Raw genomic sequence first — 57671 nt, 5'->3', positions numbered from 1 at the left:
TGTCCACTATGCGCTTTGACAACGACAGGACACCCTGCCGCTAAAGCAGAGGCAGTATCACCGCCTGCTGTTGAAAAAGCTAAGGGAAAGTTACTGGCTCCAAACACAGCAATCGGACCGACGCCTATCTTTACTTGACGTAAATCTACACGTGGCATGGGCTCACGCTCAGGCAGTGCCGTATCGATACGAGCCCCTAAATAGTCACCGCGGCGTAGCACTTTAGCAAATAAACGCATTTGACCACTGGTACGACCACGCTCGCCTTGTAAGCGTGCAAGCGGTAGCGCGGTCTCTTGTGAAATATTGTCAAGAAAGTCTTGCCCTAGTGCATCTAGCTCATCGGCAATCGCTTCTAGAAATAACGCGCGCTGTTCAGGTGACGTATTACGATAGCTTTTAAAGGCTTCACTCGCGGCTTCGCAGGCCTTATTGACCTCTTCTTCAGTCGCTTGATGAAACTCATAAGCCAAAGGTTCTCCAGTGCTAGCATTAACGCTTTGTAAGACTTTGCTGCCAAGCGCGCTGCGCTGACCTGCAATAAAATTATGTCCGATAATCATAGTATTCTCCTTAGAGTGTTTTAACTGAACCAATGGATAGTTCAGGTTGAGTATGTGCAATCTTATTTTTTAAAGAATGACCAAATTCTTTCATCTCAATCTCAAATTCATCACCGACTTGGGTTTGCATGCCATCTGCAAATGACAGCGTCGCCGTACCAAAATAATGAATGTGTACGTCACCCGGTTTTAAGAACTGCTGATATTTAAAATGGTGGTATTCAAGATTGGTTAGGCTATGACACATATTGTCTTCACCGGATAAAAATTCTTTTTCCCAAATCACGTCACCATCACGGCGCAAGCGACTGGTACCCACTAAATATTTCGGAAGCTCACCTGTACGTAGCTCTGGACCATAACTACAGAAACGTAATTTGGAATGGGCAAGATATAAATAGTTGCGACGTTCCATGATGTGATCAGAAAATTCATTGCCCATAGCAAATCCAATTCGATAGGGTTTTGAGTCTGGACCGATCACATACAGACCTGCAATTTCAGGTTCTTCGCCACCATCTTCTGCAAAATTAGGTAGCGGCAGATCAGCACCAGGACGAACCACAATGGAGCCGTCGCCTTTATAGAACCACTCAGGTTGTGCGCCCACCTCACCGTCAGCAGGTTTTCCTTTTTCAATACCCAATTGAAATATACGCATGGTGTCGGTTACTGAGGCAGTATCAGCCACGTTCTGTTGGTGCATTTTGTCACGAGTAGCGGCGGAGCCTAGATGGGTCAAACCCGTCCCTGAGACAAAACAATGTGCGGTATCTGGATGATCCAAAGGCGGAAGTACCTGTAAGTTGTCTAGTAGTTGTGCATAGTCATAGTTCTCAGAGGAAAAGCCTAACTGTTCGATCTGTTGCTCTAGACTTAATTTATTTTTAATCGCCATTAATGCTAAGTCTCGAACTGTTCCAACCTGTTTGACTGGTTTGACAGTGTTATTTTCGACAATGCCAACCGCACGGTGACGGTCTTGGGTTTCAAATTGAATGATATTCATAATCAATGTCCTTAATACGCTTGTTCGCTAACGGTTGTTTTTTCAGATTTCTTTTTTTCAAATTTGGCATAGACGAAATAGGTCAGAATCAAACCAAATACCATAACCATAGAGAGAAAATATAAGCCTGCTGCCATGTGACCCGTGTATTCCTTTAATAAGCCAATACCATAAGGTCCCAAATAACCGCCCAAGTTACCTACAGAGTTGATCAACGCAATACCAGCTGCCGCACTACTGCCTGTTAAGAAACGGCCTGGCAGTGTCCAAAAAACAGCCGTTGTTGAAAACAAGCAAAAAGCGACAGTAGATAGGGCAACTAACTGCAAGACAGGAGAGGTGAGCCAAGCACTTAAGAACATGGCAAAAGCACCTACCGCATAAAGAAAACCAAGATGCCCATAACGATCATTTAAACGGTCACTACTGCGCGGAATAATTAAAAGTCCGACGACACCAAAAAGATAAGGAATACTCGATAAAAAGCCAACTCGTAAATCGCTGCCACCACCAAACTGCTTGATAATAGTGGGTAGCCATAAATTTAAGCCATAAATACTCAAGGTAACAGGCAGGTAATACAGTGCAAGAAGTAATACACGTTTGTCTTTTAACGCATGTAAAGGATTGGCATGCCTTGTTTGCTCATACTCAGATTCATCTTTAACCAATTCACTTTGCAGCCAGTTTTTTTGCTCTGCGGTTAACCAGTTGGCGGTTTTGATATCATCTGGCAAATACAAATAAGTCGGTAGAGCCAAGAGAACAGCAGGTAAGCCGACGGCTATAAACAACCACTGCCAGCCATGCATGTTTGCCATCCCATCCATACCTAGTAAAGCACCAGATAACGGGCCTGCAATTACCATTGCAATAGGCTGCGATAGAACGAACATCCCCATGATTTTTCCGCGGTGACGGACTGGGAACCATTGGGTAATCAGATATAAGACACCAGGAAAAAAACCTGCCTCAGCAACACCGAGCAAGAACCTAAGTGCGTAAAAGCTCTTAGGGCCTTGTATGAGCGCCATCGCCATGGTAATCAAACCCCATGTCAATAAAATGCGAGTGAACCACTTACGCGCCCCAAACTTGGCTAAAAGTAAGTTACTTGGCACTTCAAACATGAAGTAACCAATAAAGAATAAGCCTGCGCCAAATCCATAAGCAGCGTCACCTATACCAACATCAGCGCCCATATGTAGATGGGCAAAGCCGACTGCACCGCGATCAATATAAGCGACCACATAAAGCAAAATCAATGCAGGGATTAATTTGTAGGTCACTTTTCGTATAACGTTCTTTTCGAAATCCATATCCGACTCCACGTTCCATGTGGTAATTCTCAAGCACCACGCCAAAGAGAAATTATCTGTAATTAAATGCGTTATCAGTAGATAACTGGAATAATGTGTAAAAGCTTTAACTAAAATATAGTAATACTATTTAAATATCAACCCTTTTAAAAAGATAGATTTTAGTGTATTTTGATTATTATTGTTTAAATAGTAATACTATATAAGGATATAGACATGTCAAAAAAGAAGCCACTACGTTCAACAGCTTGGTTTGGAACAGCTGATAAAAATGGATTTATGTACCGTAGTTGGATGAAGAATCAAGGCATTCCAGATCATGAGTTTGATGGCAGACCCATTATTGGTATTTGTAATACTTGGTCAGAACTGACACCTTGTAATGCACATTTTCGCAAAATTGCTGAGCATGTGAAAAAAGGAATTTTAGAAGCGGGTGGTTATCCTGTTGAATTCCCTGTTTTCTCCAACGGGGAATCCAACCTACGTCCAACGGCGATGCTGACGCGTAATTTGGCAAGTATGGATGTAGAAGAAGCGATTCGCGGTAACCCTATGGATGGTGTCGTGCTGTTAACAGGCTGTGATAAAACCACACCCGCCTTATTAATGGGCGCAGCCAGTTGTGATGTTCCTGCAATTGTCGTCACAGGTGGGCCCATGCTAAACGGCAAACATAAAGGAAAAGATATTGGCGCTGGCACCATCGTCTGGCAAATGCACGAAGAGCTAAAAGCTGGCAAAATTGATCTCAATGAATTTTTATCTGCAGAATCGGGCATGTCGCGCTCAGCGGGTACGTGTAATACGATGGGTACGGCCTCTACAATGGCTTGTATGGCTGAAGCACTAGGTACTTCTTTACCGCACAATGCCGCTATTCCAGCAGTGGATTCGCGGCGTTATGTTTTGGCGCACTTATCAGGTATGCGTATTGTCGATATGGTCAAAGAAGATCTGACGTTATCCAAAATTTTAACCAAAGAAGCGTTTGAAAATGCGATTAAAGTCAATGCCGCAATTGGCGGTTCAACCAATGCTGTCATTCATTTAAAAGCCATTGCTGGGCGTATTGGTGTTGATTTAGAGCTAGAGGATTGGAATCGTGTTGGTCGCGGTATGCCTACCATTGTTGATTTGCAGCCATCAGGTCGATTTTTGATGGAAGAATTTTATTATAGCGGTGGCTTACCTGCGGTACTGCGCCGTATGGGTGAGCACAATCTGCTACCACATCCTCAAGCACTGACTGTGAATGGACAAAGCATTTGGGAGAATTGCAAAAGCTCGCCTATCTATAATGATGAAGTCATCCGTCAAGTGGACAATCCACTGAGTAAAGATGGCGGTATGTGTATCTTACATGGCAACCTAGCACCGAAAGGAGCTGTGCTCAAACCGTCCGCCGCGTCAGCAGAATTGATGAAACATCGTGGTCGTGCCGTGGTGTTTGAAGACCTTGATGACTATAAAGCACGTATTGTAGATCCAAATTTGGATGTCGATGAAACTTGCATTTTGGTACTAAAAAATGCAGGACCTAAAGGGTATCCGGGTATGGCTGAAGTCGGTAATATGGGATTGCCGCCCAAATTGTTAGAAAAAGGGATCACAGATATGCTGAGAATTTCTGATGCTCGCATGAGTGGTACGGCGTATGGAAGCGTGGTATTACACGTGGCACCAGAAGCCCGCGCAGGGGGGCCATTGGCTGCGGTACAAAACGGTGATTTTATTGAACTTGATGCATATGCAGGCAAATTGCACTTAGATGTTAGCGATGAAGAGCTACAGCAACGCTTAGCTAGTTTACCAGAGCCACCTAAACCTAACTTTATTGGTGGGTATCGTGAACTCTATGTCAAGCATGTACTGCAAGCTGATGAAGGCTGCGATTTCGATTTTCTTGTCGGCTGTCGCGGTTCTGAGGTTCCTCGTCATTCACACTAATTTACTCAAATATTCGCACTGGTTTATGCAAAATACAAGACCTTGTTAATTGATAAGGTCTTGTATAACATACTAGTGTCAAATATGAGTAACGATAAGATATGAGCACTGCCGACTACAAGAACCCTGTCCCAAGCAAAAGCCAACATGCATTAATGGTTCAACAATTAGGTCTAAAAATTATTTCTGGCGAATTTCCTGAAAATGAAAAATTACCTTCCTCAGCTGAGTTGTGTGAGGAGTTTCAGGTCAGTCGTCCTGTCTCTCGTGAAGCTATACGGGTACTGAACTCTAAGGGCCTGACGTACTCACGTCCAAAAGTCGGTACGGTCGTACGGCCAAAGGATGAATGGCACTTACTCGATCCAGATGTGCTTTTTTGGTTGATTCAGTCCACACCAGAAAATGATTTTTTTAAAACCCTGTCGACCGTTCGACGTGTTTTAGAGCCTGAAATGGCCTATATCGCTGCTAGTACCGCAACCGATGACGATATTGCACAGATCAAAAAAGCGTACGATGGCATGGAGAAGGCTACGAGTGCGGAAGAATTTATGCAACCTGACATAGATTTCCATCTTGCCATTGCAAAGGCCACGCATAATGACCTACTTGCTTATATGTCGAGAATGCTGGTATTACCTCTACAGCAATCTATTCAGTTGACCAGCCTAAGACCTAACTTACAAACGCATTCATTACCAAGACACAAAGCTATCTTAACGGCAATCGAGAGTAAAGATCCTCTATCAGCAAGACTTGCTTCTTTAGTGCAATTGGATGATACCAACGTGGCCTATACCTTAATCAAAAAGTAATCTTCAGTATTCACTGAGCGATAAGATACCTATCAAGTAAAATCCATCTACATACTTTTATTTCTGTATAGGTATACAGCCTTCTGTTCTCATCATTGAGTATCTATAATAGTAATATAACCAACTTTCTGCTTGCTATTTGAAATCCTTCGTTCGCTATATAACCTTCCTGAACTGATTTCAAAACAATGACACCTCAGACCCTGCTATCATTACCTCACTATAACTATTCATAATTTTCCAGCGCGTTAAGGAATAATAAATGCCTGCCAGTACCACTAATAATATTAGCAAAATCAATCAAGACGATATCAACAAAGCCGTCTGGAACGCCTGCGATACTTTTCGCGGAGTCATCAGTGCCGATACCTATAAAGACTTTATCTTAACTATGCTATTCCTAAAGTACTTGTCTGACGTCTATCGCGATGAGTACAACAAGCTGGTCGAACAGTTCGGCGACAACCCCGAACTGATACATGCCATGATGTCCAAGCAGCGTTTTGTGTTGCCTGAAGGCGCAAGCTTTTGGGACTTGTACGAGCAGCGCCATCAGCCGGGTAATGGTCAGCGCATCGATGAGGCGCTACATGCCATTGAAGAAGCCAACGGTACTAAGCTCAAAAACGTCTTCCAAGATATTAGCTTTAATACAGATAAATTAGGTCAAGAAAAGCAAAAGAACGAGCTATTACGCCATCTGTTAGAAGATTTTGGCAAAGATATTCTGAACCTCTCCGCTGAGCGTGTCGGTAGTTTGGACGTGATTGGTAATGCGTATGAGTACTTAATCAAGCATTTTGCCGCCAGTAGTGGGGCGACGGCTGGTGAGTTCTACACACCGCCTGAAGTGTCTAACTTGCTAGCGACTATCCTTGAGCCTGTCGAAGGTGATGAGATATGTGATCCGGCTTGTGGTTCAGGGTCGCTACTCATCAAGTGCGGGGCGATGGTACGCAAAAACTCAAACTCTAAAAAGTATGCGCTATACGGTCAAGAAGCCATTGGCTCGACATGGGCACTGGCCAAGATGAATATGTTCCTACATGGTGAGGACAACCACCGTATCGAGTGGGGCGATACCATCCGTAATCCGCTGCTACTCGATAAAGATGGCAAGCACTTATTACAGTTCGATGTGGTGACGGCCAATCCGCCGTTTTCACTGGATAAATGGGGTCATGAAGATGCCAGTAGCGATCCCTATGGTCGCTTCCATCGTGGTGTACCGCCCAAGACCAAGGGCGACTATGCCTTTATCAGTCATATGATCGAAACGCTAAAGCCTACGACTGGTCGTATGGGTGTGGTCGTGCCGCATGGCGTGCTATTCCGTGCATCCAGTGAAGGTAAAATCCGTCAGCAGCTCATCGAAGAAAACCTGCTCGACACGGTGATTGGTTTACCAGAAAAGCTGTTCTTTGGGACGGGGATTCCAGCGGCTATTTTGCTGTTTAAGAAGAACAAAACTGATGACACAGTGTTATTTATCGATGCCAGCAATGAGTTTAAATCAGGTAAGAACCAAAACCAGCTGACTGAAGACAATATTGCTAAGATCATTGAGACTTATAAGGCGCGGGAAAGCGCTGATAAATACGCGTATCTAGCGAGCTTTGATGAGATTAAGGAAAACGACTTTAACCTCAACATTCCACGCTATGTCGATACGTTTGAGGAAGAGGCGGAGATTGATTTGGACGCGGTGCGTACTGAGCGTCTTGAGTTAAAGGCTGAGTTAGAGAGTTTAGAGACTGGGATGGTAGGGTTTTTAAAGGAGTTGGGTTATGGTGCCTAAGGAATTTCAAACTATAACAGGACTAGGTAATTGCCCTTCAGACTGGCTAGTAAAAACTGCTGATGAATTAACAAGTAAAATAACAAAAGGTACTACACCGCCAAAAACTGAAATTGTTAGTGATTCTAAGATACCTTTTTTGAGGGTAAATAATCTAGGTTTTAATGGCGAATTAGATACCTCGTCAGATATGATCTTCGTAACTCAAGAAGCACATAATGGCTCCCTAGCTCGATCAATTGCTTACCCTGGCGATATTCTTATGAATATCGTAGGTCCTCCGCTTGGTAAAATTGCGATGTTAGGTCGAGATTTTGATGAATACAATATGAACCAAGCTATAGTTATTTATAGAACCGTATCGTCGAAAGTTAATAAAAATTATTTCTTAAATTTTCTAAGTAGTGATTTAGCCCAACAGTGGTTGCAATCTAGATCTAAAAAGACATCTGGGCAACAGAATCTAACTATACAGCTTTGCAAAGAATTACCTGTGCCAACGCCACCTCTCCCAGAACAACAAAAAATCGCTAAAATTCTATCTACTTGGGATAAGGCGATTAGTACCACTGAGCGATTAATTGACAATAGTACCCAGCAGAAAAAAGCCTTAATGCAGCAACTTCTGACGGGTAAAAAACGTTTGCTTGATGAGTCGGGTGAACGGTTTGAGGGTGAGTGGGAAGAAAGAACTTTAATCGATGCTGGTATGACTGTCACTGACGGTGATCGTGGAAAGGAATATCCTAATTCTTCTGAATTCTATGACAAAGGTGACTATCTTTTCTTAAGTGCTAAAAATGTGACTAAGAAAGGGTTTTTATTCGAGGAAACTCAGTTCATTTCAAAGGAAAAGTATGAAAAGCTAGGGAAAGGCATTGTTAATAGAGGTGACGTTGTACTAACAACAAGAGGTACAGTTGGACAAACTGCCTATTACGATGACTCAGTCCAATATGACTTTCTTAGAGTAAACTCTGGAATGGTTACTTTAGGTTGTAATAACTCTGAATTAGAAAGTAACTTCTTTTACGCATTGACAAACTCATCACTGTTTACGAGACAAGTTGATTCATTGACATTTGGTTCCGCACAGCCTCAGTTAACTATCAAGATTATAAAATCATTAAAAGTACCCATTCCATCTATTCCAGAACAACAAAAAATCGCCACCGTGTTAACCAATGCCGATAAAGAGATTGAGTTGCTTGAGCAGCAATTGGCTGATTTGCAGCAAGAGAAAAAGGCGCTGATGCAGGTGTTGTTGACGGGTAAGAAGCGGGTGGTGGTTGATAGAAGTATATAGAATTTATTCATGAACTATTTTTATGTAAAAACCTCAACTAATTGATATTAGGTGAGGTTTTAAGTAACACTAGAAATGTTTTCATTCACTATATTATTTCATGATTACGTTGTTAACGTTGTGTTTATTTCTTTCTGAATTGCTTTAGCCAATAACCCTGAACGTGTTTCATGATTTTTTTCTGCATAGTCATCCACTTTTCTTAATAAATAATCAGGCCAGCTTACATTAAAGCGCACTTGCTTAGTGGAAAGCTTAGTATCATCAATACTAATTATTGCCCAAGCCAAGGCATCACTATAGTCTGGTTCGTTTTTTAAACTTTCAATCTCACTTGTATTGAAATCAAAACTCATACCTTCTTCTATCATGAATTCGATATGCTCGAAAATTAAATCTTCAGCATCTTCAATAGTCTTTGCTATGGTATCTCCAAGCGGGAAACAGCCATCGACATCTGGCACAATAGCTGCATAGTTTTCCATATCTTCATCTTTAAAGATGGCAATAGGATAATGAAGCATATTAACACCTCTCTTTTAGTTAACTTCCTTAATTTGAATTAAAATTTTCTATCTACACTTATAGATAATTACTCCTTTGGAATTTGAGAAAAACCAACCTCCAAATGGAGATTGGTAAACGCTCAAAGTTTCAAGCCGGAAATCCGTCTAGCTTTAGTCAATTGGAGTCGAGACACATCTTTTTCAGGGTGACTAATTGAAATTATTTTATCAATGCCCTCCTTCTTTAAAATATGATGACTTGTACCCTTTTTCCTAATAACTTTCCAACCATCTTCCTCAAGTAGTTTAATGAGTGTCGAACTTTTCATAAGTCCTCCGAGAAATTAACTCAATAAGCCAACTTGACTTGTGTGTATTATTACACACAAATACTGATTTGGCAATGATTATGTGTGTAATAATACACACGGATGATTTTTGGATTCTTTAGCTTTTTTAAGTGTAATTATGTTCTGATTGTAGCTAATGACCAGCAGGATTTTTATGTCCAACATAACCGCCACGCTTAGTGCCCTTTGAATCACGCGCAACCTTGGCGGTTTTTTGTTGTCTTTTTTAAGGCGTCTTTAGTAGCGATTTGGGCTACAATCGATAAAACCAAACAAACGCTATGTATAAGGCGGCAGACATGACCGATTTAAACCTCAGCATCAACTTCGCCGAAGAATTCAGCTCAAAAATTCCTGCCTTAACCTTGCTGACAACATTAGGCTATGAGTTTATTCCGCCCAACCAATGCATTACCATGCGCTCAAAGACTGCCTCAAATAAGGCCACTGACCAAGTGGTGCTATTGCCGATTATGCGTACGTTTTTAGCCAAGCAAACTTTTATGTTTGAGGGCAAGCTACATCCTCTATCAGACAGCGCCCTTGATAAGATCATGCATGTGCTAAATCCAGCGATGAATCTAGGCTTACAGGCAGCAAACGAAGCACTATATAACGCTATGCTTTATGGCGTGACCGTGACTGAGTTCATCGATGGTAAGAAAACTTCGCAAACCATCGCTCTGATAGATTGGAATAACATTGATAATAATAGCTTTCACGTTACCGAAGAGCTGGTAGTACTCAATAGTGAAGGTACGAACAGTCGTAGACCTGATATCGTCTGCTTTGTGAATGGTCTACCGCTGGCAGTGATCGAAGCCAAACGCCCTGACTCTAGTAGAGAGTGGCAATCTACCAATGCCCAAGCAGTCTCACAGCATATTCGCAACCAACATCAAAAAGAAATCCCACATCTATTTGCCTATAGCCAATTATTGCTAGCGGTTAACGGTAATGACGGTCTGTATGCTACTTGCGGTACACATAGGAAATTTTGGGCGAAATGGGTCGAAGAAGAAATCTCTGAGCCTGAGTTTGCCCGTATAAAAAACCAAACGCTCAGCGATGAGCAGATTGAGAATTTGTTTAGCCATCGTTCTGCCTCTATCAAAGAGGAATATCAGTCATTAGTTGATGGTGGTGATTTAGTCGTTACCGACCAAGACCGCTTAATCATCAGCCTTTTGCAGCCACAGCGTCTACTTGAGATGACGCGCATGTTTACCTTGTTTGACAAAAAGGCGGGCAAAATTGTTGCCCGTTATCAGCAAGTCTTTGGCATCAAAGCATTGATTGAGCGTATCAGCACTTTTGACGGCTCTGATGGTAAGTCGGGTAGTCGGCAAGGTGGTGTCATTTGGCATACCACAGGTAGCGGCAAGTCTTTTACGATGGTGTTTTTCTCTAAGGCGCTTATTTGGTTAGAGGAGCTCGCGAAGTGCCGTGTTATTGTCGTCACCGACCGTGTTGATCTTGAAACTCAGCTTAGTAAAACCTTTGCTTCTGGTGGTGTGCTTAGTGATCGCGACAAAACGGATGCGATGGCAACTTCTGGTCGCCGTCTCGCGCAGCAAATCGGTCATGGTAATGAACGTGTTATCTTCTCCATTATTAATAAGTTTGGTTCAGCCGTTAAATATGATGAGTGCTATAACGACAGCCCCAATATCATCGTCATGGTCGATGAAGGTCACCGTAGCCAAAACGGTGAGAACAATATTCGCATGGCACAAGCCCTGCCAAATGCTGCCTTTATCGCCTTTACGGGTACGCCATTGCTAAAAGATGATAAGACTGAGAATAAATTCGGTAGCATCATTCACTCCTACACCATGCAGCAAGCGGTAAAAGACAAAACCGTCACCCCACTCTTATACGAAGAGCGTATCCCTGAGCTGAATACCAATGACCAAGCCATCGATGCTTGGTTTGACCGTATTACTCAAAAGCTTACCGATGATCAAAAGACTGATCTCAAGCGTAAGTTCTCACAAAAAGGTCAAATCTATCAGGTTGAAGGTCGTATTGAGCTGATCGCTCATGACATCTCTGATCACTTCCAAAACTTTAAACAGCAGCACCTTAAAGGTCAACTGGCCTGTGACTCTAAAGCCTCTGCTATCCGTTATAAGATGGCGTTAGACAAGATTGGCAAAGTGACATCAGTGGTTGCCATGTCATCACCTGATACTCGTGAGGGTCATGATACTGTCGATGGCGAATCAAAAGACATTGTCCAGAGCTGGTGGCAAGCCAATGTCGCCAAAGAGTATGGCGGTGACGAAAAAGTCTATACCAAAGCCATCATAGAAGCCTTTAGTCAGGACGATGGCCCTGACATTATGATCGTCGTTGATAAGCTATTAACGGGCTTCGATGAGCCCAAGAACACCGTGCTGTATATCGATAAACCATTAAAGCAGCACAATCTCATTCAGGCAATTGCTCGAGTTAACCGCTTACATGAGAAGAAACGCTTTGGTTATCTGATTGATTATCGCGGCATTTTAAAAGAGCTGGATATCACCATTGAGAAGTATCAGGATCTTGCCGATCGTACGCAAGGTGGTTTTGATATTGAAGACCTCAAAGGCATGTATAACAGCATGGACACTGAGTACAAACAGCTACCAAGGCTACATAATGAGCTGTGGGTTATCTTTTCATCGGTAAAAAACAAACAAGACGGTCAAGCGTTAAGACAAGTGCTAGCGCCTAAGATGCAAGAAGTCGATGGCAGAGTAGTTGATACTAAGCTTAAAGAACGTGATGACTTCTATGCTGCTTTAACTACGTTTTCTAATGCTATGAAAATTGCGTTGCAATCAGCGTCTTTCTTTGAAGACAAATCATTCGATAGTAAACGTGATCGCTACAAAGCCGATCTAAAAGCCTTTATCAATCTACGTAAGCAAGTACGCGAAGATGCTGATGAAACCGTCGATTATGATGAGTATGAAGCAGATATTCGTAGCTTACTCGATAAGCATATCGCAGGGCTTGAAGTTCGTGAGGCAAAAGGTGCTTACTTGGTTGGTAACCTAGGTAAGGATGTTAAGCCTGAAGAATTAAGCGATGATGAAGCGCGTAACCAAACCGATAAAATCACTGGTCGTGTCACCAAGATGATTGAGCAAGATCTTGCTGATGATCCTTATGCCCAAGAGTATTTTTCTAAATTGCTCAAGCAAGCGATTGCGGATGCTAAGGCCATGTTCGATGCGCCAGTGAAGCAGTACATGATGTTTGCTGATTTTGAGCAAGCTGTCAAAGACCGCGATGTCGCTGATGTACCGAATGCGTTTATCGATGATAGTGGTAAATTGAACAAACATGCTCAGGCGTACTTTGGTTTGTTTAAACACTTATTTGATATTGATTTCTTAGCGGATAAAGAGCTAGATAATGACAAGCTGGTCGCTTACGCCTTTGAGATTGATAGTATCGTTAAGACAGCAGTTGCTGAGTATTCTATTAACCCAGCAGAGATCGAAAATGCTATTAGTGTCAAATTGCTACCGATGTTATTTATGGATTTGGGTATCGACAAAGCGCAACAGCTCATCGAGGAAGTGCTAAAGATTACCCGTCTTGGACTTTCAAGAGACAAGTAGCCTAAGAGCAGCAAGAGGGTAGTAGGTAATGACTGAGAATGGCGTATTTTATTATGGTCAATATAAGATTGACTATGAAGTCGTGCGTAAAGAAGTAACTTATAAAGAGAAGATAAAGAAACCTGAAAGCGACAAGCTGATTGCTAAAAAGACCAAGCCTCGAAAAGTGGTTATCAAAGTACACCCTGATCAGCGTGTGGTTGCCACCGCACCTGTCGATGCTACCGATGAGTTGATTTATGATGCACTTATGAAACGTGCTCGCTGGATATGGCAAAGCCTACAAGACTTTGCCAAGCAACAAGATCATGTATTACCCAAGCGCTATGTCAGCGGCGAAACCCAATTTTATCTGGGTCGTCGTTACGTACTAAAAGTGATAACCAGTACAGAAACTGCCGATGAGATACATAGCAGGGTGAGGCTTAGTCGCGGTAAATTAAACGTAGAGTTGTCTCAAAGTGATTCTGAGTTGGACGCTGAAGAACGAGCTGTCTTAGTTAAACGTCTTATTGATGAATGGTATAGAAATAAATTTAGGTCGATCTCTAGAGAGAGGCTTGAAGCCTTGATATATAAGGCTTCATGGGTTAAAAATAGTCCTTCAATAAAATTAATGAACATGAAAAAGCAGTGGGGAAGTTGCTCTACTAAAGGTAATCTAATACTTAATCCGCATTTGGTTAAAGCACCAAAGGAATGCATCGATTACGTGATACTCCATGAGCTCTGTCATATTGCTGAGCATAATCATAGTGAGCACTTTTGGCGCTTATTAACGCAGGTAATGCCAAACTGGAAAGAGGTGAAAGCTAGGCTTGATGAGATGGCTGAGCTTTATTTGAATGAGTGAAGTTTAGAGCTAGATAATTTAATATGTTATTTTGGAAAAGTATTGAAGTGCATAATGATCTACATGCCCAGACAAAATATTGAAAATTTACTTGAAAGAATGAATTAATCGTTCGATACTATTTTCTTACTTAATGAATGTAAGGAAAGTATGATGGGTAACCCATATGGTAACGATCATGCTGAAGAACTAAATGATGCTGATCAACAAAAAGAAAATGATGAGATTCAAGAAATGGGTAAGCAAGGTTTGACAGATCAAGACTTCCCAAAAGGTAGGCCACTTGGTACATTCAGTAGTAGTGACACAAAAAAATAATGGTCTTGCAGGTAGTTATTTAAAACCTCACTTGTAAGTGAGGTTTTTTTGTATGGGTCATTCCAGCTATGTTTGAGACTTTTTATATTCAGTTTTATAAATGACTATTTGGAAAATGGACAAATTAGTTTAAACTAAATAAGTAGATCATACCGCTCAAATAGACGCAATACACCCTTTCTTTAACTAGATATAGTATCTTACTATGCCCGATCACTATCAAAGCCTTATCCTAAGTCTAACTCAACAGCCCACCGAACAAGAGTGGCTTGAGTTTAAGCATAACTTTCATAGCTCTGATGAGATTGGTAAGCGTATATCTGCGCTTGCCAATGGTGCTTGTTTGTCTGGCAAGAAGTTTGGCTATTTAGTGTTTGGCGTAGAGGATGGCACGCATAATATCGTTGGTACAAGCTTTAGCCCAAAGACAAAAAAAGCCAAAGGCAACGAAGACCTAGAGCATTGGCTGGTTAGCCGTTTAAGTCCTAAAATTCATTTCACAATTCATGAGTTACAGATTGATGGTAAAGCGGTGGTGCTGTTCGAAATTCCAGCAGCCACAGATATGCCCATTAGCTTTTTACATGAGCCTTATATTCGTATTGGTAGCTTCACAAAACCACTTAAGCATTATCCTGATCAAAGCCGTAAGCTGTGGCAAAATCGAGCGGATGACTGGAGTGCCGAGATTTGCCATGAGGCAACGCTTGACGACCTTGATCCTAAAGCCATTACTGTTGCCAGACAAGTCTTTGCTGATAAAAACAAACGTTTGGCTGAAGATATTCAAGAATGGGATGACATCACCTTTTTGAATAAAGCCAAAATCACCATTCGTGGTCAGATTACCAACACAGCCATTATTTTATTAGGACGTTATGAATCCACATATTTTTTAAGCCCAGCGCAAGCGCATATTACTTGGATTCTAAAGGGAGTTGATGATATTGAAAAAGACTATCAACATTTTGAACCGCCGTTTTTGTTAGCCTTAGATGAGGTGTATAACAAAATTCGCAACTTAAATTACCGATACATGACTGCTGGTACACTGTTTCCTGAAGAAGTGCAGCAGTACGATCCCTATATCATCCGTGAAGCATTAAGTAATGCTGTTGGTCATCAAGATTATCGTCTGGGTGGACGTATTACGGTGGTTGAAAAAGAAGATTCAACACTGATTTTCCAAAACAGTGGTGAGTTTATTCCTAAGACCATCGAGAATGTCTTGCTACAAGATGCGCCTGAAGCGAGCTATCGTAATCCATTTTTGGTTAATGCCATGGTTAGTCTAAATATGATGGACACCATTGGTAGTGGCATCAAAAAAATGTATCAGATTCAGTACAAGCGCTTTTTTCCTTTGCCAGATTATGATTTAACCCATGAAAGAGTACGCGTAAAGTTTACGGGCAAAGTGCTTGATCAGGAGTATGCCAAGCAGCTAGCGACAGTTGATAATCTCGCGATAAACGACATCATAGCGCTTGATAAAGTACAAAAAGGAAAATCGATCACTGAAAACGAAGCAGAAACGTTACGCAAAAAGTCATTGATAGAAGGGCGCAAAAACAGCTATATTATCGCCGCTGATGTTGCCAAGCATACTGAGCAGCAGGCGGAATATATGCAGATGCGCGGCTTAGATGACATGCATTATCAAAGCTTGATTATAGAGTACCTCAAGACGTTTGAACGAGGTAGACTAGCTGACTTTGATAAGATGCTGGCTAATAAGTTGCCGCAAGTACTAGATGATAAGCAGCGTAAAAATAAGGTGCGTAATCTATTGCAGAAGATGCGCCGTGATGGTTTAGTCGTTTCTGAAGGTTGGTCTTGGCATCTTCCAAATAGCTAAGAATAGCTAAAAACAGCTAAGAATAGCTAAACCTAGCTAGGTTTGGCTACCTAGAATACTTTAAAAGTAACCTAGTAGTTGTCTAAGTCTGTCATTCCGCCAGCTCTCTGCCTCTCTGTAAATATATTCGTTCATGATGTATCGTGATATATCATCTACGCAGTAAGGTGGGCTTTTATCTATATGCTCTTTGCCAATGTCTATATCGTCTAATTGATAGTATAAATTAGGATCTTGTAGCCATATAGCATAGATCTCATGCTGACTGAGCTTTTCAAGCTTTGATGAGACAGACTGTAGAATCATATCGTCATAGTAACTCCAGAAAGGGGCTTGTTCTTTTTGACGTTGATAGCAGACATCATCCCATAAATTTCTGAGATAGCCCATATCTAGAGCAGTATCGAAACTTTGCATATATCTGATAGTCTGCTTGGTAATTTTTTTTGAGTGGCTTTTAGACAATGCAGCAGCAATATCTAAGGCCATTTCTTGTCTTAAATCCATAGTAAAAGTCCGTGTCTGCTCGTTTTATACTCATAATTACAGCTATGTTCTATATAGCATGCTACTAAAATATGGGATTAAAAAGAAGACAAAAAAATAAGCCGCGTAGTGCGGCTTATTTTCTATCCTTGATCAGTGAATCCGATCAGCCATCTTGCTCTCAATCCAATCAGCCACTTCGCTTTCTACCCATGCTACACGTCCCTTTGATAGCTTTACTTGAACAGGGAATGTTGGATCGTAACGATCAGATTTTTTATTGACCATCTCATAAATCGTAGTACTGCTAAGCGCTGTATAATGCATTACCTGCTTGAGCGGTATCATGCGAGGTATCTGTAAAGTGCTAGCTGTTGATGCATTTTGTTGTGTATTCGCATTTAATAATTGCATGATTATCTCCTTTGTAAGTTAATGAGAATCTTTCTTCTCATACAGTTACGGAGTCCCATATTTTTTTACGGCATCCCATGTAGTACGGTAGCTAAACTTAGACGGTGCAATAAGAAAGCAGCTGACTATTCAGCTCCTTTCTTGTGCCGTCTATCCCTACTGCTTCTTTAACTTATAGCTGTCACACTCTCCCTTAGACTTCTTTCAATACTACCGGCATTGTAGGAATCCATACCATTTTGCGACCCTCCTTGATGATTACTATTAACATCACCTGTCTCTACGGGATAAAACTCTTCAACCATATCGAGTAAGCCATCACTATCAATTTCAAAGCATGAGTTCACATAGCCAAGCTTTGCCGCTGTTTCTAATGCTGCTTGATCAAAGCCATGCTCGCTCAGCTCCCGATCAATGGCCCCAGCATCTTGTACCGCTTGTTTTAGTGTCACATCATCACGTAGCGTTAAATCCACAAAGTAAATCGGCGTGCGATAGCTTTGCGTGGTGCTTTTGCCACGTAGCGTGAGTTGCAGTGGCAAGCATGACAGCTTATTACCTGATACTGCTGCAAAGTAGCTTAAACGTGCTGCCAAGGTACGAATACTGTTAAAGCCAGTCGTTCGAAAGATAAACGTACCTAGCTCATCGTCTTCACTCAGATTTGCGTACAGTCTGCCATACGGCTTACAAGCACCGCCTTGTGCCAGTGGACAGCGATCAGGGGATGGGCAAGGAAGCGATTCAACCCCATTATTGGTTCGACGTTGACATTGTTCGCCATCACCCACGCATAGTGGCCGTCCAGTTTGTCTATCGAACAGCGTGTACTCAGCACGAAGGTTAAGTTCAGGATCATTAAACAACATACGTACCGGTATTTGTCTGAGCTTACCGTCATTCTTTTCGCGTAGCTTTGCATCAAGGGGATGGTTGATCCAGCCATCCTTGTTTTGAACTTGACTGGTAATGGTAAATTGATCGTCTTTGGCAGGTAAACGCTTGCCATCTTTTACGATGACACGTCCAATACTGATACGACCTAAAACTGGTGGAGTGATTGTTAGACCTTTAATCATGGTGGTATTCCTTATGTGTTTAATCGAATGTTTTTGCTCATAAAAAAGCCCACCTGTGATAGGTGGGCGGTTATGCGCTTGCTTTGATTCATTAGCTTTGATTCATTAGCTTTGACTGGTTGATTGCTGTCTTGATGATTGAGTGACCTTTAGCTCAGTCATTGAGAACAACGAAGCGTCTGCTACCTTGCTTGGTTTTACTAAACTGCTTAAGCAATCCAGGATGCGCTTTGATAACGGCCTTACTATCGAGCACAATACTATCTTTCGAGCGTTTCCAAGAGATCGCCCCTTTCTCAAACACGGCAACTTCATTATCAGCAATCAGCGTTTGCAGTTGGTGCTTTACCTGATCATGACGCTGCTCTAGCTCTTGCATGTAATCACGATAACTCAGCAGTTGCTCAAATAACTTATTGGCACCATCGTCATCTCGCAAATCAACCTTGCTTGACGACTTAGGTGTTGGATAAAGCTGCTTTAAGGCCTGAGCTGCGGATTCAGAATGATCAGGCGTTGGTGGGGTGTCGGTCTGCACGTATTGCCAGAACAGACGCTCATGCTCCATGATGGACTCAATCAAGCGCTCATCGCGCTCAACCTTATATATCTTAGCCTCGTGTCCACACAGCAGCACACAGATATGCGCAGCTTGTTTGCCAGTAACAGCTAGTTGATGTTGCACTTGGCAGATCACATACAAGGGCACGCCATGCTTCCAAAGCTTAACACCATGTTCACCAGCGGTTTTGCACTCTAAAATCTGTACCTCATCATTGCCTGTAATAGCATAGTCTAGGTTAGCAAGCATAAAAGCTTTGTCAGGATCAGGATGCTGCAAGATAGCATTCACACGGCGTACCTTATTCCCGGTATGTTCTTGGTAATATTTAGCCACCATCGGCTCTAAAGTATTGCCCCAGTACAGTGGTGAATATCCTTCAATGCTCTCATCGATATTCGATGTCATACGACCAGTTTTCATCATCCATAGCTCAAGCATCGATAAATATGGATGAATACCACAAGCGGCTGCGGCATCAGAGCTGCCAATACCTTGCTTACGAAACTGTAGCCAGTCTTCACGGCTTAAGTTTTTGGTGTTAACCAAACGCTTAGCTATGGTCGATGTCTTTGCTTGAGTAGATTTACCAACCGTTTCATTTTGCTTTAGTGTGACTTCTACTGGTTTGTCCTTGGTTTTAGACTTAGCAGTTCGAGACGCTTTACCTGTAATGGCTGAACGTTTAGGTCTTAGCTGAGTCATGGTTGTATTGTTTAATGCGATCATGTTCATGGTGAACTCCTTTACTGAGTTTATTCTTAATAAACTGTGAATATGCTTTGTTTCATTGACGGCATAAAAAAACCACGCTCAAGGGCGTGGTTGATTGTATTGTCAGACTTTAAACGTGGCTGGTTAAGCCAGCATCAGTAGCGATTCCTCTAAGCCTTTTTGTTTGAGCTTAGCGCCAGAGCCAAACCAAGCACCGTCTAATCTATGGTCTCTCGACATCGCCCTACGTTCGTGATCGACGTATTCAGTGATACTACATAGCAAGCCGTAAGCGGTATCTTTAGCGGCATCAAGATCGGCTCCGCGACCTTGACCGTTAAACATGTTCATCACCTGATTCATGGCGCGAGCGTTTGGCACGGCATCTTTCTCTTTCTTAGCACTGTTAAACAGAATGAGGTCATTGTCCTGATCATTGAACACACGGCTGAGATAATTGGCTGCTTCTGCTTGGGTCACACGGCGCTCTGATAACTGCTTCATCTCGTAGCTGTGCTCCTCCCACTGTTTCACCGACACGCCTAGTTGCTGCTTGACCTTGTCCGCATCAAACGAGGTGCTATGCGGTACTTTCACTATGCCTCCGCTTCCATTAGCTAAGCTAATAGCAAGCGTGTTATTACAGACCACACGGATCGATGTAAACTGTGCCGTGGTCGCTAAAGTGCCATCACAAGCGGTGGCAAGAAGCAAGTAGCCATTACTGACATCTTTACCTTTAAGTGTTGCTGACTGGCCTGTACGAGCCAACGCCCACATCTTACGACCGCCCTTCAAAATACCTGCGGTTTCCAGCTCAAAGTCAGACTGCTCGGTGAGATCACGATAAAACTCTAAAATCTCACGAGGCTGAACTTCTTGATAGCGTTGACTGACCACTGATAACGGCTCGAAGTTATCGCTACGGTATAACACTTTCTGCTCAGCAAAGGGCAGAATCAGATTGTGCCCTTTGTCATTGTTTGCCATGTAACTGACATCCGATGATTCTATACGCCAATCCATACCCGCTTGCTTTGCCCAGATCTCGATAGGTTGCTTGGGAGCCAGTTCATTACCTAACCCATGCCAAGGGGTTTCACCAACGTATGCCATTGATTCGATTAAATGTGCCATGAGAATATTTCCTTCTAGATTTGATTAGTATTACTGGTTATAAAAGTGGATTAAATAGTGAAAGTTCTTGAGCAGGTATCGCAGGTATAACTGGGCTTTGCTGCCAAAACGAGTAAGGGTGGCTGTTGTAGCTTGTCTTTAGCTAAGCTGATTGCAGAGGCAAGGGCTGTACCTACGACCACACCGATTGCTGAATTGATTTTGTAATACCTACAGATACTCACACCAAGACCTGATAGGGCAGATTGTGAGCACAGTTGCTCAAAGATATTAAAGGGACTGTCAGTATCCGTATTGCTCGTCACCCTTGATGAGTGACAGTAAGGACAGATCGTTTGCATATAAGCTCCTTAAATTAAGCGCATAAAAAAAGGCCTGCGATTAAGCAGACCTTTAATTAGGGTGGATTGGGTTTAAACGGTCAGAAAAGCATGGCTATCTGACTGCTCTCATAGGGATACTATATATCCGAGATTATTTTGATATGGGCGGTAGGCCTCTACGTTTTTTTGTACGATAAATACCATGACCAAAGGTACGCATGTTTGGTAACCAAAGTTTAAGTTGCTGCTCACTCTTGCTTGGTTTCGTTAGGTATAAAGCTGAAGCTACAGCGTTTTCGACTTCCTGAGGGTTATCACGATGAATCATGCCGATACCTAGTTTGCCATGTTGCCTATACTGCTGCTTACGTTCTTTATCGTGGTAACTATAGTATTCGCCTAGACCAGCGGTTACCTCTTTCCATTTTTCGCCCACCTCTTTAGCCAAGTACCAGTCGTTCTGTCTCTCTGAGCCATCATATATAAGTAGTAAATGACAGTGCAACCCGCCCTCGATACCTCCTTGTTCTAAAGCCCAAGCATTGCCTTGCAAATGCTCAAAGCACGTCTTTTTATTGCCGATAAGCTCACGAAACTTGCTCATGTGAAAGTCAAAGTCTTCGATAGATACATGATGACTGGTCTGCTGTGCGTACTTTAGGTCGATGCGGATAAATAGCAGTTTTGAGTAATGAGTGGCCAGATTACCTACGTAATTCGCTAAATTGTTTCTATTTTGCGATTCCTGATAGCTGAACGTGATGCGTTCACGCTCAATGTCATTTCTATAGCATGACAGCATGTTGATAAAATGCTGTGTCTTATCATGATCCCAAATGACATTTACGGGATATGAATCACCAACGATAGCGTTGGTGCTATGAACAAATGCGACAATCGGCTGTGAATAAAATAGCTCAGTATTTAAGTGTGTCATGAACGGGTAATACAACCCGTTCAGTTTATCTGTGGTCTCATTAAAACTGATGGCGTTCGCTAGTATATCTGTGACCAGACTATGGACGTTTGCAGCAACTAGCGGTTGGTTTAGGTGTGAGTAAGACATTATGGTATCCCTATGAAGTTGGTTTCATAGGGTAGGGACAGTATGTATTTTTATAATTCTATGAATGAAAAGATCAGTGCTGTGCGATAATCGCTTAGCTAGAATGATTAGATAAGCTTAATAGTAATAATATAAACAACCTACTAAGGATGAGCTGAAAAAGAGTAGTGTTTTGCTTGCGTACTTAGGATTTTTTTATCAGGGTTGATGAAGAATTGCTGTCTACGTTGGAAATCGTATTTGGATGGAGTTAGCTGGGCGGTTCATGTAAGAGAGCTTTTCTTATATTGATATCTGGACTTAGGAGCTGTAAGTATTATTGTATAATCTAATATTATATATTTATAGCACAACTTAACTTTATATGATGTGCCTTCTTCTCTTAATACTTTCTATTATTAATGATTATTTATCTGTATCCCTTGATGTTATTTAATATCAACAGTTTTTATGCACGATTTTTCCACAATATTTATATGATTTCTCTATGAGTTTTGGTAGGATTATCTACGTCAGGCTTACGTTTTTTACATTTAATAATGCCAAAGTTTATTGAGGAGGCTGTAGTGTCCACAGAGCCAACAGGCCAAAAAGAGCCAATCAACCAATTAGAGGTGATTAGTCAAGTAGAACCGACCAATCTATCCTTAATTCCAAAATCTGTACTAGAATATGCTGAAAGTAAGTGGCTAAGAATGTGTATTGATGCATATTTGAAAGGCACAAAAAGACATATAGACAGTTTAGATAAGCTTTATAAAGGGATAGCTGAATTAAGTGTTGAAGATGCTAAGTCTTTACTTCTTTTTGAATTGAGATTAAGCGGTAACTTCGATAAGATTTTGCAATATGATGATGATGATCTTAAAAACTTACTTGCTTTCCAGATAAAAAGCTATACAGATCCGATTCATAGATTTCACTTATTAATTGATACTAAAATAAAAAATGTTTTGCCTAATGCATATACAGCGTGGTTCAAAAATGACCTAAGGTCTTCGCTTTATCTTGCAGGTTTAATGCAAAGAACACTTGAAGAAAATAGAATAGTAAAAAAAGGTAGTGAAGAGTTTCTAACATATATTAATGACTATATACGTTTTAATGCATATGGTTACATATCTGAAATTCAATACAATATTCCTTCGATGGAGCATAGCTTTACTGAAAACCCAATGAGCTACCAAAGTGGTAATGGAGCCATCGACGTAATGCTTGGTTTAAAAGATTTATACTTAAACAATGTAACGCCTACTAAAGAGATTAAATGGATAGATCTTACTAATGATGAACAAATTCAATATCTTTACGAAAGATTGATTAAGCAGGGGTGTCTCATTCTTAATAAGAATTTTTTTCCTAATAGTACAGAGGAGATGTATTATTTGATTCTTGCCAGTTTTGATAGTTTATCAAACTCTACTGGTAGTTCAGGTATAAGAGAAGGAAAACATAAAGACAGTTCAGCAAGACAGTTTGTATTGTCTCTCGTAGAAAAATCTTGGAAGGCCGCGGATAAACGTGCTGATAAGTCTGAATCAGGTAAGCATAATAATATTAAAGTATATAAAAAGAATGAAAGTAAGTTGGAAAGCCTAGTTTCAAAAGGCTCTACAACTACAAGTAAATTAATAAATGAGCTGATTATAGAGGAATACAATAAAACATTTAAGTAGACAACAGAGGCTATCTTGCTCCACAGCTAAAGTAGTAATTCCCTCTAGTTAGTGAATATAGTCTTGCAAATCATCTACTGTGAGCCCTTGGTTTAGCAAGGCTCTAATCAAGGATTGCTTATCAGCATTTTGTAATGAGTCAGGACGTTTGCTTGCTAATGAATGCTCAATCTGCTGACGAGCAGTTTGGAAGTCCACAACTTCGCCTTTGTCTCTTAGTAAGTCTAAAAAATCAGCCCAAACCTGCATGATTTTACGACGTTCTTCTAAGTGTTGCGCGTGGTTATACACTGCGCGAATGCTACTTTTTTTATCATGGGCCATTTGCTTTTCGATCGCATCGCCCATGTATCCAAGCTCGTTCAGATTGGTTGAAGCGATGTGGCGAAAGCCATGTCCTGTCTGTTTACCAGCATACCCTAGTATATCTAGCGCGTTATTGATGAATTCTTCGCTATACGGCTGATGCATGCCCGTGTGATAGAAAACATATTCATATTGCCCTGTGATGGCTTTCATCTCTTCTAGCACTGCGAGCATTTGATCTGATAGTGGTACGACATGCTTACGCACAATTTTAAGATTGTCGATATCAACACGCCATAAACGGTTAGCAAAATCAATGTGTGACCATTTCATCATACGTAGCTCAATGGTGCGACAAAATGAATAGGCTAAGAATTTCATACCCAATCTAGTTTGGTCGTGACCATGATAACCTTCGATAGCTTGTAGTAGGGCAGGTAGCTCATTAATATCTACATGCTTCATGTGCTGACTTTTGGCTTTAGGGTAAAGTGCTTTTAGATCGTCGATTGGGTTTTGCTCAATGATACGTTCACGTTTGGCACGTTTTAAAACATTAGCAACCAAATCAATAGTGCGTCTGGTGACCTCACGTGGTGGTTCCCCTTTATTGTTTACTCGCTTCTCAATCTCATCTGCCATCGAACGGCAATCTTCAAAGCTTACATTTTTTAAAGCAATACCTTCAAAGTTTGGTAACACATCTTTATGCATGCGGTTGTAGTCTTGCTTATAGGTAAGTGACTTTACGTTACGCTTGCGTTCAGCTAGCCAATCTAATGCGTAGTCATTGAATTTCTGCGCGTGGATATTAGTCAGTTTATCTTGACGCTTTTTAACTTTTGGATCTATGCCTTTAGCTAATAGCATTTTGATATCAGTATTCGCTTGTCTTGCCTCAGAAAGAGACATAAGAGGATAAGTACCAAGGGTTATATTTTTCTGCTGACCATTAAAGCGATATGCGTTTATCCAAGTTTTAGTACCTGAACTACGTACCAGTAACTGCAAACCTTGTTGATCACTATATTTGTCTGGACAAGAAGGGGTGCATTTATCAGTGGGCTTAAGTTTACGAATTTTGGTATCAGTCAACTTCATGTTGGTCTATTCCTTGTACCTACGAGCTATACATTTAAAGCGTTAAGGCAATTATGTTGGTCTAAGTCTTATAAATCTAGATCGAATGTTGGTCTAATTAAGATGTATATGAATAATAGACCAACGAGTAGACCAACACAAGCGGCGGGATAGATGTATCACGTTGGGTTGAATTGGGAAAATAGCAGGCATAAAAAAAACGCTAGACGCGTTATTTATAAAGGGTTTGATTAGTGTATGTATGGAATTGGGGCAAGGTGGGAAAACTAAGATTCTATAAGATTGGCGGTGAAGGAGGGATTCGAACCCTCGATACGCTATGAACGTATACACACTTTCCAGGCGTGCGGTTTCAGCCACTCACCCACTTCACCGTTTTTTGAACGCCTAAGTATAGCGGATACCATTTAGAATGTCACGACTTGCGCGCTATCTTTCTTTATTGGCAAGCGCCTGCTAGGATAGCAAGTATGTAACGGCAAGTATAAATGGTTGAAAGTTGAATGATAAGTTTTAGTAGGCTTAAGTACGGATGTAAGAATAGTGCACTGATGGCAGTATTGCTTGTCGCGACGGGTATTACCCAAGCACACGCTGATGATTTGACCCAGTGTAGCCAGTCTTTTTATGGGGGTGTTTATCCTGAATTTACCAATACCAAGCTAAAAAAAGACACACAAGCGCTATGCATGGATGGCTTTGCGGTCATGTACTCGGGGGTATCGCGTACACCGCTTTGGTCAGCAGAGCATCTCGATCGCACACGTCTACAACAAGCTAAGCAGATCGATCGTGAAGATAGCTTTCACGAAGAGAGTAAACTGCCAAAGTCAGCACGAGCCTCATTATCCGATTATTCAGGCTCTGGCTATGATCGAGGTCATTTGGCACCCAATGCCAATATGGCCAATCGCAGCCAGCAGTATGATAGCTTTAGTTTAGCCAATATTGCTCCGCAGTCACCACGTAACAATCGCTACATCTGGCGTAATATTGAATCTGCCACTCGGTATTTAACGCAGCAATACGGTGAGGTGTATACCATCACGGGTGTGGCATTTACTGATAAAAAAACCAAGCAGCTCGCTAACCGTGTCCTTGTGCCTAGCCACTTCTTCAAAGCGGTATATATCCCAGCAACCAATCAAGCAGGCGTGTATTACGCACCAAATGATGAGTCAGAACGCATCGATGTGTTCAGTATCGATGAGCTGACCACTGAGATTGGCATCGATGTATTACCTATGCTAGATAGTCAGTCCAAATCTCAAGCGTTTGACTTGCCATTGAAGGCAGGTGAGAACACAGATACACCCGAGGCGCCAGTGGAGGAGCCTGAGTGGATGCTATTTGTCTGGGCTATTTTAGAATGGTTAATTGCACAGTTGCAAGCTTAAGCTGAAAGTAAGACCCAAAAATAGCCTCATTTCGAAAAAATACAATGTTACTGATAATAAGGATAATCAAATGATTGAGCCATTCGCCAACGACCATCAAAGCATGCAGATTGGTGATCTTGTCATTGAAAATCAAAAAGACAAGATTATTATATATGGTGATATTGATCTCACTTTTGACGAGTTGGGATACGAGCAAGCCCAACAGCTACATGAACTATCGGGGAAAATCGTACAAGCATTTGCAGATAAAAATCTGTATAGCAAGAATGATGCTAAGTCAAAGGAAAATGATGACCAATTAGATAAAGATATCGACAATCCTTTTCTGTAACTCTTTGATATGGTTTTATTTTTATAGAAATAAGAAACTGTAAAAAAATTACTAGGCAAAACCTAAAAATTGCTTATAATGAGTTAAGATATCGCTTGTGTCGCTCGAATCTTTAACCAAAAGCTTATAAGTTGTCATGGTAACTATCATTGAAAAAGGTCGAAACCGTAAAGCTCGTAATGAAAGGTTCTAGCAAAGGATAAGCATAGGACAACAGAAACATAACGTTTCGCGTAATCATTGTATGAAGGGAGTCAATCTATGAAATTATTTACAAAGACCACTTTAGCAGTTGCTGGTATTGGTATTGCTAGCATGGCATTCGCCGCTGACCCATTAGCCAACACTACTTGGCAGACATATGATGAAGGCAAGCCAAAAGGTACGGTAAAGATCACTGAGTCAAATGGTGTGTTGACCGGTACTCTTATTGCTACTAACTCAGCTAAAGGCAAAAAGCACGTTGGTACGACCATTATTAAAGGTCTACAAGCTGATGGTGGTGGTAAATATAGTGGTGGTACGATTACTGACCCTGAAAAAGGCAAAGACTATCGTATGACTGCAAGCTTAAGCGGCAACACGTTGAAGCTAAAAGGCTATATTGGCCCATTCTCTCGTAGTCAAGAGTGGAAAAAGAAATAAACTAAAGAGTTAGTTTTAGCGTAATACATAAAAATCCCGCGTTACCGAAAGGTCTCGCGGGATTTTTTACGTTTTAGATTCAAGCTTATATTTTATATATTCAATAGGGGAGATCTTTAAACACTAAAATTATAAACGCTGATACTACAGTAGGTAGTATCAGCGCATTTAAAAGCAGTCTTTAGCTTACTTGAAAGGAGCTTATCTTATAAATTCTGGGTAAGCTTCCATACCACATTCTGCAATATCAGCACCTTCGTACTCGTCTTCTTCAGAGATACGTAGACCGATAACCAGCTTGATGATAGACCACACCACTAGGCTGGCAATGAATACCCAAGCAAAGATGGTTGCAGCACCCACAATCTGACCGATAAAGGTAGATGCTGGGTTAGTGATAGGTACAATTAGCAGACCAAATAGACCGACCACACCGTGAACTGAGATTGCACCAACTGGATCATCAATCTTGATTTTGTCTAAGGCTAAGATTGATAACACTACAATGATACCGGCGATAACACCAAAGATAGTGGCTTGTAATGCAGAAGGGGTTGAAGGCTCAGCAGTAATGGCTACTAGACCAGCTAGTGCACCGTTTAGGAGCATGGTTAGATCCGCTTTACCAAAGATGATGCGGGCTAAGATTAAGGCACCGACAGCACCACCAGCAGCAGCAGCATTAGTGTTCAAAAATACCATTGCAACAGCATTCGCACTAGCGATGTCGCCTAATTTAAGCACTGAACCACCGTTGAAACCGAACCAACCCATCCACAAGATTAGTGTACCGAGTGCTGCCAACGGTAGGTTAGCACCAGGAATAGCGCGTATCTCTCCATTAGGGCCATATTTACCTTTACGTGAGCCTAAGAGCAATACACCTGCTAGAGCTGCTGCTGCACCTGCCATATGCACGATGCCAGAGCCTGCAAAGTCGGAGAAGCCCATGTCGCCTAGGTTGAATAGGCCAAAGACATCGTTGCCGCCCCATGTCCAGCTACCTTCTAGTGGGTAGATAACACCAGTCATGACCACAGCGAATAACAAGAATGACCACAGTTTCATGCGCTCAGCAACGGCACCTGATACGATTGACATACAGGTCGCTACAAAGACCACTTGGAAGAAAAAGTCTGATGCGGCAGAGTAGACAGAGTCGCCACCGAAGCCGTTTTCAGCAGAGGCTGCTAGGGCGTCTTCTACTAACGTATCACCGCCTGCAATTCCGCTTAAGAATAGATCGCCACCATACATAATCGCATAGCCGCATACCATATACATGATACTAGCCGTTGCAAATAGTGCGACGTTTTTGGTTAAGATTTCGACTGTATTTTTTGATCGGACCAGTCCGGCTTCTAACATAGTGAAGCCTGCTGCCATCCACATGACCAACGCACCACATATCAAAAAGTAAAACGTATCGAGCGCATATTGGAGCTCAAAGATTTGACTTTCCATTTAAATTCCCCCTTGAATTTATAATATAGATATCGGCATTACCGATAGATAAAAATGCTGTAAGAGTCTGTACCTATAAGTTTATGCCCGTAGGTAGGTCTTCAAATTTAGATAGCGTCAGGTCCTGTTTCACCCGTACGGATGCGGATAACTTGCTCAAGTGCAGTGACGAAAATCTTGCCATCACCAATCTTACCAGTGCTAGCGATACGAGTGATTGCCTCGATAGCAGGCTCAACCATCTCGTCGATCACAGCGACTTCGACTTTTACTTTAGGTAAAAAGTCCACCACGTATTCTGCGCCGCGATAGAGCTCTGTATGACCTTTTTGACGACCGAAACCTTTGACTTCAGTGACAGTGACACCTTTAACACCGATGTCGGAAAGCGCTTCACGCACGTCGTCGAGCTTAAACGGTTTTAAGATCGCAGTGATTAGCTTCATAAAAAATTCCTTATTTGTGTGATGCCGCAGATTGATAGAAGTACTATGATGCATCATCATATCTCTGCCTTGCTTACTGTAAGTTATTCAAGAACTGTGCCAACCTACTCAAGGGGGGAGGTAGAATTGGCGTTGTTCATTAAAAAGTAATAACAGTAGTAACATAGAGTATGGGCTACGATGCAACGATTAGAGCCATCGCTACAAGCATAATAAAGGTGAATCAATCTTTAGCGTTTGGTTAACGAAAACTTTATTATAACCAACTTTTTGAGTGCTTGGGGAGGCTATCCCTTTATTTCATGTGACGATTTGCTAACTTGAGTTTGGTCGTTAGCTTGGCCTTTTCATGCAAGCGTATCAAAGATGAATGGCGGGAAGGTAGAGAGAAAATAGAGATAAGCATCAGAGCCTAACATAGTAGTCAGACCCCTGCGCTTAGGTAGATAAAGGGTTTGGACGTGTTGATATATATGTCGTTATGCTTTAGGAAATAGTAGATAAGGAGTTTTTGTGCTGACCAATAGCTTTTTTGTATCGCTACCTTGTAGTAATTCGCGTAGACGAGATTGGCCAAAAGCCCCAGTCATAAGTAAACCGATATCATGTTGGTTTTGATAGTAGTTCAAAGCCGCTGCAACATCACGGCAGTCAAGCAATGTCTTTTTAGATTTGATACCCGCCTGTTTGAGCTTCGCATAGGCTTCACGCAACGCATCACAGTTATCAGAAGTTTCCTTGCCAACCATCACAATATGAACCGTTAGTGCACGCACCAGTGGCGTTTTACACAGCCAATTTAGTAGTTTATGGCACGTTGGACTGTTATCAAACGCAAATAAAGCAGTAGTAGGGGGCAAAAATGGTGCATGTGTCACCAAAATAGGGCAGTGGCTGACTCGAATAAGTTGGCTCAGTGTAGATTTGCAAGTGACATGATGCCCTATAACGATCAATTGTGCTTGGTCATCGACGTAATCAATGCTCTGATTGAGGTTCTCATGACGATGCAATGTATATGTTTTTAGCTTATGACGCTGCTGCTCACAATACGAGGTAGCTTGAGATAATAGCAGTCGGCCCTGCGCTTTTAGCTCACAGTTACTTAGATGCTCTTTGGATGTGAACTGTTCGAGCAAAGCGTTTTCATCATCAATATTGAGGCAACCAGAATAATTAATAGCGGCTTTTTGCTGCAAGCTTGGCATCGAGTGCAATAAGCCAACAGGCGCGCGCAGGCGAATAGAAGCCCACATACTGGCCTCTAGTACCGCTTGAACATGATCAGGACAGTCCAAGCAAGCAATCACACTATCTGGTTTTAAATTACTCATAAAACGACCACATCATTTTAATAATAAAAATCGGCTATCTCAGTTTAGGGTTGGCGTATGCAAAATACATCCAACCCTTTTACCAATATAACTGTCTATTAATATCCGATACATTAGCCATAGACTAAGAATATAGCCACATGGCAACCGCGTAGATTCGCTTAGTAGTTTCGCTTAGTCTAACAAGCCAATGTCTCGGCGGTCATGAACAGAGAAGCGATCAATCAGTGTTCGACTCGCATTGTTGAGTCCTACCACTTTGACATCAATGCCTTCACGTTGCAAGCGCATCACTAGCTTGTCTAAGGTGTCAACAGCGCTGACATCCCAAAAATGCGCTTGGCTTACATCAATCTGAATACTGTCTACAGCCTCTTTGGTATCGAAACTATGCAAGAACTGGGTGGTAGAGGCAAAAAATACCTGCCCTTGAACATAATAGTAGCGGGTATTGCTGCTGTCATCATATTCACTAAAAATGGTTAAGAACTGACCAATTTTATTAGCAAATGCTAAGGCAGATAGTAAGACACCTACGCCGACACCGTAAGCTAAGTTGTGAGTAAAGACGGTAGTCAATACAGTCGCCAGCATGACAATATTAAACGACATGGGATGCGTCTTAAACTCGCGAATAGACTGCCAGTTAAATGTACCAATCGATACCATAATCATGACTGCAACCAAGGCTGCCATTGGAATTTGACTGACCCATTCGCTCAAGAACACGACCATAATAAGAAGAACAACACCAGCCATCAAAGTAGATAGACGTGTACGACCACCAGATTTGACGTTGATCATTGATTGGCCAATCATCGCACAGCCTGCCATACCACCAAAGAAACCTGATACGACATTAGCCATACCTTGACCACGACACTCTTTGTTTTTATCACTTGGTGTATCGGTCAATTCATCGACGATCGTTGCTGTCATCATAGACTCTAAAAGACCGACAATGGCAAGCGCGATAGAGTAGGGCGCAATAATCAGCAAGGTATTTAGGTTTAATGGAATGTCAGGTAACAAGAATACTGGCAATGAATCTGGCAAATCACCCATGCTGCCAACGTTACGAATATCGAGATTCATATACATCGCAACAGCGGTCAAACCTACAATACAAATAAGCGGCGAAGGAACGATGCGACCGATTTTAGGGATAAGCGGAAACAGATAAATAATCGCTAAACCAGCTGCGGTCATGATGTAAACAGTCATGCCAACACGCTCAGTCATTGGGTTCAGTTCTGGTAATTGCGCAGCAAAAATCAATATTGCTAAAGCGTTGACGAAACCGATCACCACTGAGCGGGAGACAAAGCGCATCAGATTACCAAGCTTTAGAATGCCCATCACGACCTGAATGGCACCGCAAAGCAAAGTTGCGGCAAGCAAATATTGCAGACCGTGGTCAGCAACCAAGTCGACCATGACCAGTGCCATCGCGCCAGTTGCTGCCGAAATCATACCTGGACGACCACCGACAAAACTGATCACTACCGCGATACAAAATGAGGCATATAAGCCAACCTTTGGATCAACACCAGCGATAATAGAAAAAGCAATGGCTTCTGGAATAAGAGCTAGGGCTACAACCAAACCCGATAAAACGTCACCGCGAACATTGGAAAACCACTCGTCACGCAAGTTATCAATAAAAGATGTCATAAGTAAACTACATAGGGTTAGAGGCAAAAAAGTAATCATTACTCATTTATAAAATGATCGCGTCGCTAATAATAGCTATTCATTTTTCTTTTACTTCAACATGCACTAGGTCATGTTGCTGTGTTGAATTGTGAGAAACTAATAACCGAGGTATCTAACTAATAACCGAGGTATCTACTGATTTTTTTGGTATCAAAAATACGCTCATCAATAATCAATACGATGATAAGGGCAGTAAATTACCTAAAAATATTTTTTAAAAGATTGCTTAAAATAGGCAACTAGATAGATGTACCTACAATAATATATAGAGTCAGCAATCACTTGCTGTAGTAGAAGGTGATATATCACTCGTCAAATTATCAAAATTGTCTGATACACCCTTATCACAACAAGAATCGTTGATGAAGAGGCATGACAATAGCGCGATAAATGTGACAACATGCTAAACTAAAATGCTTGAGCAATGCGCTCAGCAAAATACTGATAAATATTAATCAAGCTGACTATTATAGCATTAGCCACTTAATATAAAAACAGGCGAATAATAGCATAAAGTCATAAAAAATCAGTACCGAAATCTGAACGATGGCGTTAAGATGCTGCACATCTTAGCGGCGTCGATTAGAGTCGCTATACAGCATACTTATTTGATGCAATTTTTCTCGTTTAATAGAAGGAATAGATATGACCACTAATACAGCAACAGAAGCCTTACTTCATAAGGGTAGTGGTCTACAAGTCGTAGTGGGTTTGGGGCAGTCTGGATTGTCAGTCGCGCATTATCTGGCCAAGCAAGGCTATCAAGTCGCAGTCACTGATGCTCAAGTTACCCCTAAATTGGCCGATCAGTTGCCAGCCGAGATTGAGATTCGTCAATTCGGTGAGATAGATGCCGATTTATTGCAGCAAGCGGCACGTATTATTATTAGCCCAGGTATTTCTCTTGAGACTGCCGCTGTGGCTGCTGCTCGCCAAGCCAATATTCCTGTAGTTAGTGATATTCAACTGTTCTGTGAAGCGTGTACCGTACCCATCGTAGCGATTACAGGTTCTAATGCTAAAAGTACGGTCACTACGTTAGTTGGCCAAATGGCAGCAGATGCTGGCGTTAACGTGGGTGTCGGCGGCAATATCGGTGTACCAGCTTTAACATTGCTAGCGAATCCTGATATGGAGCTTGCGGTGCTTGAGCTGTCTAGCTTTCAGTTAGAAACCGTCACCAACTTGGGCGCAAAAGTAGCAACTGTGCTCAATATGTCGCCTGATCACTTAGATCGTCATGGAGATATGCTTGGCTACCATCAAGCCAAACACCGTATATTCCAAGGTGCTAAATCGGTGATGATTAACCGCGAAGATGCACTTACTCGTCCATTGGTCGCAGACAACCTACCGAGAATTAGTACGGGTATTCATGCCCCTGATAAAGGTCAGTATGGTCTGATTACCGACACAGAAGGCCAAACTTATCTTGCTCGTGGTACAGAACGATTACTGTCGGCAGACAAACTGTTGATTAAAGGTCGTCATAATCTACTGAATGCGCAAGCGGCTCTGGCACTTGGTGAGCTTGCAGGATTACCGCTAGAGAGTATGCTGACCACTTTGCAGCAGTTCTCAGGTCTTGAACACCGCTGCCAATATGTGGCTAATGCTGCTGGTATTGATTATTTCAATGATTCTAAAGGCACTAATATTGGTTCGACCATGGCCGCTATCGAAGGCTTGGGTGCAGTCTATGCGCCAAAAGACGGTAAGCTATTATTGATCTTAGGTGGGCAAGGCAAAGGGCAACAGTTTGGTGAATTGACTCCTTTTATCAATCAATATGTGAGCCAAGTCTTGTTTATTGGTGAAGATGGTCAGCAGATTGAACAACATCTCAGAGCTGCAAAATTGAGTGATGATGTCGCACTACATCAGTGTCAGACACTAGAGAACGCATTTGCGACTATTCAACAAGTCACTACCAGTAGTTTATCGCAAGTACAAGCTGTATTGCTGTCACCCGCTTGTGCTAGCTTTGACCAATATAGTGGTTATGCGGCTCGCGGTGACCACTTTAGCCAACTGGTCAATCAATTAGACATCGCACAATCAGAAGCTTTATAGGTAGTCGAATATATTAAGCAGCTATATAGGTTGGCATGGCAGATGTCTATTCTCTAGCAACAGCCAGTATTTTCTGGATAAATGATTGTTTTGCTTATAGATTACTGCTACTGTCAAGCATATAATCCTGATTGCTAAAATAGGTGCTAGCTAAGGCGTTTGCCGATGGTTACAGGTTTTCTATCACCATCTATTTAGTACGATTTATTTTATGATTTTTTAAACGGTGGCGTTTCATAGACGCCGTGTTTTTTCGTTTGTTAGTGTATATAAAATTATGGCGCTCTCTTCTTTTTTTCGTTCCTCGCCCCAAACCAAGCAAACCTCTGGCTCAGACGGTGTTCTGTCTATGCCGTCAGCGCGCGCAATTTTATTATCAAGCGTCGGCTGTATGATGGTGCTTAGTCTGCTGATGGTTGCTTCTGCTTCTATTCCTTTTGCGCTTAGCCGCGGTATGACAGAGCTGTATTTTTTCAAAAATCAGCTGTTGTATATGACAATTGGTTTAATCGTTGCGGTTATTCCTTATTATAGCGTGTCTTTACGCACCCTATATAAGACCGAGACCCAGTTTGCTTTGTTAGGCATCACGGGGCTATTACTTGTTGCCACATTGTTTAGCACACCAATCAATGGTTCCAAACGCTGGCTTACGGTAGGTGGTTTTAACTTTCAGGTAGCCGAGTTAGCCAAATTGGTCATGATTGTGTTTGTATCTGACTTTGTGGTGCGGCGATCTTTTGAAGTTCGTAATGGCTTAGATGGCTTCTTGCGAATTATGCTGGTAGTGGCGCTGATAACGATACTTCTATTGTCGCAGCCAGATTTTGGTTCTTTTGTCGTCATTATTGGTACGCTGTTCGCGATTTTTTATATCGCTGGGGCGCCTTACAAGCATTTCTTAGCATTGGGTGCTGCTGCTGTTGGCGGTGCAGTGTTGATGGTGACTACGGCAGAGTACCGATTGGTGCGTGTGATGTCGTTTATGGATCCATTCGATGACGTGCAGGATACCGATTATCAGCTCGCACGTAGTTTGATCGCCTTTGGCCGTGGCCAGTTCACGGGTGTCGGCTATGGCGAAAGTGTACAGAAACTGTCGCATTTGCCTGAGGCACATACGGATTTTTTATTAGCCATTACAGGTGAAGAGTTAGGGTTTGTCGGTGTCAGCATGGTACTGATACTTGAAGCGTTGATCATCGGTAGTGCGATGCGTATCAGTTACAATGCGCTAAAACGTCGTCAAATGCGTATGAGCTATACCGCTTTCGGAATCGGCGTGGTATTTATTGCCCAGACGATTATTAACGCTGCGATGAACATGGGTGCCATTCCAACCAAAGGTCTCACTATGCCGTTCTTTAGTTATGGCGGTTCGTCTATGTTGATTAGCTTGGTTATGGTCGCGCTATTATTGAAGATATATAAAGAAAGCCCTGAAATAGAAAAAAGCCAATGCCGTTACTATTAATAGGTTTTGTATACAATGGGCTTGGCATAATGTAGCTTCAGAGTTTCGGTAAATATTGTGCAGTACTATTGCAATAAAAAGCGTCACTCATAGTGGCGCTTTTTATCGTCTATTTATAGCTTTTGAACTCTTATTAATAGGACAAGTTTAATTGCTGCTTGCCTTGTAGTGGGGTATTGTCCCATTGCACAATGGCTTGTTTAAGCATGTTTACTGGGGTATCAATATCGACTTTTGCTTGCTGCAGTAGCGATAGAGCTTCAGCAATAAGTTGACTCGGGTCTGATGTGTCGATGGGTTGAGCAAGGTTTTGTTTAGAGAGTTTTTGACCGTTGGCATTATTAATCAATGGCAAATGATACCATCGGTCAATAGTAGGTAGGCGGGCGGCTTGCATGATACCGATTTGCGCAGTCGTCATAGGTAGAATATCAAGGCCACGCATGATATGAGTAACCTGCTGTAGACCATCATCGAGGCTAGCTGCCAGTATGTAATTAATCATACCATCCTGACGACGAGCGACCATATCGCCTAACGTCTGCTGCGGATTATCCCATTGTAGTCCCTGAATACCGTCATTGAAGCCAATCCGATAGTCTGGTAGTCGAATACGTAGCTTATGCTGCTGTCTATCAAGGTCAGCTGCCACACAGCGACGTGGATACCGCTGTCTATTTGGCTGTACTTGATCAATTGATGAAACTTGTTCGTTTAATGACGTTTGATCGGTCACCGCGGCTAAGCTAGCACGACTATGGTTTCTACTTATCTCTTCTTGCGCCCAGTACTGTTCTAAGTCTTTACGGGAGCATTGGCAGCCATAGGTCAACGGCCCTAGGTATGATGATAGATAATCGTTGTAGATATCAATGCGCTCAGACTGATAAATAACATCACCATCCCAATGTAGCCCAAGTGCCTCAAGATCCATTAAAATTTGCTCAGTGAACTGCCTGTCACAGCGTTCAGTATCGGTATCTTCCATACGCAACAGCCACTTACCACCGATTGATTTGATATGGCAAAAGCTGGCAAGCGCGGTGGTTAGAGAGCCAAGATGTAACTCACCCGTTGGTGAGGGCGCAAAGCGGCCGATAGGCTGTGATGGTAACGTTTGAGTTGGCATGACGGTAGGCATTGTTTTCAAAATAAATGGCTGTCTATAAAAGGTAATAAAGATAGAATAATAAATATAAGTATCAAAAGATATTCATTAAATGAGATTGTTTTGTTAGTCATGTCATTATTCAAGCGATTGTGTTTTTCAGAGCAAAATTAGTAATGCAGCAAAATAGTGACAGTCTAAAATACAAAAAGCGACCTATTATAAGGTCGCTTATGCTTACATTTATATCTGCAATATCTGATCTAAGCGCCTTGGTTTTGACGTTCTTTGATTTCAGATAAGGTTTTGCAGTCGATACATTGGGTAGCGGTTGGACGTGCCTCAAGGCGACGTAATCCAATCTCTACACCACAAGTCTCGCAAAATCCATAGTCATCATTTTCGATTTCTAACATAGATTTGTCGATTTTGCGGATAAGTTTGCGCTCACGGTCACGAGTACGTAATGCCAATGCAAACTCTTCTTCTTGAGTGGCACGGTCATTGATGTCTGGCATGGCGCTTGACTCATCTTGGATGTAGTTTTTGGTACGATCCGCTTCGCCAATCAGTTGGTTTTTCCAATCCAATAAAATAGCCTTAAAGTGCTCCAACTGCGCATCAGACATATACTCTTCGTCTTTGGCCGGCACATAAGGAGTAAATTTAACTTCACTCGGATTCGTGGTCAGGGTGCTCATATGGGTATCCTACTTTTTCAAATTAATTCAATAAAACGACGTATCAAAAGACAAGACGTTATTAATGCTACAAACGCTACAATTTGTCCTTTTATCAAACGTTTCACCACTTGGTAATACAAGTAACACAGCTGATCAAATAATATCGTAAACTTTATATCCTGACAGTTATATACCGATTGTTAGATAGGTTGTTATACAAACTTCGGTTTGAATAATACTGTCTAAAGCATGCCGTAGGTCATTGATTGTGAAAACTGAGCTTGTGGTTAATGGGCCATCCTAGCTATCGTGCAGTGGCTTCATATCAGATATTGGGCCACCCTTGCTTTATTTCATAAGTTGTATCATTGTTTGTAATAATAATGAAGTGATTTTTTATATTGAATGCATATTTTATTTGTTCATCACTGCATTTTTGATTAGGAATTATTGACGAAAGCTATAAGTACAAAGGGCTAAGACTTATACCAGTACCAATAATTCTGGGCATCAAGTATCCAGTCTTTCAACCCAGCTTTCAACTGTTCCATTGTTGGCTAATTGCAACCAGCGATATCCTGGTAATGCATACTCATCATAAGAGAAATCATCTTCATAAGGTTTGAACTGATAGCAGGTCGATGGCGTGCTATACACCGTGACGCCTTGGCGCAGTCGAACTTGCTCTTGGTGAGTATGGCCACTGATCACTACTTGTAGCTGTTCAAATGGCGCCATATGCTGCCAAAAACTCTCAGTGTTTTCTGCCATATGGGTATCAATCCAGTCAGAATCAACTGGAACAATATGATGGTGTAGGGCGATTAATGCGGGCTTATCACAGGTGCTGAGTCTCTCACATAACCAGTTGATATCAGTGGGCGTGATCTCGCCTGCGACCTTACCAGAAATGGATGAGTCTAATAACAACAGTTGCCAGTATTCAGTCTCAATGACATGACGACTTAACAAACGTGAGTCAGCAGGTTGAGCGACAAGCTCTCGTTGAAAAAATGGCAAGTCTTTACCATTTTCATCCGTTACATCATGATTACCAGCAATACAAGCAAAAGGAATCTGGGTCGCCTGTAATACAGTAAAGATATGATCGTAAATTGAGGACTTTACTCGATTAACCAAGTCACCGGTCACAATAATCAGATCACAGCGAATATCTTCACTAAGCGCCTGTTGGAGAACCGCTTCAAAACTATGCTGACAAGTCACGTCATCACTATAGGCATTATTCTCATCAACAAAGACAGGCGTCGACAAATGCAAATCAGTAATCTGTAAAATATTTATTGTTTGGTCGGAGGTGCTTAACTTATTGGCAGGATAGTTTGGCATTGGTTCAGTCCCTTATCGAATCACAACAATAAGTATTGTTAGCGCGAGTATGGATAAATGAGCTACTATTTTTCACTGGGTATTTACAATTATCATCAATCTACTATAAAAGAGCACAGCGTTTGTCTGGAGCTTACTTTGACTCTAATCAACGATATTTATACTATCAACTAGTAATAGCAAATTTAAAGTCTAGAGCCACCTTATAGTATTATCGAGCTAAAGTATTCATTATATTAATAAAATAAAGTCGAACAAAAAGATAGCGAAAAACAGTCATAATTTATTCATTATAACGTATTTACAGCGACGCTAACTAAAGTTTTATCTTTATTAACTTTGAAAAAATGAGTGCAGTAAAAAATAAAGCAGCTAATATCAAGACGATAGAAAGACCTGTTTGAATATCTAGCCAAATACTACCCCACACACCAAGTGTCACACCCAGTTGAGCGATTATCAACGCTATAATCACCATTTGTTTTGGCGATGCTGACCATAGACGTGCGGTCAGTGCAGGTAGCACTAATAATCCGCTAATTAATAGACTTCCAACCGCTTGTAGTGCAATTGTACAAAACCCTGCCAGTACACCCATAAAAAACAGTCGTTGCCTTGTTGGGTTGATACCTTGAATACGTGCCAATGCTTCATGTGTTGCCAGCTTGATTTGCGCAGGCCAAATGTAGATAAGCAGTCCCAAGCCAGCTAGTACGCTACCAGCAAGCAAAGGCAAATCAGCCCAATCAAGGTCTAGCAAGTTGCCGAATAAAAACCCGAGCACATTGGCCTGTTGGTCAGTCAATTGGGTCAAAGCCAGTAAGCCTAAGCACAATAACGACACCGACACGACTGCCAATACAGCATCCACTGGCAGACGCTCATCATCAATTAAGACCAGGCCCAGCACGACCATGACACTGACTAATGCAATGCCGATACCCATTGGCAGTTGCCACCACACAGCCAAAGCCACACCTAACAACGTGCCATGGGCTAAGGCATCAGCGAAGAATGCCATGCGCCGCCACAATACCAAGCAACCTAACGGCGCTGATAATAACGCTAATATACTGCCAGCGATCCAAGCAGGCGCAATGATGGCTAACCAAGCAGTCATAATGAATGTCCGTAAAATTTTTTATAAAAGAGTAAAGCCGTATTATTTATATGTTTAATAGTTTTGGCTTTAATGAGCTAGATTTTGGCGATTTTGAGCCTTGATTACTAACGCTATAACTCGCTTGGTGCATGGTGTTCACAGGCATGGGGCTGATGCACGTATGGTTGTTCATAATGATGACCAAATAGCTTTTGAAATTCAGTACTAATAGCCAACTCGCTTGGTTGTCCTTCACAGCAAATATGCTTATTCAAACAAATGACGCGGCGGCTGCCTTTCATGACCCAATGCAAATCGTGAGACACCACCAGCATGGCGCAACGTAAGAAATCAGGCAGCTCGTCAATAAACTGGTATAGCCAAACTTCAGTATCGGGATCGAGACCCTGCATCGGCTCGTCTAAAATAAGCAAGTTGGGTTTGTCTAGTAGCGCTCTGGCCAATAGTACGCGCTGCGTCTCACCACCTGATAAATGCAACATCTGCCGTGACAGTAGATGGGTTAATGATAAGTTATCAAAGATAAACTGCCGCTGCTCGGGGGTTAAACGTTTCTTATCTGCTTGCCCTAACAAATCGCAAACGCGCAGTGGCAATATCGGTGGCACAGCAAATCGCTGCGGTACGTAGCCAAGCTGTAGCGGCTGATGTGCTGTCATAGAGCCATCAGTTGACTCAATCAAACCTAAGATAAGTTTGACTAGCGTTGACTTACCAGCGCCATTGGGACCGATAAGGCTGACCGTCTCATTAACAGCAATGTCGATATCAATATGAGAAAGCAGACGTTGAGGCCCAATATGGTAACTGATATTGTTTAAGCTCAATAATTTGTCAGCATTACTCACAGTACTGCTATTCGCAACAGCAGTATTTGACTGATTAGAAGGTAGGGTAGAGGTATTCATAATATGACAACGCATAGGTAAATAGACAATCGACGAATCATGCTTAAAACGTTTACACAAACTATAGTAGTTCTACTGGCAAGCTTGGCAACGACCGCTAAGCTCAATGACACTACGCTCAACCACAAACCCCACATCTTGCTCGGCAAAGCTCATCATTTCTTGAACGGGTAGGCTGCTGCATTCTTGCACTCGTTGACACTGATCGCAGATCAAAAAGGCGGCTGTATGCTGGGCGCGAGGATGACAGCAAGGAACATAAGCATTGATAGACGTTAATTGATGAATCAACCCTTCAATTAGTAAGAATTCTAAACTGCGATAAACCGTCGGTGGCGCGACATTTTTCGGCGCACGTTTTTTGGTTGTCTTAGTGTCTACTGACAATGTTGGTGAGCTCGCTACTTTTTGAATATCGCTGTCATCAGGTATAGACAGTCTCATTTGCTGCAACTGAGTGATTAGGTCGTAAGCGCCAACGGGCTGATCTGCCTCTAAGACCAATTGGTATATCTGCTGACGCAAAGGCGTAAATCGCGCGCCATTTAGACGGCAATGCTCTTTAGCTGCTGCTAAGCGTTCATGAACATCATGCGGAGTCAGATCTTGCACATCATGCAAATGTTCGCAGATCGATGAAGTAATAGACATGGTACAAGCTCCTAAAAATAGCATGGTAATCGCATGACGTTTTTTATGATAGCGTTTTTTATTGTTATAGTATAACATACTAAAACAAGAACCGAGTGAATTGTCTTATAGTAGTCTTATATATCTACCCTTTTTACAGGAGTGGGGCAGGACACTATGACTTATACTTTCGTTATCCAACAATGCTATCTAACAATAAAAGAGCTTACTATGAACGCTGTTTTTACTTACTCCGTACGTTCGCTTATCACATTACAGCGCTTGCTAATAACAGGACTGATAGTCCTAGGAACTTTCACACTGAATGCACAAGCTGCAACGGTCAGTGTTAGTAATTATCCGCTATTCTTGTTAAGTGAAGCAGTAACAGAAGGCGCGCCATCAGCCAATCGACTATTGCAAGCGGGGGAGGTGGGTCATCATGGTAGTATCAGCCCTGGTGATATCAAGGCAATCAAAGACAGCAAGTTCGTGGTATGGTTCGGTGAGCCGCTAGAAAACAATCTAGCAGCAAGTCTAAAAACAGCCCCAAATGCCATTGCTTTATTTGAGTTTGATGCATTCAATCGTCATCCATTACGTGATGTAAAGGGCGACGCTATCGCGGGTACACTAGATCCACATATTTGGTTAGACCCTGAAAATGCCAAAGCCATTACCCGTGCATTGGCTGTGATTCATAGCCATGCCAATCCGCAATATAAAGATCTATACCAAGCCAACGCGAAAAAATTTGCACAGCAACTAGATAAAGAAGTTACTGCATTTGAGCAAAGCTCTATTCAGAGTGCCTCAAAAACACGACCTTATTGGGCCTATCACGATGCTTATCAATATATCGAAGACAGCGTACACTTAACGCTCGTCGGTAGCCTTAGCGTAGATCATCATCTCTCACCCAAAGCAAGCCAACTCCGTTGGTTGAATGAGCAGCGCCCAGCCAAGAAAATGTGTTTGGTTAGTCCAAGTGAGCCAGCAAAAGGCTTACTTGCAAAGTTACAACCAGTGAAGAGCACGGTACAACCAGAAGATATGAGTAGTAGCGATGATTTTATCAGCGGTTGGCAGAGTATGGCCAAGCAGATATATCAATGTATCTCATAATGTAATCAAGAACAGCAATTTGCTAGGATTGTTTGAGTTGGTTGTATAGCTTCGCTTCAAGCATTTATTACAGACTGCATAATATAATAATCTTAGCAAAATGCGTTAGGTGACTGATAAAAGTCATATTTTACTTGCTTAATAGTTACGCTCTACCTATAATAAGTAGCGTTTTATTTTGGCCGAAAGGTAATGCCTGTAGAGTAAGTCATTCACGGATAAAATTATCATAAGTATGATATATTGTCCCAATGCTGTAAGGGCTATAGGAATACCGATGACCAAGCCTGCCAAACGCACGCAAAAAGACAAGATTGGCATCTATATTAAACGACAAGCATGGATACTATTTATCCTTATTATCATTGCTTGGATAGTAGATACTATTTGGCTACATAGTGAGCTTACGATAGCAAAAAGCGCTGCAATTGGTGCGCTACTAAGTTTTATCACTCAAGCAGTATTTGCGTTTTTTATTTTTTGGTACACCGGATATCGCGCGCGCCAACATATCGTTAGCCAGCTATATCGGGGTCAAATGTCAAAATGGTTATTGACCGTGTTTGGTTTTGCACTAATTTTTATTACCGTACAACCCCTATCTGCGCCAGCGCTGTTTATCGGTTTTATGGTAATGCAAATTAGTCACAGTTGGATGTTGTGGCATATACGCTAGCGCTAATAAATGATCGCTAAACAGATGGTTTATTAATAGTACTGGCAAGTCACCCTGCCGTCCAGCTTCTCTATGACTAGTTCGAAAAGTCGAAGCACAACGCTGTCTTAGGATAGCACCAGTGATTATAAAGACCGCACTATGAGTCTCAATGTTAGACGTAGTATGCAGTGAGAGGGTAGGGGTTATTCAACTATCTGTATTGCTGATAATTAGAGTACTGTTATCTAATTATGGTTAGTAGCTATATTAGCAAGTAAAACTGGTGGCTAACTTATTCATACAGTGGATAAAAAAATCACAATTGACTTTACACGAATACAACGCTGCATTAATATAGGCGGCTAAATATTTTGCTTATAAGCGCTACATTAAGCGCCGATCGTAAAAAACGGTCAGTGGGCAAGCACATATATAATAATTTTGCGTATAAAAATGCAAGGGCTATTACTGAGTTATCATAAGCCCTTTTTTGATAGCTAAAATTTATCTCACGCTATCAAATACTGCATATTAGTAATAGAACTATGGGTTGGATGTTGTTGGTTACATGAGTGATTTAGTACGGTTTATTTGTCTGCTTAATAGCAAGATAGATATAAATACTACACCTCATCAGATGACAACCATATTTTTGGTAGTTGATTAAATCGTTGATTAATAAGAAGCTTACATTATGGCATCCGAGCAAACATCATCAGAATATATCTCTCACCACTTAACGAATTGGACGTATGGCTATCTGCCGGGCGAAGGTTGGAAAGTTGCTCATACTGCTGAAGAAGCAGGGGCAATGGGCTTTAACGCTATCCATCTTGATTCTATGCTATGGTCGATTGGTCTAGGTATCTTATTTTGCGCCGTCTTTTGGATGGTTGCCAAAAAAGTCACTTCAGGCGTGCCAGGAAAAACTCAGGCAGCAGTTGAGATGATCGTTGAGTTTGTTGATAACAACGTTCGTGATTCATACAGTGGTACATCAAAACTGATTGCGCCATTGGCGTTGACCATTTTTGTCTGGATCTTTTTGATGAACTTGATGGATTTGATACCTGTTGATTTCATTCCAGGTATTGCTGGGCAAATCGGTGCCGCTATGGGCCATGATCCACATCATGTTTTCTTTAAGATTGTTCCAACGACTGATCCTAACATCACGCTTGGCATGTCGTTCTCTGTCTTTGCACTGATTATCTTTTATAGCATTAAAGAAAAAGGTTTGGGCGGCTTTATCGGTGAGTTAACACTACATCCGTTTGGCGCCAAAAACCCAATCGTACAAGCGATTTTGATTCCCATCAACTTCATCCTAGAAGCAGTTACTCTAATAGCCAAACCTGTATCACTTGGTTTGCGTCTATTCGGCAACATGTATGCTGGGGAATTGATTTTCATACTGATTGCTCTAATGCCGTTTTGGATTCAATGGGCGTTATCGGTACCGTGGGCTATCTTCCACATCTTAGTTATTACACTTCAAGCGTTCGTATTCATGATGCTGACGATAGTTTACATGTCGCTTGCATCATCAACTGAACATTAATTAGACATTCAATAGGTAAATGAGGATACATCAATGGATCCAGTATTAGGTGGTTACACAGTTATCGCAGTAGCACTACTTATCGGTCTTGGCGCACTTGGCACAGGTATTGGTTTTGCTATTCTAGGTGGAAAATTCTTAGAAGGCGTTGCGCGTCAACCAGAGCTTGGCTCACAATTGCAAACTCGTATGTTCATCGTAGCAGGTCTTCTTGATGCTATTCCGATGATCGGTGTTGGTATTGCTATGCTATTGTTGTTCGCTAACCCTCTAGCAGGTTAATCCGAAAGCTCAGTTGTAAATGTTTGGTATTCGGAGACTTTCTATCAAATATAGTCAAGATTTGACTACCAAACATGATCAATGAAACTGATTTTTCATTAACAAAGAGGTGATCACGTGAATATCAATTTTACCCTCGTCGGTCAAGCCATTGCTTTTGCAATATTTGTGATTTTTTGCATGAAATTCGTGTGGCCACCACTTATCGGTGCCATCAATGAGCGTCAGCGTAAAATTGCTGAAGGTCTGAATGCCGCAGAAAAAGCAAAAGCAGATTTGGCGACCGCGGAGCAAAATGTCCAGCAGGAACTTGATCTTGCAAAGACCAAGGCTGCCGCTCTAATCGAGCAAGCGAACAAGAGTGCCAATCAGCTCGTCGAAGATGCAAAATCGCAAGCCCAAGCGGAAGGCGAGCGCATTCGTCAACAAGCGCAAGCATCTATCGATCAAGAAATCAATCAAGCGCGTGAATCATTACGTGCCCAAGTTGCTGAACTGGCTGTACTTGGTGCAGAGAAGATTTTGCAAGACAAAGTCGATGTGCAAAAACATGCCAGTATGTTAGACCAACTGGCGGCGAAGCTGTAATTGTGAGGATATAATGGCTGACTTATCAACCTTAGCACGACCGTACGCTAAAGCCGCGTTTGACTATGCCAACGAAAACGGCGCAGTCAACGAGTGGGAAAACTTCTTACTTGTTGCTAGCACTGTTGTCAATGACAAGTCGTTCAGTACTTGGCTAGACAATCCAGCTGTTTCTGCTGAGCATAAGTCAGCTGCTTTGGTCGATCTTTATGATACGCAAGTAGCTAGCGCTAATGATTCTGCTTTCAAGCAGTTATTAAGCGAAGCTCAAGGGACTAGCCTTGACAGTAACGTAAGCTATCCAAAAGTATCAGTAGCACTTAGTAACTTCGTTAAACAGTTATCAGAACAAGAGCGTCTGGCGCTGCTTCCTGAAGTTTATGAGCATTATCGCCGTCACAAGGCAATAAGCTTAAAGCAGCTTGACGCATATGTGACCTCTGCCTACCCATTGACTGATGAACAGCGTCAAACGCTACAAACGCGTCTTGCTGCCTCGCTAAATGCTAGTGTAGTGATTCACGAATCAGTTGATCCAAGTCTATTGGCAGGCGCTACAATCAAAGTCGGTGACAAAGTCATTGATGATTCGATGCGCGGCAAGTTACAACAGTTAAAAACACAGCTAACTGCCTAATGCCAATCATCAATATAGTCAAATATTGGCTGTATGATTATAAGAGCAATTAAGTCAGTGGGCGGGTTATCATAAATTAAAGGAAACAAGGCAATGCAACAATTGAATCCAGCGGAAATCAGTAACCTGATTAAGCAGCGTATTCAAGACCTTGATGCGGGTGCAACTGCAAAGAATGAAGGCACGATTGTCAAAGTATCTGACGGTATCGTGCAGATTCATGGTCTTGAAGATGCCATGTACGGCGAAATGATTGAGTTTGAAGGCGAAATCTACGGAATGGCTCTAAACTTAGAGCGTGATTCTGTTGGCGCGGTAGTACTTGGTGATTACCTAAAGCTGCAAGAAGGTCAAAAAGCCTATTGTACTGGTCGTATTCTTGAAGTACCAGTAGGTCCTGAGCTGTTAGGCCGTGTTGTTGATGCTTTGGGTAATCCTATTGATGGCAAAGGTCCTATCGATGCCAAGATGACTGATAAAGTCGAAAAGATCGCTCCAGGCGTTATCGACCGTCAATCAGTAGATCAACCAGTAATGACTGGTTATAAAGCCGTTGATACCATGATTCCAATCGGTCGTGGTCAGCGTGAGCTTATCATTGGTGACCGTCAGACTGGTAAAACAGCGATGGCTATCGATGCGATCATCGCACAGAAAGCGTCAGGCATTAAATGTGTATACGTGGCTATCGGACAGAAACGTTCGACTATCGCTAACGTAGTACGTAAGCTTGAGCAAACTGGCGCACTAGAATATACCACTGTTGTGGTTGCTTCAGCATCAGAGCCTGCAGCACTTCAGTATATCGCACCGTACTCAGGTTGTACGATGGGCGAATACTTCCGTGACCGCGGCGAAGACGCACTGATTGTATTTGATGACTTATCAAAGCAAGCAGTTGCTTATCGTCAGATTTCACTACTATTACGTCGTCCGCCAGGTCGTGAAGCTTATCCTGGTGACGTATTCTATTTACATTCACGCCTACTTGAGCGTGCATCACGTGTAAATGCTGATTACGTAGAAAAGTTCACTAACGGTGAAGTGAAAGGTAAAACTGGTTCTTTAACCGCTCTACCAATCATTGAAACACAAGCTGGTGATGTATCTGCATTCGTACCAACCAACGTGATTTCGATCACTGATGGTCAGATCTTCCTAGAGTCTAGTTTATTCGCCTCAGGTATCCGTCCAGCAGTAAACGCTGGTATCTCGGTATCTCGTGTTGGTGGTGCCGCTCAGACTAAGATCATCAAAAAGCTATCTGGTGGTATTCGTACCGCTCTAGCTCAGTATCGTGAACTAGCAGCATTCGCTCAGTTCGCATCAGATCTTGATGACGCAACTCGCGAGCAGCTTGATCATGGTGAGCGTGTGACTGAATTGATGAAGCAGAAGCAGTATCAGCCGATGTCAATCTCTGAGCAAGCAGCCGTTATCTATGCTTCAAACGAAGGCTTCTTAGCTGACGTACCTGTCGAAAAGATTGGTTCTTTCGAAGAAGCGTACCTACGTTATATGCATGATGAGCAAAGTGAATTGATGCGTGAGATTGATGACACTGCGAACTACAATGATGATATCGCAGGTCGTTTAAAGTCATCTCTAGAGACCTTTAAACAAAATCACAGTTATTAATTTAACGGGTTAAGCCGAATTGGTTATAACTGTAGCTTAGAGCTGATAAAGTGGCGCGTTGTCTGACCAGATATTTGCGCCACTGTTTTAACCATTATCGGTATTAGATCGCGTAATGCCACAAGATATAAAATGTTATTCTGTAGGATTGATGTTGTATATCAAACGATTGTCGCATGCGCCAATGCTTTTTAACCCTCTTATATTGGAATCATTATGGCAAGCTTAAAAGAGATACGTGCCAAAGTCACCAGTATTAAAAGCACCCAGAAAATTACTCGTGCTATGCAAATGGTAGCGGCAAGTAAAATGCGCCGTGCGCAAGAGCGCATGGAAGTGGGTCGCCCGTATGCTGATAGTATGCGCCGGGTTATTTCACATTTGGTGCATGCCTCATCAGACTACAAACATCCGTATATGGTATCGCGTCCAGTCAATAAGGTTGGCTATATTGTCATTACCTCTGACCGTGGCCTAGCGGGTGGTTTGAATATTAACTTATTCAAAGCCCTAACTAAAAGTATCCAAGATTATCAAGATCAGTCTGTACAAGCTGAGTTTGCAGTCATCGGTGCCAAAGGTGTGAGTTTCTTTAAAAACTTTGGTGGTAAAGTTACATCGGCTGTGACCGATTATGGCGATAAACCAACGTTTGAACAATTAAATGCACCGGTTCAAGCTATGCTTGAAGACTATAGTAACGGCAATATTGACCGTATCTATGTGGTCTATAACCGATTCATCAATGCGATGACTCAGAAACCAACAGTCAATCAGTTGGTTCCTCTACCAGAGCAGTCATTTGATGATGAAGACAGTGGTCTACAGACAGAACTTAGCTGGGATTATATCTACGAGCCTGACATCAAGACGTTAATTGATGAATTGCTTGGTCGCTATATTGAGTCGATTGTTTATCAAGCGGTAATGGAAAACATTGCCTCTGAGCAGTCTTCACGTATGGTTGCGATGAAAGCAGCAACAGATAATGCTGGTGACCTTATTAACGATTTACAGTTGGTTTATAACAAGCTGCGTCAAGCGGCGATTACCCGAGAAATCTCGGAAATCGTTGGCGGTGCTGCTGCTGTTTCATAATTGACTACACCTATATATAGAAGTTCAAGGAGAACGCAATGAGTAGCGGTCGTATTGTACAGATTATTGGCGCGGTTCTTGACGTTGAGTTCAACCGTAATGAAGTTCCTCAAATTTTTGATGCCTTGCAAGTAGACGGTACCGAAACTACCCTAGAAGTACAGCAACAGCTAGGTGACGGTATCGTACGTACTATTGCAATGGGTTCAACCGAAGGTTTAAAGCGTAACCTACCTGTTACTAATACTGGTGCACCTATTTCTGTGCCTGTAGGTACTGGTACGCTAGGTCGCATCATGGATGTTCTTGGTCGTCCTATCGATGAAGAAGGTCCTGTTGTTGCTGACGAAAAATGGTCTATCCACCGTGAAGCACCAAGCTACGCGGATCAGTCAAACAGCACTGAGCTACTAGAGACTGGTATTAAAGTTATCGATCTACTTTGCCCGTTCGCTAAAGGCGGTAAAGTTGGTCTGTTTGGTGGTGCTGGTGTTGGTAAAACCGTTAACATGATGGAGCTGATCAACAACATCGCTCTAAAACATGAAGGTTTGTCAGTATTTGCTGGTGTTGGTGAGCGTACTCGTGAAGGTAACGATTTCTATCACGAAATGCAGGAAGCTGGCGTTGTAAACACTGAAGACTTCAGTAAGTCTAAAGTAGCAATGGTATATGGCCAGATGAATGAGCCACCGGGTAACCGTTTACGTGTTGCACTGTCTGGTTTGACCATGGCTGAGTACTTCCGTGATACCAAAGATCCTGTTACTGGCAAAGGTCGTGACGTACTATTGTTTGTTGATAACATCTACCGTTATACACTAGCGGGTACAGAAGTATCAGCACTACTTGGTCGTATGCCATCAGCGGTTGGTTATCAGCCAACACTAGCTGAAGAGATGGGATTACTACAAGAACGTATTACGTCAACTCAGTCAGGCTCTATTACTTCAGTTCAGGCGGTATACGTACCTGCGGATGATTTGACCGATCCATCACCTGCTACAACGTTTGCTCACTTGGATGCAACAGTTGTACTAAGCCGTGATATCGCATCACAAGGTATCTATCCTGCGGTTGATCCATTGGATTCAACATCACGTCAGCTAGATCCACAAGTAATCGGTGAAGATCATTACAATGTTGCTCGTGGTGTTCAGGAAGTTCTACAGCGTTATAAAGAGCTTAAAGACATCATCGCTATCTTGGGTATGGATGAGTTATCAGAAGAAGATAAACTGGTTGTTTATCGTGCTCGTAAGATTCAGCGCTTCTTGTCTCAGCCATTCCACGTAGCTGAAGTCTTCACTGGTGCACCTGGTAAATACGTACCACTACGCGATACCATTGCTAGCTTTAAAGCAATCATCGCTGGTGAATACGATGACCTACCAGAGCAAGCGTTCTACATGGCTGGTAGCATCGATGAAGTAGTCGCTAAAGCTGAAAAAATGAAGTCTAAGTCAGCGTAAGTTGTATAAGCATAAGCTAACGAGTAGATATAATATAAACCTTGTATCTACTCTTCAGTAACGCATCGCAGTTTTACTGTTTTTTGATCGCGCTTTGATGGTAAGGAATTAAGTATGGCAACGTTACAATGTCGCGTCGTAAGTGCTCGTGAAGAGTTGTATTCAGGCGAAATTAGCATGTTAATAGCTACTGGTACCGAAGGCGAGATTGGTGTATTGCCAGGTCACACACCGCTTATTACTTTGCTAAAGCCAGGTGCAATGCGAGTGCAAACACCAAACGGTGAAGAAGAAGTAATTTACGTCTCAGGTGGTGTACTAGAAGTACAGCCTAAGATGGTTACGGTATTGGCTGATACAGCTATGCGTGCACACAATCTTGACGAAAGCAAAATCGTCGAAGCACGTAAAAAAGCTGAGCAAATGCTAGTTAACCAGTCTGATACGCTACAAACCAATGCGGCTTTGGCCTCACTTGCAGAGTCAGTAGGACAATTACAGACTATTCGTAAGTACAAAAACCGCGCGTAATTTATTACTGATAGCTATAGCTAATCATTTAGAGTTATCGCTAGAAGTAATGATAAAAAGACAGTCCATTATATGGGCTGTTTTTTTATGTCTATTCATTATGAAATTAACTGTTCTGCAGTAAATAGACGTGGTTATCATTTGTCTATTATTTGTGGCAGTCCAATCTATTCTCAAGAAAAATCTTTTATTATCAATGAATCATCCTCCATTGGAATTTTCTTAAAAAGACACTGGCGACAACGGTAATATATGGTTATATTAGACATAACGTATTATAAGTAACGAGCAGTAACTGTACGCGATAACGTTGGCTCGATGGTTTGGGTAATTAGCAAACGATAGATAATACAAATTGCGATGTACTAACGAAGTAATTGGTGTAATTTCTGGACGCAAACTAAAGTTTTGATAGGGGTAGTTTATAGGTTTTGTTACCGACTATCAGCTATAGTACAGGAAGCTGATAATTTAATAGTATACTGTGCTACCAAGTTTGTAACAGCTATACGAACATCAATTGTGCCACTATATGGTGCTATTAATTTTACCGCTCTTACTTTTACTGCTTTTAAATTAGATGTATTAGAGGATATAACAATGACAACGAATGAAGAAGACAACACCCCCCGAATCTTGATTGTTGAAGATGATGAGCGTCTGGCCATGCTGACTCAAGATTACTTGGTCAAAAATGGTTTAGAAGTGGCAATTGAAACTGATGGTAATCGTGCTATTCGCCGTATCGTCAATGAGCAGCCAGATATGGTTGTACTTGATGTTATGCTACCTGGTAGCGATGGTTTGACCGTATGCCGTGAAGTACGCCCGCATTATCAAAATCCAATTTTGATGTTGACTGCACGTACTGAAGACATGGATCAGGTATTGGGTCTTGAGATGGGTGCTGACGATTATGTTGCCAAGCCTGCTCAGCCACGTGTATTGCTTGCCCGTATTCGTGCGCTACTGCGCCGCTCAGAAAATGCACCATCAGAAGATGTGCCGCAACGTCTAGAGTTTGGCGAGTTAGTCATTGATAACGGTGGCCGTTCAGTTAACCTAGGTGATGAGTTGGTTGATTTCACCAGTGCTGAATATGATTTACTATGGTTGCTTGCTTCTAACGCAGGTCGTATTCTATCTCGTGAAGATATCTTTGAGCGTCTACGCGGTATTGAGTATGATGGTCAAGATCGTTCAATTGACGTACGTATCTCACGTATTCGTCCAAAAATCGGTGATGATCCAGAAAATCCAAAGCGTATTAAGACCGTACGTAGTAAAGGCTATCTATTCGTAAAAGAAGGCAACTAATATTGTTGCTTCTATAGGTTGATTAATTATTAATCACTATTCGAAAAAACCAGCAACGATGCTGGTTTTTTTGTGGCTAAATTTTAATTTTTAAACTTAAATGCAGTGTTATGTGGTTTAATTAACCCATTATTATAGACGCTGACTAAATATATGTCATACATATAAGTCTTTGGATGATTGCTGCATATGAATTAAAATGCGGTAATTAAAAGTCAAAGTTAAAGTCTACCCCTATTCGATCATGTTCGATATCGTCAAACACATAGCACTACCTATATGTTTGATGATATTAGCAATCTCTATTTATTAAGTTGGTCACGGCACGTATGTCATTAGTCTCTTCTTTAAAACACAGTATTTTTGTTCGTATCTATGCTGGGCTACTTATAGTCTGCTTGTGTGTGGCACTCTTTGCGCAGTTATTGATGGATACCATCAATAAGGAGCGTGTGCAGTCCTATCGTGAAAATATGGCAATGGGGGCGTTCCATTTGGTGAGTGAAGGAATTGCTCACCAAAATAGCGAGGAAGAGCGTGAATATTGGCTATCAGATGCGAGTAGTTTATTTGGTACTACTTTTAAAGTCTTGTCTATTGACGAAGTAGACTTTAGTGCCAGTGAGCTACGCCGTTTTAAAAATGATAATACCGTTGTACGTTATTTTAACCAGCCTGTATATGCAGATGTTTATTATCGCTTACCGGACAACAAGAGTGTGTTAACAGCGAGAATCTCTCAAGTTACCGAACAGCAAGTGCGGGCAATCGCGGTCTTTTTGTTAGATGATTTGTCTTATCACATGACACTATCGGACAAGCGCGCACGTTTGGCTGAATTGGAGAAGAAGTTTTCTTTTCCTTTAGCATTCAAAGCAGTCAATACGCTTGAGTTAGATTCAGATCAGATGGCTCGTCTGCGCCGTGACGAAGTCGTCATATCACTACAAGATACTAACAGTAGTACGAGTAACTCTGCGATTAGGGTAGTGGTACCATCCGAAATCAATGATATGGCAATTTTGATTGGGCCTATACCTTTATTTAACTGGTTCCCACTTAACTTAATTATTAGTATGATTCTTATTAGCATGTTCCTAATTAGCTTAGGTGTATATGCGCTCATCTTCCCGCTTGAACGTAAGCTACAATTGATTCAGGTAGGTGTCAATGAGGTCAGTCAAGGTAACCTTGATATTCAAGTACAGGTTATTGGTCAAGATGAAATAGCGCGTTTGTCAGCGACTTTTAATGCCATGACCTCGCATATTAAGCGTTTGATTGAATCACAGCGCGAGCTTACCCGAGCGGTCTCACATGAGCTTCGTACGCCAGTGGCTCGTATTCGATTTGCCGTAGATATGCTTGCTGATACAGATGACGAAGACTCACGTTTTATGCAGCGTGACTATATTGATGAAGATATTGAATCGCTTAATGGTTTGATTGATGAAATTTTGACCTATGCTAAGCTTGAGGAAGGGTCACCAAAGTTAGATTTAGAACCAGTAAACTTAAGAGAGCTGTTAGAGCAGATCGAGCGCGAAACCAATGCGCTAGGTAAACCTATCAAAATAGTAACCAGTTTACCAAATGCAAAAGTAACAGCAGTGGCAGATAGACGCTACTTACACCGTGTGATTCAAAATCTTGCAGGTAATGCATTACGCTATGCAGAAACAACCATTATCATTAGTGCAGGTGTCAAAAAAGGCAATGCCTTCGTTAGTGTCGAAGATGATGGACATGGTATTCCTGAAGCAGATCGCGAAAAAGTATTCATTCCATTCTCACGCTTAGATGACAGCCGTACACGCGCGTCAGGTGGCTATGGCCTAGGCTTGTCTATTGTATCGCGTATTGCCTTTTGGTTTAATGGTAGTATGAAGGTAGATGAGAGTCGTGAGTTAGGCGGTGCAAGGTTCGTGATGACGTGGCCTATTAAACCATTGACGCAAATTCTTGCTGCTGATGAATTGACGCAGGAGAAAAGCGAGCGCGACTTCGATACTAAGTTGTCAGATTAGACCAAGTTATAGGGCTAAGCTATAAGAGCAAGCTATCAGACTAAATCATCAGACTAAATTATCAGGCTAGGCCATAATTATTAGTCATGATACTAAAGACAATCAGCGCCATTTTAATGGTATAACAGGATACAGATTTATAGCTAGGTGACGCGCTCGTCGCTATTTTTAAGACAGTTGGACAATGTCATAGGAGGGCATAGGATGCCATATTTATTTGGTGGCTTGGTAGTGTTGAATGCCATTACGCTAGGCTATTATTTATTCTTAAAACAGCCATCAACGACCCAAACACTACAAGCAGCTCAGGCTGAAATTACCCAGCCACTAGCTTTTACTAACAGTGCTGAGTATATTCCGCCGGCTATTGGTAGCAAAGACTAGCGTTGACCTCTTTGCTTATTCAGATTAAAGTCTCATTGCTATTTTGAATTTGGCATCGTACTGTCTACCTCAGATACCTTTTCTACGTCAGCCGCCAATGTAGTATCTCCAGCGACTTTAGAGAGTAGGGGAATGCGTACGCATACTTGTAGCCCACCTTCAGGGTGGTTAATGGCTTCGACGGTACCATGATGTAATCGTGCAATACGATCAACAATCGCAAGACCTAGTCCGCTACCTTGAGTAGTCCGTGCCGTCTCTCCACGTTCAAACGGTTGCATAATCCGCTCTAATTGATCGTCAGCGACGCCATCACCGCAATCTCGTACACAAATCACTAACTGTTCTTGAGCTTCTTTGTTCACCACATTTTCGCTGACCACATCCGTATCTTCGTCTTCGACAGTTTCTATAAATGTTGGTACAACCGTCGCCGATAAATAAATAGGTGGCTTTCCATAACGATTGGCATTATTGACCAAGTTGATAATCAGACGCTTGATGGATAATGGACGTACGGGAACGACCTTGTCGCATTCTGACTCATATACAAACTTCATGGGTGCAAACTGCACCATGATTTCGTTAAATATAGTGTCTAGATTGGTCAAACTGACTGGCTCATCAGAACCGTCTTTCATAAATGAGATGAACTGCTCTAAAATGGCATCCATATCCTCAATATCGTAAATCAGCCCTTCCCGAAAGAAGTCATCTGGTAGCATCTCTGCGGTCAAGCGCATACGTGTCAATGGTGTCCGCAAATCATGTGAGATGCCGGCAAGCATGATTGTTCGCTCTTTTTGCGCCTGATTTAAGGTCGTGAACAGTCGGTTAAACGCCATATTAACTTGACGTATTTCTGTGGGGCCTTTTTGCGTTGGCAGTGTGGTTGCATGACCAAGCCTAATATAGTTAGTAGCTGCCCGCTGTAAGTAGCGTAGGGGGCGATTTAATTGACGCGCTAATAGAATAATCGTTAATAGCGATAGGATAGGCAGTCCGATCAAAAATAGCACCAATAACGTCGGGCTATATTGTGAATAGTAAACGACTGGCTCACGCACCCAAAAACTGTCATCACGGCTATCTTGTACCCATAGCTGCGGTGTTGGCTTAAATTTAAAATAAACCTCTACAGGACGACCAAGCTGCGCACCGATTTCACGTTGTAGTACGTCAGTAAAAAAGCTCACGAATGGCTTATCAGCGACTTCTGGGAAGTCGCTCGGATTGTTTACCACGACGACATGAGAGTGCTGGTAAATCCATTGGCGTACTTCGGGACGACCTTGCCAGTCTTTATTAACGCTATTGATCAGCTGCAACTCACTCGTTAAATAGCGTGCATGGTTTTTTAACTCTGGCAGATACAGACTGCGCCAAAAGAACAGAATTGATAAGCTCACACTGATAAGCACGATAAAGGCAACCATCAAGGTCGTTAGCCAAGTATTGGAATAAGAGCGTGGCAGCCAACCTTTACGACGCGGCTTTGGGTTTGGAGAGATCATATGTGTCCAACAGAGTAAAAGAAAAGTTAGTGTGATATAGCGTGTAGCTCTCTAAATACGATTGCCTTAAGGCTAGTCTGTGCATCAATCTATAGCGGTATATCATAGAATAGCATAATCAATAAATAGTACTGATACAGTATGCAATCGACGAGCGAGCCAGATAGTTATTGGAATAGATGTAAAGTTAAGCTTAAGGATAAATGTATTTAGGAATCATCTATTTTTTAGAGAAGGCGATAGTAATCTATAGAATCTAAAGAAAAACTTTAAAAATAAGCCATTATTATCAGTTATATTTTACTTAAGTCGACATTTAAGCTATTGTTAATAAATAATTAAATATGCACAGTTTATGTTTTCAACAAATAAAGACTGTGATATAATTATGCCCTTTTTGGTATACCTGCGAAAGAGAGAATTCACATGGTTGTTATTCGTTTAGCACGGGGCGGTGCCAAGAAACGCCCATTTTATCAAGTAGTTGTTGCTGATCAACGCCGCGCGCGTGACGGTCGCTATATTGAAAACATCGGCTTTTTTAACCCACTCGCTAAAGAGTCTGAAGAAGCAGTACGCCTAAATATGGAAGCGTACAATGCGTGGATCGCAAAAGGTGCACAACCTTCAGATCGCGTTGCTTCATTAGCAAAAGCTTACAACAAGTCTGCAGCTCAAACTGAAGCAACTGCTTAAGTTTTGGTTGTTACTGAGACGTTCGTAGCACAACTATGATATGACTCAGTAGACTTTAGAATACATAGCGTAACTGGTCTGACCAGGGTGCGCCATTAACTGTTTATCGCTTTTGACGCAATTGTTTTTGCAATTGCTGTTTTAATCATTGTTAGGTTAGCTGCTATGTCATCTGTTCCAAACGCTAGTGCCCTTATGAAAATTGGTCAGCTTAAGAAGCCTTACGGCATTAAAGGCTGGCTTTGGGTATTCAGTGATACGGATGACCGTACAGCAATATTCGACATGAAGCCGTGGTGGATGAAAACTGCCACTGGCATGAAACCTTT

The 57671-nt window shown here is 41.9% G+C and carries 52 protein-coding genes, 1 tRNA gene and 1 pseudogene (1 of these 54 running past the window's edge); 29 read left to right on the top strand and 25 right to left on the bottom strand.

The features are described from left to right. The 3 genes in view from B2863_RS12740 to B2863_RS12730 are tightly spaced (at most 11 nt apart) and all read right to left on the bottom strand, a layout consistent with a single transcriptional unit that may run on beyond the window. Positions 1 to 563, bottom strand: partial view of an aldehyde dehydrogenase (NADP(+)) gene (locus B2863_RS12740; protein WP_296211268.1) — the beginning only. It extends 1012 nt beyond the left edge of the window; 563 of the gene's 1575 nt are visible here — the first part of the coding sequence; the start codon lies at positions 561 to 563; the stop codon falls past the left edge of the window. A gap of 10 nt (positions 564 to 573) precedes the next feature. Beyond that, positions 574 to 1572 (bottom strand): AraD1 family protein, encoded by a 999-nt coding sequence (araD1, locus tag B2863_RS12735; RefSeq protein ID WP_296211267.1) that lies wholly within the window; start codon positions 1570 to 1572, stop codon positions 574 to 576. Between the two features lie 11 nt (positions 1573 to 1583). Next, positions 1584 to 2891 (bottom strand): MFS transporter, encoded by a 1308-nt coding sequence (locus tag B2863_RS12730; protein WP_296211265.1) that lies wholly within the window; start codon positions 2889 to 2891, stop codon positions 1584 to 1586. A gap of 216 nt (positions 2892 to 3107) precedes the next feature. Here B2863_RS12730 and B2863_RS12725 point away from each other — a divergent pair, with 216 nt between their 5' ends. From B2863_RS12725 to B2863_RS12710, 4 genes are all read left to right on the top strand, one after another. Continuing rightward, positions 3108 to 4841 (top strand): IlvD/Edd family dehydratase, encoded by a 1734-nt coding sequence (locus tag B2863_RS12725; protein ID WP_198328241.1) that lies wholly within the window; start codon positions 3108 to 3110, stop codon positions 4839 to 4841. Positions 4842 to 4942: 101 nt separating this feature from the next. Continuing rightward, complete coding sequence (locus tag B2863_RS12720) at positions 4943 to 5659, top strand: FadR/GntR family transcriptional regulator (protein ID WP_193006518.1); 717 nt, start codon at positions 4943 to 4945, stop codon at positions 5657 to 5659. A gap of 262 nt (positions 5660 to 5921) precedes the next feature. Continuing rightward, entirely contained in the window at positions 5922 to 7457 is a 1536-nt protein-coding gene (locus tag B2863_RS12715) for a type I restriction-modification system subunit M (RefSeq protein WP_296211254.1), read from the top strand. Further along, entirely contained in the window at positions 7447 to 8763 is a 1317-nt protein-coding gene (locus tag B2863_RS12710) for a restriction endonuclease subunit S (RefSeq protein ID WP_296211252.1), read from the top strand. Before B2863_RS12715 ends, B2863_RS12710 begins: the two co-directional genes overlap by 11 nt. A gap of 104 nt (positions 8764 to 8867) precedes the next feature. Here the strand turns inward: B2863_RS12710 and B2863_RS12705 are convergent, their stop codons facing one another. Next, positions 8868 to 9287 (bottom strand): type II toxin-antitoxin system HicB family antitoxin, encoded by a 420-nt coding sequence (locus B2863_RS12705; protein WP_201549480.1) that lies wholly within the window; start codon positions 9285 to 9287, stop codon positions 8868 to 8870. A gap of 122 nt (positions 9288 to 9409) precedes the next feature. Beyond that, positions 9410 to 9598, bottom strand: coding sequence for a type II toxin-antitoxin system HicA family toxin (locus B2863_RS12700; RefSeq protein WP_201549479.1), 189 nt, complete (start codon positions 9596 to 9598; stop codon positions 9410 to 9412). Positions 9599 to 9918: 320 nt separating this feature from the next. On the opposite strand from B2863_RS12700, the gene B2863_RS12695 reads away from it, so the two are divergent. The 4 genes from B2863_RS12695 (at position 9919) to B2863_RS12680 (ending at position 16265) form a co-directional block, all read left to right on the top strand. Further along, positions 9919 to 13236: a type I restriction endonuclease subunit R gene (locus B2863_RS12695; protein ID WP_296211247.1), complete on the top strand. Its 3318-nt coding sequence runs from the start codon at positions 9919 to 9921 to the stop codon at positions 13234 to 13236. Positions 13237 to 13264: 28 nt separating this feature from the next. After that, positions 13265 to 14089: a M48 family metallopeptidase gene (locus B2863_RS12690; RefSeq protein ID WP_296211245.1), complete on the top strand. Its 825-nt coding sequence runs from the start codon at positions 13265 to 13267 to the stop codon at positions 14087 to 14089. Positions 14090 to 14239: 150 nt separating this feature from the next. Continuing rightward, the gene (locus tag B2863_RS12685) at positions 14240 to 14407 is read left to right on the top strand and encodes a hypothetical protein (RefSeq protein WP_296211243.1); all 168 of its coding nucleotides are present in this window, start codon (positions 14240 to 14242) and stop codon (positions 14405 to 14407) included. A 205-nt stretch (positions 14408 to 14612) separates the two neighbouring features. Next, positions 14613 to 16265 carry an RNA-binding domain-containing protein gene (locus B2863_RS12680; protein ID WP_296211241.1) on the top strand — a complete coding sequence of 551 codons (1653 nt, stop codon included), beginning with the start codon at positions 14613 to 14615 and terminating at the stop codon, positions 16263 to 16265. A 60-nt stretch (positions 16266 to 16325) separates the two neighbouring features. Here B2863_RS12680 and B2863_RS12675 read toward each other — a convergent pair whose 3' ends face one another. The 7 genes from B2863_RS12675 to B2863_RS12645 all read right to left on the bottom strand — a co-directional run bounded on the left by B2863_RS12675 (position 16326) and on the right by B2863_RS12645 (position 22046). Continuing rightward, positions 16326 to 16772, bottom strand: coding sequence for a hypothetical protein (locus B2863_RS12675; protein ID WP_296211239.1), 447 nt, complete (start codon positions 16770 to 16772; stop codon positions 16326 to 16328). A gap of 132 nt (positions 16773 to 16904) precedes the next feature. Continuing rightward, on the bottom strand, positions 16905 to 17165 hold the full coding sequence (locus B2863_RS12670) for a helix-turn-helix transcriptional regulator (protein WP_238068678.1): 261 nt from the start codon (positions 17163 to 17165) through the stop codon (positions 16905 to 16907). Between the two features lie 167 nt (positions 17166 to 17332). After that, on the bottom strand, positions 17333 to 18244 hold the full coding sequence (locus B2863_RS12665; RefSeq protein ID WP_296211236.1) for a hydrolase or metal-binding protein: 912 nt from the start codon (positions 18242 to 18244) through the stop codon (positions 17333 to 17335). Positions 18245 to 18398: 154 nt separating this feature from the next. Beyond that, positions 18399 to 19541 (bottom strand): YqaJ viral recombinase family protein, encoded by a 1143-nt coding sequence (locus B2863_RS12660; protein WP_296211234.1) that lies wholly within the window; start codon positions 19539 to 19541, stop codon positions 18399 to 18401. A 123-nt stretch (positions 19542 to 19664) separates the two neighbouring features. Next, positions 19665 to 20657: a DUF932 domain-containing protein gene (locus tag B2863_RS12655; RefSeq protein ID WP_296211233.1), complete on the bottom strand. Its 993-nt coding sequence runs from the start codon at positions 20655 to 20657 to the stop codon at positions 19665 to 19667. Positions 20658 to 20707: 50 nt separating this feature from the next. Then, positions 20708 to 20998, bottom strand: coding sequence for a hypothetical protein (locus tag B2863_RS12650; protein WP_296211231.1), 291 nt, complete (start codon positions 20996 to 20998; stop codon positions 20708 to 20710). 133 nt (positions 20999 to 21131) lie between these two features. After that, positions 21132 to 22046, bottom strand: a complete 915-nt coding sequence (locus B2863_RS12645) for a YagK/YfjJ domain-containing protein (protein ID WP_296211229.1) — start codon at positions 22044 to 22046, stop codon at positions 21132 to 21134. Between the two features lie 566 nt (positions 22047 to 22612). Here B2863_RS12645 and B2863_RS12640 point away from each other — a divergent pair. Further along, on the top strand, positions 22613 to 23722 hold the full coding sequence (locus B2863_RS12640; RefSeq protein WP_296211227.1) for a hypothetical protein: 1110 nt from the start codon (positions 22613 to 22615) through the stop codon (positions 23720 to 23722). Between the two features lie 48 nt (positions 23723 to 23770). Here the strand turns inward: B2863_RS12640 and B2863_RS12635 are convergent, their stop codons facing one another. Together B2863_RS12635 and B2863_RS12630 are read right to left on the bottom strand one after the other, a co-directional pair. Then, complete coding sequence (locus B2863_RS12635) at positions 23771 to 25129, bottom strand: tyrosine-type recombinase/integrase (RefSeq protein WP_296211225.1); 1359 nt, start codon at positions 25127 to 25129, stop codon at positions 23771 to 23773. Between the two features lie 283 nt (positions 25130 to 25412). Beyond that, a tRNA-Ser gene (locus tag B2863_RS12630) sits at positions 25413 to 25503 on the bottom strand. Between the two features lie 177 nt (positions 25504 to 25680). Here B2863_RS12630 and B2863_RS12625 point away from each other — a divergent pair. From B2863_RS12625 to B2863_RS12615, 3 genes are all read left to right on the top strand, one after another. Next, entirely contained in the window at positions 25681 to 26526 is an 846-nt protein-coding gene (locus B2863_RS12625) for a DNA/RNA non-specific endonuclease (protein WP_296211223.1), read from the top strand. A 70-nt stretch (positions 26527 to 26596) separates the two neighbouring features. After that, complete coding sequence (locus tag B2863_RS12620; RefSeq protein ID WP_201569227.1) at positions 26597 to 26860, top strand: hypothetical protein; 264 nt, start codon at positions 26597 to 26599, stop codon at positions 26858 to 26860. A 261-nt stretch (positions 26861 to 27121) separates the two neighbouring features. After that, positions 27122 to 27505, top strand: coding sequence for a DUF2147 domain-containing protein (locus B2863_RS12615; RefSeq protein ID WP_261869150.1), 384 nt, complete (start codon positions 27122 to 27124; stop codon positions 27503 to 27505). Positions 27506 to 27706: 201 nt separating this feature from the next. Here B2863_RS12615 and B2863_RS12610 read toward each other — a convergent pair whose 3' ends face one another. From B2863_RS12610 to B2863_RS12595, 4 genes are all read right to left on the bottom strand, one after another. Continuing rightward, complete coding sequence (locus B2863_RS12610) at positions 27707 to 28969, bottom strand: ammonium transporter (protein ID WP_057762031.1); 1263 nt, start codon at positions 28967 to 28969, stop codon at positions 27707 to 27709. A 107-nt stretch (positions 28970 to 29076) separates the two neighbouring features. Next, a complete protein-coding gene (locus tag B2863_RS12605; RefSeq protein WP_010197981.1) occupies positions 29077 to 29415 on the bottom strand; it encodes a P-II family nitrogen regulator in 339 nt (112 codons plus the stop codon). Positions 29416 to 29894: 479 nt separating this feature from the next. Beyond that, positions 29895 to 30749, bottom strand: a complete 855-nt coding sequence (locus tag B2863_RS12600) for a universal stress protein (protein ID WP_102092102.1) — start codon at positions 30747 to 30749, stop codon at positions 29895 to 29897. Positions 30750 to 30923: 174 nt separating this feature from the next. Then, positions 30924 to 32423, bottom strand: a complete 1500-nt coding sequence (locus B2863_RS12595) for a SulP family inorganic anion transporter (protein WP_057762027.1) — start codon at positions 32421 to 32423, stop codon at positions 30924 to 30926. A 687-nt stretch (positions 32424 to 33110) separates the two neighbouring features. Here B2863_RS12595 and murD point away from each other — a divergent pair. After that, positions 33111 to 34538 carry a UDP-N-acetylmuramoyl-L-alanine--D-glutamate ligase gene (gene murD, locus B2863_RS12590; RefSeq protein ID WP_296211215.1) on the top strand — a complete coding sequence of 476 codons (1428 nt, stop codon included), beginning with the start codon at positions 33111 to 33113 and terminating at the stop codon, positions 34536 to 34538. Positions 34539 to 34815: 277 nt separating this feature from the next. Further along, positions 34816 to 36012, top strand: a complete 1197-nt coding sequence (ftsW, locus tag B2863_RS12585; RefSeq protein WP_201569220.1) for a putative lipid II flippase FtsW — start codon at positions 34816 to 34818, stop codon at positions 36010 to 36012. Positions 36013 to 36145: 133 nt separating this feature from the next. Here the strand turns inward: ftsW and gluQRS are convergent, their stop codons facing one another. From gluQRS to B2863_RS12555, 6 genes are all read right to left on the bottom strand, one after another. Next, positions 36146 to 37141, bottom strand: coding sequence for a tRNA glutamyl-Q(34) synthetase GluQRS (gene gluQRS / locus B2863_RS12580; RefSeq protein WP_296211211.1), 996 nt, complete (start codon positions 37139 to 37141; stop codon positions 36146 to 36148). 242 nt (positions 37142 to 37383) lie between these two features. Then, positions 37384 to 37821 (bottom strand): RNA polymerase-binding protein DksA, encoded by a 438-nt coding sequence (gene dksA / locus B2863_RS12575; RefSeq protein ID WP_057762021.1) that lies wholly within the window; start codon positions 37819 to 37821, stop codon positions 37384 to 37386. A 492-nt stretch (positions 37822 to 38313) separates the two neighbouring features. Then, positions 38314 to 39153 carry a metallophosphoesterase gene (locus B2863_RS12570; RefSeq protein WP_296211209.1) on the bottom strand — a complete coding sequence of 280 codons (840 nt, stop codon included), beginning with the start codon at positions 39151 to 39153 and terminating at the stop codon, positions 38314 to 38316. 316 nt (positions 39154 to 39469) lie between these two features. After that, positions 39470 to 40273 carry a metal ABC transporter permease gene (locus B2863_RS12565; RefSeq protein ID WP_296211208.1) on the bottom strand — a complete coding sequence of 268 codons (804 nt, stop codon included), beginning with the start codon at positions 40271 to 40273 and terminating at the stop codon, positions 39470 to 39472. A gap of 113 nt (positions 40274 to 40386) precedes the next feature. Continuing rightward, positions 40387 to 41184 carry a metal ABC transporter ATP-binding protein gene (locus B2863_RS12560; RefSeq protein WP_296211205.1) on the bottom strand — a complete coding sequence of 266 codons (798 nt, stop codon included), beginning with the start codon at positions 41182 to 41184 and terminating at the stop codon, positions 40387 to 40389. A 72-nt stretch (positions 41185 to 41256) separates the two neighbouring features. Next, positions 41257 to 41835 (bottom strand): Fur family transcriptional regulator, encoded by a 579-nt coding sequence (locus B2863_RS12555; RefSeq protein ID WP_296211202.1) that lies wholly within the window; start codon positions 41833 to 41835, stop codon positions 41257 to 41259. Positions 41836 to 42045: 210 nt separating this feature from the next. On the opposite strand from B2863_RS12555, the gene B2863_RS12550 reads away from it, so the two are divergent. The 13 genes from B2863_RS12550 (at position 42046) to B2863_RS12490 (ending at position 55132) form a co-directional block, all read left to right on the top strand. Further along, on the top strand, positions 42046 to 42939 hold the full coding sequence (locus B2863_RS12550; protein ID WP_296211200.1) for a metal ABC transporter solute-binding protein, Zn/Mn family: 894 nt from the start codon (positions 42046 to 42048) through the stop codon (positions 42937 to 42939). A gap of 277 nt (positions 42940 to 43216) precedes the next feature. Further along, positions 43217 to 43615 carry an ATP synthase subunit I gene (locus tag B2863_RS12545; protein WP_102093133.1) on the top strand — a complete coding sequence of 133 codons (399 nt, stop codon included), beginning with the start codon at positions 43217 to 43219 and terminating at the stop codon, positions 43613 to 43615. A 676-nt stretch (positions 43616 to 44291) separates the two neighbouring features. Continuing rightward, entirely contained in the window at positions 44292 to 45158 is an 867-nt protein-coding gene (gene atpB, locus B2863_RS12540) for a F0F1 ATP synthase subunit A (RefSeq protein ID WP_101205957.1), read from the top strand. 33 nt (positions 45159 to 45191) lie between these two features. Then, positions 45192 to 45440 carry a F0F1 ATP synthase subunit C gene (gene atpE / locus B2863_RS12535; RefSeq protein ID WP_010197960.1) on the top strand — a complete coding sequence of 83 codons (249 nt, stop codon included), beginning with the start codon at positions 45192 to 45194 and terminating at the stop codon, positions 45438 to 45440. Positions 45441 to 45557: 117 nt separating this feature from the next. Beyond that, positions 45558 to 46028 carry a F0F1 ATP synthase subunit B gene (locus tag B2863_RS12530; RefSeq protein ID WP_101205956.1) on the top strand — a complete coding sequence of 157 codons (471 nt, stop codon included), beginning with the start codon at positions 45558 to 45560 and terminating at the stop codon, positions 46026 to 46028. A 13-nt stretch (positions 46029 to 46041) separates the two neighbouring features. Beyond that, complete coding sequence (locus B2863_RS12525; RefSeq protein WP_057762004.1) at positions 46042 to 46665, top strand: F0F1 ATP synthase subunit delta; 624 nt, start codon at positions 46042 to 46044, stop codon at positions 46663 to 46665. Between the two features lie 93 nt (positions 46666 to 46758). Next, positions 46759 to 48303, top strand: coding sequence for a F0F1 ATP synthase subunit alpha (gene atpA, locus B2863_RS12520; RefSeq protein WP_057762002.1), 1545 nt, complete (start codon positions 46759 to 46761; stop codon positions 48301 to 48303). A 216-nt stretch (positions 48304 to 48519) separates the two neighbouring features. Next, positions 48520 to 49401, top strand: a complete 882-nt coding sequence (gene atpG / locus B2863_RS12515; protein WP_057762000.1) for a F0F1 ATP synthase subunit gamma — start codon at positions 48520 to 48522, stop codon at positions 49399 to 49401. 38 nt (positions 49402 to 49439) lie between these two features. Further along, on the top strand, positions 49440 to 50873 hold the full coding sequence (gene atpD, locus B2863_RS12510) for a F0F1 ATP synthase subunit beta (RefSeq protein WP_057761998.1): 1434 nt from the start codon (positions 49440 to 49442) through the stop codon (positions 50871 to 50873). 114 nt (positions 50874 to 50987) lie between these two features. Continuing rightward, complete coding sequence (locus B2863_RS12505; protein WP_057761996.1) at positions 50988 to 51404, top strand: F0F1 ATP synthase subunit epsilon; 417 nt, start codon at positions 50988 to 50990, stop codon at positions 51402 to 51404. Between the two features lie 600 nt (positions 51405 to 52004). Beyond that, positions 52005 to 52721: a response regulator gene (locus B2863_RS12500; protein ID WP_057761994.1), complete on the top strand. Its 717-nt coding sequence runs from the start codon at positions 52005 to 52007 to the stop codon at positions 52719 to 52721. 329 nt (positions 52722 to 53050) lie between these two features. Further along, positions 53051 to 54748, top strand: coding sequence for an ATP-binding protein (locus tag B2863_RS12495; protein ID WP_296211194.1), 1698 nt, complete (start codon positions 53051 to 53053; stop codon positions 54746 to 54748). Positions 54749 to 54952: 204 nt separating this feature from the next. Beyond that, the gene (locus B2863_RS12490; RefSeq protein WP_201548390.1) at positions 54953 to 55132 is read left to right on the top strand and encodes a hypothetical protein; all 180 of its coding nucleotides are present in this window, start codon (positions 54953 to 54955) and stop codon (positions 55130 to 55132) included. A gap of 38 nt (positions 55133 to 55170) precedes the next feature. Here the strand turns inward: B2863_RS12490 and B2863_RS12485 are convergent, their stop codons facing one another. Then, the gene (locus B2863_RS12485; RefSeq protein WP_296211187.1) at positions 55171 to 56646 is read right to left on the bottom strand and encodes an ATP-binding protein; all 1476 of its coding nucleotides are present in this window, start codon (positions 56644 to 56646) and stop codon (positions 55171 to 55173) included. A 426-nt stretch (positions 56647 to 57072) separates the two neighbouring features. Here B2863_RS12485 and rpsP point away from each other — a divergent pair, with 426 nt between their 5' ends. Together rpsP and B2863_RS12475 are read left to right on the top strand one after the other, a co-directional pair. Beyond that, the gene (gene rpsP / locus B2863_RS12480) at positions 57073 to 57342 is read left to right on the top strand and encodes a 30S ribosomal protein S16 (protein WP_021812802.1); all 270 of its coding nucleotides are present in this window, start codon (positions 57073 to 57075) and stop codon (positions 57340 to 57342) included. Positions 57343 to 57507: 165 nt separating this feature from the next. Continuing rightward, positions 57508 to 57671, top strand: a pseudogene (locus tag B2863_RS12475) (ribosome maturation factor RimM); the annotation flags it as partial.

The sequence above is a fragment of the Psychrobacter sp. UBA3480 genome, assembly GCF_002377945.1.
Classification (GTDB): domain Bacteria; phylum Pseudomonadota; class Gammaproteobacteria; order Pseudomonadales; family Moraxellaceae; genus Psychrobacter.
Note: the sequence above shows the minus strand (reverse complement) of the source record. Positions and strands in the feature narration are given on the sequence as shown.

Bases quoted from the DNA above. Each gene is read 5' to 3' on its own strand.
- B2863_RS12645 (WP_296211229.1), bottom strand. From the start codon at position 22,046: ATGTCTTACTCACACCTAAACCAACCGCTAGTTGCTGCAAACGTCCAT.
- B2863_RS12695 (WP_296211247.1), top strand. From the start codon at position 9,919: ATGACCGATTTAAACCTCAGCATCAACTTCGCCGAAGAATTCAGCTCA.
- B2863_RS12655 (WP_296211233.1), bottom strand. From the start codon at position 20,657: ATGGCACATTTAATCGAATCAATGGCATACGTTGGTGAAACCCCTTGG.
- B2863_RS12570 (WP_296211209.1), bottom strand. From the start codon at position 39,153: ATGCCAAACTATCCTGCCAATAAGTTAAGCACCTCCGACCAAACAATA.
- B2863_RS12725 (WP_198328241.1), top strand. From the start codon at position 3,108: ATGTCAAAAAAGAAGCCACTACGTTCAACAGCTTGGTTTGGAACAGCT.
- murD (WP_296211215.1), top strand. From the start codon at position 33,111: ATGACCACTAATACAGCAACAGAAGCCTTACTTCATAAGGGTAGTGGT.
- B2863_RS12685 (WP_296211243.1), top strand. From the start codon at position 14,240: ATGATGGGTAACCCATATGGTAACGATCATGCTGAAGAACTAAATGAT.
- atpB (WP_101205957.1), top strand. From the start codon at position 44,292: ATGGCATCCGAGCAAACATCATCAGAATATATCTCTCACCACTTAACG.
- B2863_RS12700 (WP_201549479.1), bottom strand. From the start codon at position 9,598: ATGAAAAGTTCGACACTCATTAAACTACTTGAGGAAGATGGTTGGAAA.
- atpD (WP_057761998.1), top strand. From the start codon at position 49,440: ATGAGTAGCGGTCGTATTGTACAGATTATTGGCGCGGTTCTTGACGTT.
- B2863_RS12505 (WP_057761996.1), top strand. From the start codon at position 50,988: ATGGCAACGTTACAATGTCGCGTCGTAAGTGCTCGTGAAGAGTTGTAT.
- B2863_RS12600 (WP_102092102.1), bottom strand. From the start codon at position 30,749: ATGAGTAATTTAAAACCAGATAGTGTGATTGCTTGCTTGGACTGTCCT.
- atpG (WP_057762000.1), top strand. From the start codon at position 48,520: ATGGCAAGCTTAAAAGAGATACGTGCCAAAGTCACCAGTATTAAAAGC.
- B2863_RS12610 (WP_057762031.1), bottom strand. From the start codon at position 28,969: ATGGAAAGTCAAATCTTTGAGCTCCAATATGCGCTCGATACGTTTTAC.
- B2863_RS12665 (WP_296211236.1), bottom strand. From the start codon at position 18,244: ATGATTAAAGGTCTAACAATCACTCCACCAGTTTTAGGTCGTATCAGT.
- B2863_RS12620 (WP_201569227.1), top strand. From the start codon at position 26,597: ATGATTGAGCCATTCGCCAACGACCATCAAAGCATGCAGATTGGTGAT.
- B2863_RS12550 (WP_296211200.1), top strand. From the start codon at position 42,046: ATGAACGCTGTTTTTACTTACTCCGTACGTTCGCTTATCACATTACAG.
- B2863_RS12690 (WP_296211245.1), top strand. From the start codon at position 13,265: ATGACTGAGAATGGCGTATTTTATTATGGTCAATATAAGATTGACTAT.
- B2863_RS12710 (WP_296211252.1), top strand. From the start codon at position 7,447: ATGGTGCCTAAGGAATTTCAAACTATAACAGGACTAGGTAATTGCCCT.
- B2863_RS12545 (WP_102093133.1), top strand. From the start codon at position 43,217: ATGACCAAGCCTGCCAAACGCACGCAAAAAGACAAGATTGGCATCTAT.
- B2863_RS12670 (WP_238068678.1), bottom strand. From the start codon at position 17,165: ATGCAATTATTAAATGCGAATACACAACAAAATGCATCAACAGCTAGC.
- B2863_RS12605 (WP_010197981.1), bottom strand. From the start codon at position 29,415: ATGAAGCTAATCACTGCGATCTTAAAACCGTTTAAGCTCGACGACGTG.
- B2863_RS12595 (WP_057762027.1), bottom strand. From the start codon at position 32,423: ATGACATCTTTTATTGATAACTTGCGTGACGAGTGGTTTTCCAATGTT.
- B2863_RS12730 (WP_296211265.1), bottom strand. From the start codon at position 2,891: ATGGATTTCGAAAAGAACGTTATACGAAAAGTGACCTACAAATTAATC.
- B2863_RS12720 (WP_193006518.1), top strand. From the start codon at position 4,943: ATGAGCACTGCCGACTACAAGAACCCTGTCCCAAGCAAAAGCCAACAT.
- B2863_RS12485 (WP_296211187.1), bottom strand. From the start codon at position 56,646: ATGATCTCTCCAAACCCAAAGCCGCGTCGTAAAGGTTGGCTGCCACGC.
- B2863_RS12660 (WP_296211234.1), bottom strand. From the start codon at position 19,541: ATGAACATGATCGCATTAAACAATACAACCATGACTCAGCTAAGACCT.
- B2863_RS12500 (WP_057761994.1), top strand. From the start codon at position 52,005: ATGACAACGAATGAAGAAGACAACACCCCCCGAATCTTGATTGTTGAA.
- B2863_RS12705 (WP_201549480.1), bottom strand. From the start codon at position 9,287: ATGCTTCATTATCCTATTGCCATCTTTAAAGATGAAGATATGGAAAAC.
- B2863_RS12650 (WP_296211231.1), bottom strand. From the start codon at position 20,998: ATGCAAACGATCTGTCCTTACTGTCACTCATCAAGGGTGACGAGCAAT.
- B2863_RS12490 (WP_201548390.1), top strand. From the start codon at position 54,953: ATGCCATATTTATTTGGTGGCTTGGTAGTGTTGAATGCCATTACGCTA.
- dksA (WP_057762021.1), bottom strand. From the start codon at position 37,821: ATGAGCACCCTGACCACGAATCCGAGTGAAGTTAAATTTACTCCTTAT.
- B2863_RS12525 (WP_057762004.1), top strand. From the start codon at position 46,042: ATGGCTGACTTATCAACCTTAGCACGACCGTACGCTAAAGCCGCGTTT.
- atpE (WP_010197960.1), top strand. From the start codon at position 45,192: ATGGATCCAGTATTAGGTGGTTACACAGTTATCGCAGTAGCACTACTT.
- B2863_RS12555 (WP_296211202.1), bottom strand. From the start codon at position 41,835: ATGTCTATTACTTCATCGATCTGCGAACATTTGCATGATGTGCAAGAT.
- rpsP (WP_021812802.1), top strand. From the start codon at position 57,073: ATGGTTGTTATTCGTTTAGCACGGGGCGGTGCCAAGAAACGCCCATTT.
- B2863_RS12560 (WP_296211205.1), bottom strand. From the start codon at position 41,184: ATGAATACCTCTACCCTACCTTCTAATCAGTCAAATACTGCTGTTGCG.
- B2863_RS12635 (WP_296211225.1), bottom strand. From the start codon at position 25,129: ATGAAGTTGACTGATACCAAAATTCGTAAACTTAAGCCCACTGATAAA.
- B2863_RS12625 (WP_296211223.1), top strand. From the start codon at position 25,681: ATGGCAGTATTGCTTGTCGCGACGGGTATTACCCAAGCACACGCTGAT.
- B2863_RS12615 (WP_261869150.1), top strand. From the start codon at position 27,122: ATGAAATTATTTACAAAGACCACTTTAGCAGTTGCTGGTATTGGTATT.
- araD1 (WP_296211267.1), bottom strand. From the start codon at position 1,572: ATGAATATCATTCAATTTGAAACCCAAGACCGTCACCGTGCGGTTGGC.
- B2863_RS12675 (WP_296211239.1), bottom strand. From the start codon at position 16,772: ATGGATTTAAGACAAGAAATGGCCTTAGATATTGCTGCTGCATTGTCT.
- B2863_RS12565 (WP_296211208.1), bottom strand. From the start codon at position 40,273: ATGACTGCTTGGTTAGCCATCATTGCGCCTGCTTGGATCGCTGGCAGT.
- gluQRS (WP_296211211.1), bottom strand. From the start codon at position 37,141: ATGCCAACTCAAACGTTACCATCACAGCCTATCGGCCGCTTTGCGCCC.
- B2863_RS12715 (WP_296211254.1), top strand. From the start codon at position 5,922: ATGCCTGCCAGTACCACTAATAATATTAGCAAAATCAATCAAGACGAT.
- ftsW (WP_201569220.1), top strand. From the start codon at position 34,816: ATGGCGCTCTCTTCTTTTTTTCGTTCCTCGCCCCAAACCAAGCAAACC.
- atpA (WP_057762002.1), top strand. From the start codon at position 46,759: ATGCAACAATTGAATCCAGCGGAAATCAGTAACCTGATTAAGCAGCGT.
- B2863_RS12495 (WP_296211194.1), top strand. From the start codon at position 53,051: ATGTCATTAGTCTCTTCTTTAAAACACAGTATTTTTGTTCGTATCTAT.
- B2863_RS12680 (WP_296211241.1), top strand. From the start codon at position 14,613: ATGCCCGATCACTATCAAAGCCTTATCCTAAGTCTAACTCAACAGCCC.